Genomic DNA, 57,671 nt, shown 5'->3' with positions numbered 1-57,671 from the left:
CGGCTCCTCATTTCCAGGATTTACAGAGTCAAGTCATGATTTATATTCCTTATTTAGAACCATTTGTCAATCAGCGTTATACTCATGATTATCAAATGTTGCTATTAAAACAACATCGTGAATATATACAAAATTTTAAAGTGAATCTTCATACACCAATTGATATGTATGGTTATTCTATCTTTCGTACAGGTTTTTCTTCTTTGGAGAATGTATACGAAGATCAAAGACATGTTTGCTTTTATTTTGATCCGCTTAAAACCATTTATATCTTTAAAAAAGATAATCATGAATTTTTGAATAAAGTTATTATTCAAGACGATAAAGCTCAATGTGAAGTTCGTATTGAAGATATTCAAAAGATTGCATATGATATTGAAAATTATTTGTATCTCGATTGTTTAGAAACATTGAAGGATTTAGAATATATTTCTTTAAAGAATTATAAAAAAATTATAAAAAAATATAAATAGAAAGGATTTTTATGAAAAAAGTTGCTTTTTTAACATTGGGTTGTAAAGTGAATACTTATGAATCAGAAGCGATGCTGAAGCTTTTTTGTGATGCGGGATATGAAAGTGTAGATTTTAAAGAACAGGCAGATGTTTATGTCATTAATACATGTACTGTTACAAACACTGGAGATTCTAAATCTCGTCAGATGATTCGTAAAGCTATTCGTCAAAATCCTCAAGCTACAGTATGTGTTGTAGGATGTTATAGTCAGGTTGCAAGCCAAGAAGTTGGAAAAATTGAAGGTGTTGGAGTTGTTTTAGGAACTCAGTTTAGAAATCGAATTGTGGAATTTGTTGAAGAATACCAAAAAACGCATCAGACTGTTATTCATGTTGCTGATGTTATGAAATTATCTCGTTTTGAAGATCTGGATATTGATGAATTTACGAAAAACACAAGAGCCTTTTTGAAAATTCAGGATGGATGTAATAATTTTTGTACATATTGCATTATCCCATACGCGAGAGGACGTATTCGTTCAAGAGATAAGGATAGCGTTTTAAAACAGGCTCAAAAATTAGTTGATCATGGTTTTGTAGAAATTGTTCTGACAGGAATTCATACGGCAGGATATGGACAAGATTTTGATAATTACAGCTTTTATGACTTATTGGTAGATTTAACAACAAAAGTGAATGGTTTAAAGCGATTAAGAATTTCTTCAATTGAAATGAGTCAAATCACTCATGAAATTATAGATCTGATTGCTACATCACCTATTATCGTTGATCATCTTCATATTCCTATTCAGTCTGGATGCGATAAAATCTTGAAAAAAATGAATCGTCATTATACGACTGATGAATTTGCATCAAAGATGAAAGAATTAAAAGAAAAATTACCAACCTTATCTATAACAACTGATGTTATTGTTGGTTTTCCTGGTGAAACTGATGAAGATTTTGAATCCACATATCAGTGGATTAAAGACATGCATTTTAACCAATTGCATGTTTTCCCATATTCACCTCGTCAAGGGACACCGGCTGCCAAAATGAAAGATCAGGTAGATGGAAATGTTAAACATCAAAGAGTGAAAGCGTTGATGGATTTATCGCATCAGCTCCTTCATGAGTTTGCCAGCCAACAGATTGGACAGACTTTGAATGTTTTAATTGAAGAAGCTGATGGGGATTATATGATTGGTCATGCTTCTAATTATTTGAAAGTTAAAACGAAGTTACCATTGGATTCAGTAGGACATATCTATCCTGTTTTTATTGAAGAATGTCAAGATACAGAATTGATAGGAAGTGTTGTGAGTGAAGAAAATTAATGAATTATTTGATGTTGAAGAAGATTTTAAGATTCGTTCCATTCATAGTGATTCACGCTATGTAGGAAGAGATTCTATTTTCTTTTGTATTGATGGTTTAAGTGTAGATGGACATAAATATATTGAAGATGCTATATTTCAAGGGGCAAAATGCATTGTTTACTCTAAACCTTTAACATTTAAGCATAAGGATATTTTATATATCAAGGTTGATAATGTTTTAGATGAATTGAACAGAGTTGCTGATTTATTTTATGATCATCCTAGTTATAAAATGACGGTGATTGGTATAACTGGTTCAAGTGGAAAAACAATTGTTGCCTTGATGATTAAAAATGCTTTATCACAATTTTTAAAAATGGGATATATTGGGACAAATAATATTGAATATGCAGGTATTATTGAACAGTGCCCATATACAACACCAGAAACTATTTTTTTACAAAGACATTTAAATGATATGGTGAAAAAAGATGTTAAAGGTGTAACATTAGAAGTATCAAGTCATGGTTTGGCTTTGAAAAGAGTTGATAGTGTTCATTTTGATATTGCTGTTTTTACAAATGTTTATGAAGAACATTTGGATTTTCATGGGACGATAGAGAATCTGATGGCTTCTAAAGCTAAGCTTTTTTCCTTGTTAGATGAAAAAGGTTATGCTATTTTAAATACAGATGAAGTTCGCTTTTACACTCTTGTCAAAGACTCTATCAAAAGTCATGTTCTGACTTATGGTATTGAACATAGAGCAGATGTCATGGCTAGAAATATAGAGTTATTTATTGATCATAGTGAATTTGATTTACAGGTTCATGATGAATTACATCATGTCTCAGTTCCTGTTTTAGCTCGTTTTAATATATCGAATATTCTGGCTGTTGTAACATCTTTATTAGCGCTAGAAATGCCGATTATGCAAATTATTGATATGATTGAACATATTCAAGGTGTTGATGGACGTATGGAATTATTAAGTCATCCATATCCTTTCCATGTTATTGTGGACTATTGTCAACATGCGAAAAGTTATGAAAAGGTATTTCAGTTTGCTCAACAAGTGAAGAAAAACGGAAGAATTATTGCTGTTTTTGGAGCACCAGGAAAGAAGAATTATAATAAAAGGCAAAAAATAGGGAAATTAGCGAATCAATACTGTGATCAGGTTATTTTGACGGCTGAAGATAATCGAGATGAAGATATTCAGGATATCTGCTTAGATATTCAAAAATATATTGAAAAACCTGTAAGTGTTATTATTGAAGATCGTCGCATTGCTATTGAACAGGCAATTGAAATTGCAAATCGTGATGATATTATTTTGATTCTAGGGAAAGGACATGAACAATTTATGGCTTCTGCAATTGGTAATGATCCTTATCCTGGAGATAAATATGTTGCTTTAGAGGCAATTCATAAAATCTTTAAAGGAGAAGAAGATGATGGAAAAGAAATGGAACAAATTTATTGATCACACATTATTAAAAGCGAATGCAACAAAAGATGAAATTACGCATTTGTGTGATGAAGCAAAACAATATGATTTTGCTTCAGTATGTGTTAATCCAGTATGGGTATCTTATTGTGCAAAATACTTAGCAGATTGCGATGTGAAAATCTGTACAGTTATTGGATTTCCACTAGGAGCTAATACTTCAGAAGTGAAAGCATTTGAAGCAAAAAATGCTATTGAAAATGGTAGTGATGAAATTGATATGGTTATTAATATTGGGGCGTTAAAAGCTGGTGATATTGAAACTGTATATAAAGATATTCAGGCTGTTGTTGATGCCAGCCAGGGACGTTGTGTAAAAGTGATTATTGAAACTTGTTTATTAACTGATGAAGAAAAAGTTTTAGCTTGTCAACAGGCTATGAAAGCAAAAGCAACTTTTGTCAAAACATCAACAGGATTCTCAACTGGAGGAGCCACTGTTCATGATGTTGCATTGATGAAACAGACAGTTGGTGAACAATGTGAAGTCAAAGCAAGTGGTGGAGTGAAAACTTATCAGGATATGCAAGATATGATTGATGCTGGAGCAACACGTATTGGAACTTCATCAGGAGTTTCGTTGATGAAACAGTAATAAATGAAAAAAATGAAAATATCAAGTGGGAATTATATAAAAAAACTTGATTTTCTGTTATTATCAATGTATAATAACGCATGTATTTGGTATTAGTAAAGGGGGGAAGTTCAATATGGCAAAAACTGTAGTAAGAGAAAATGAATCATTAGATGATGCATTACGTCGTTTCAAAAGACAAGTTTCTAGAACAGGTACCCTTGCAGAAGCTCGTAAAAGAGAATTTTATGTTAAGCCTGGTTTAAAACGTAAAATGAAATCAGAAGCTGCTAGAAAAAATAAAGGTAAACAAAGATAAGAAGAACTTTTGGTTCTTCTTTTTTGTTTTGTATCATATATTCCACTGAGGTGGTATCATGCTGATGATTGATAAGGAACGTCTTTGTATTTATGATTATCATGAAGTTTTGATGATGGATATACATTTTTTTAAAATTCAGATGCCCGATTACAATTTGATTATTAGAGGAGAAAATCTACAGATTGAATATTATGATCAAAAGGAAATTCGACTTCATGGTCATGTGAAAGTGATTGAATATGATGAAAATAGGGTATGATAAATATAGTGTAGATGAGTCATTAATTTATTCATTATTGATTTATGCTAGAGACAAAAAATTAAAATTAATACATTTACAAAAAAAGGACTCTCAATTTCTATTTTATCTTCCTGTTTATCAAAGATATATTTTAAAAAGATGGGATTATCCATATCAGTATATTGAGACCATTGGCTTATTGAAATATATCTTTTTCTTATCACGACAGCATTTAAATTTTATTGGAGTGCTTTTTTTCTTCATCAGTATTTTTGTTTCATCTTATCTTATTTTTGATATCCAAATTGAAGGAACATTACCTGAGGTCAATAAGAGCATGATGAAAACTTTACAAAAAGAAAATATAGATTTGTTAAAACCGCTTCAAAGCTATGAGAAATTAAATGATTTATTGCTGCAATTTAAAGATATATATAAAGAGAAAATTGAATATATGAATATCTATCAGACAGGTAGTGTTTTTCATATTGAATATACGAAACGTCGACAAGAAACAGTCAAAAAAGATGATTATCGTAATTTATATGCCAAAGAAGATGGCATGATTCAATCGTTAGATGTTAAAAGTGGTCATATTCTTGTCAAGAAAAATGATTATGTTAAAAAAGGTGATTTGCTTGTTGAAAACACAATCATTTCAACCCAAAATAAAACAAAGATTATTCCGGTAGAAGGGCATGTTTATGCTTATACTTTTCATCAGTATGAAGCGAGTCTGCCTAATAAAAAACAAGATTACGGAGAAGCCTTTTATCAGCTTTTATTAAATATTCGTGCTCAGATACCAACAGAAGCTGTTATTGATAAAGAAAATGTTTTACAAATGACAAGTACACGTAGTAAAATAACGTTAAAGATGCATTATACTCTTATTGAAGATATTGCAGTCAAAGGAGAAGACAATGAAGAAAATCTTAAAGCTAGAAACATGCACAATGGATGAAATATCAAGACTTTTAGGTCAGCAGGAAGAAAATATACATTTATTAGAAGAAGCCATGCAATGTGAAATGATTGTTCGTGGTGATGAGATTGTTTTAAATGATACAGAAATCAAAAATCAGGAAGTTGAAGATATGATTCGTACTTTACTGACTTTAGTTAAGCAAGGAAAAACAATCAGTCAACGTGATATTATCTATTCTTTGAATTTAGCTAAAAATCATCAGTTGAATATGATTGATGAACTTTATCAGACAAAAATAGCAAGGACAACAAATGGAAAATTGATTTATCCAAAAACTTTAGGTCAGAAAGAATATTATAATGCTTTAAAGCGTAATGATGTTGTTTTTGCGATTGGTCCAGCAGGGACAGGAAAAACATATATGGCAGTTGTTTTTGCTGTTCAGGCATTAAAGAATAACGAAGTTCAAAAAATTGTTCTGACAAGACCGGCAGTGGAGGCGGGTGAGAGTCTGGGATTTTTACCAGGGGATTTAAAAGAAAAGGTGGATCCATATTTAAGACCTCTTTACGATGCTTTATATGATATGTTAGGTCGTGAAAAGACAGAACGCTTTATTGAAAAAGGCATTATTGAGATTGCACCACTTGCTTATATGCGTGGACGTACTTTGGAAGATGCCTATGTGATTTTGGATGAAGCACAAAATACGACTGATGCACAGATGAAAATGTTTTTAACTAGACTTGGTTTCCGTTCTAAGATGATCATTACAGGTGATATTACGCAAATAGACTTACCAAAAGGTGTAGGTAGTGGATTGAAAAAAGCTTTGCATATTTTAAAAGATGTCAAAGGTATTCGTTTTGTCTATTTGACAGCCTTAGATGTTGTTAGACATCCTGTTGTGCAGAGAATTATAGAACGTTATGAAGAAGATGAAAAAAGTGAAAATATCAATTAAATACTGATGAAAATCAGTAGTTATCCTATAATAAAAAGTGGTTCACACATTGTACCACTTTTTATTGCTTATTCGATTGTTTTTAAATAATGCTTTAAAACTTTTAAATGTGCCGTTGAAACAGGAAGCTGTGAAATATCATTTAAACTATATAATGATGACAATGGTTTGGAAATTGTAAAATGATAGATATGCATATGCCATGTACGATGCGTAAAAACATGTTTAACCTGACCATGATATGAAACAAGAGATAATGATATATGATACTGTTTTTCAAATTCTTCAATAAAGCGATAGGGGCTTTCCAACTCGTATTGAATAAAACCATATAAATTTTCTAATAATCCGGCAGGATTTTGAATCATGACATATTGATTTTGATAAGTAATAATGCCAGTTATGTAATTGAGTTCTTTATGTTTGATATTTTTTATAGAAATAGGTAATACTTTCTGTTGTCCAGATTGTCTGGCTTTACAAAAGGGGGCAATAGGACAAATTTCACATTGTGGATTTAAAGGACGACAAATAGTGGCACCAAGATCCATTAAACCTTGATTAAAGGCAGAAGCATCATAACCAATCAATAAATCGTTCACAATATGAAAAATATTCTTTTGGGCCTTTGGTAAGGCAATATTTTCAGTTAAGGCATATAATCGTGAGATAATTCTTAACACATTGCCGTCAATGGCAGGAGTAGACAATCCATAAGCAATAGAACAAATAGCTCCAGCAGTATAAGGACCAATCCCTTTGAGTTTTAAGATATCTTCATAGGTGTCAGGAAACTGTCCGTCATATTTTTCGCAAATCAGTTGTGCAGTTTCATGAATATGTTTAGCTCGACGATAATAACCAAGACCTTCCCATAATTTATAAACTTCTTCTAAAGAGGCACTAGCCAATTTATCAATAGTATCAAACGTTTGAATAAAACGTTTATAATAGGGAATGACTGCTTCGGTTGTTGTTTGTTGTAACATAATTTCACTAATCCATATATAGTAAGGATTTGTGGTTTCTCGCCATGGAAATTGGCGATGGTTGTGGTTATACCATGAAATTAAATTATTTTGTATATTATTTTGCATCAAATCACCATAAGTATTATACTATAAAAAATAAAAAAAGAAAAAGGATGTGATTTCATGAAAGCTCAAGATCAAATTATTCATGATTCTTTAAGAGAAACAAAATTAGCAGATGAAAGATTGTCTCCTTATGCAACATGTAATAGTGATTGTATTAAAGTGAAGAATACAAAAAAGAAAGCCAAAGAATTTGATATTCGCTGGCCTTTTGAAGAAGATATTGATCGTGTTTTATATTCTAAAAGTTATAGCCGTTATGTCGACAAGACACAGGCATTATCCTTTTTTAGTAATGTTCACATTACTAAGCGTTCTTTACATGTCCAGTGGGTATCACGTATAGCAAGACAGATTGGTAGAGGTTTAAATCTGAATTTAGATTTAATTGAAGCTATTGCATTAGGACATGATTTAGGTCATGCGCCATATGGACATGTAGGTGAAAAAGCTATTAATGATTGTTTAGAAGAAAGAGGATTTGGCTATTTTACGCATAATGCGAATAGTGTTAGAAATTTACTGTTTATAGAAAGAAATGGAATCGGATATAATGTATCTTTACAGGTCTTAGATGGAATCTTATGCCATAATGGTGAGATTCTTTCACCTATATATAAACCAGATAGTCATAAAACAATTGAACAGTTTTGGGAAGAATATGAAAAATGTTGGCATGAGAAAGATTATTCTTTTAAGATTTTGCCAATGACATTAGAAGGATGTGTTGTTCGTATTTCCGATGTTATTTCATATGTTGGTAAAGACATTGAAGATGCAATTAAGGTAGGTATTATTTCTATAGATGATTTACCATTAGAAGTGGTTCAAGTATTAGGTAAAGATAATAAAGCCATTATTAATCGTTTGATTGGTGATTTGGTTATTCATAGTTATCATAAACCATATTTAGAATTTTCAAAAGAAGTCTTTCATGCCTTAGAAATTCTCTTTACATTTATTTCAACACATATTCATCATCATCCCACAATATTGAAAGAAAACGAAAAATTAACACGAATGGTGAAAGAATTATATGATATTTTATATGATGATTTCATATACCGTCATTATCCTCAAAAGGGTATATGTGCTCATGTTTCAAAAATGACAGAAACTTATCAGCAATCTCCTGGTGAGTTGATTGTCAGTGATTATTTATCTGGAATGACAGATAGCTATGCTTTGCGTTTTTATGAAGAACGTTTCTTACCACGACAACATGGGGAAATGATAGAAGACTATTAAAAAAATTGTACTTATCTTAAAAAAGTGATAAGATAAAAGAAAGAAAGGAGTCAGACTATGAAACTCATAATTGCAATTGTAAATAATGATGATAGTAATGCTGTTCAGACAGCATTGACTGAAGGTGGTTTCTTTGTTACGAAGTTAGCAACATCTGGTGGTTTTTTAAAGAAAGGAAATACAACTTTCTTTATCGGAACAAATGATGATAAAGTGGATCCAGCACTTGAGATTATAAAAGCTCATGCTAGAAAGCGTGTAGAAAAGGAACCTACGGTTCCACCTACTGAAATGGGAGAATTTTTTACACCTATCATGGTGGATGTCTTAGTTGGTGGAGCAACTGTCTTTGTAGTAGACGTAGATCGTTTTGAAAAAATTTAAAAAACAGCTTAAGCTGTTTTTTGTTTGTAAAGGAGAATATTGTGGAATTAAGAATTTTAAGAGGACATGAAATTAAAGAAGCAGCGCAACTTTTTTATAATGACCAGCAATCCTTATTAGAAATACTCACTCTTTCTCGCCAAAAGAAGCTATTTTTTATTGGAGCTTTTGAAAAGAAACTGGTAGGGGTTATTGGGATTTATGAATTTCAACACATCAAATATTTATGCGTTTTAGAAAGTTATCGTCATCAAGGCATTGCCAGTGATTTGATACGTAAAGCTATACAATTATCTTGTGATGATTTATATGTGACTGTTTCTCAAACATTAGAGCCTTTATATAAACAATTGGGCTTTGAAATTCTCGAAGATCAATTAACAGAACAAAAACTTGTTTATCGCCATCAAATTCAAAAACGTTTTACTCATTATCAGCAAGTTCATGATTTTATTGCCAGTCAAAAGCAACGTGTTTATGCCCTGGATAATTTCAAATGTTTTATGAAAGATATGGGGAATCCTCAAATTTTATTGAAATCTATTCATATTGGTGGAACAAATGGAAAAGGTTCAACAACGAATTATATACGTTCTGTATTACAAAATGCAGGTTATAAAGTGGCAACTTTTACATCACCTGTTTTAGTAACACGTTTAGAAATTATGCGTATTAATAATCAGCACATTCAAGAAGATGAAATTATTACCTATGCAAATCGTTATATGGATTTATGTTTGGAATATGAACTTTCTATGTTTGAAATAGAAGTTTTTATTGCGATTATGTTTTTTATTAAACATCGTGTTGATTTTGCAGTTTTTGAAGTTGGATTGGGTGGTGACTTGGATGCAACAAATATTATCTATCCAATGATTTGTGCCAATACCAATATCGGTTTAGACCATGTTGAATATTTAGGAAATACATATGAACAGATTGCACGTACAAAAGCTGGTATTGTTAAAGAAGGGATTCCCTATGTAACAGGTGAAAAGAAGAGTGAATGTTTAAATGTTTTTCAGAATATATGTGACAAATTGCATAGCCCACTTATACAAACAAGACATATAGAAAATATTCAAGATCATGGTTATTATTTAACCTATGATTATCGTCATTATCATGTAAGATTAAATACATCGGCCATTTATCAATGCCAAAATAGTGCGTTAGCCATAGAAATATTGGAATATTTAAAAGAGTATGAATATTTAACCTATACTGATGAACAGCTCTTAAATGGCTTATTAGAAGCAGCCTGGGCAGGGCGCTTTGAAACTGTATGTCAGCATCCGCTTATTATTATTGATGGAGCTCATAATAAGGAAGGTATAGAAGCTTTTTATCAGTCAGCTAAAAAATATTCGCATATAAAAATTATTTTTAGTGCTTTAAAAGATAAAGATACGCACGCTATGATGGAAATGTTGTTAAAACTAACAGATGATATTACTGTTTGTGAATTTGATTTTTATCGAGCACAAACCGTTGAAAAATTGGCAGAAAACTTTCCTGTTAAAATTGAAAAAGATTGGCATAAAGCCATTGATCAGGCATTTTTACATGAAGGTGTTGTTTTTGTAACGGGATCACTTTATTTTTTAGCACAGGTAAGGCCTTATATTTTAGAACATCAAAAAAATAAATAAAGAGTTGTGTTTTTGTAGAGAGTATGATATTATCGCATAGAAAAGAAAAAAGTAAGTCGGGAAAAATCTTTTCCTGACTTTTATTTTGAATGATTTGTATGACGTTTGCCTTGATTTTGTCGGATACAAGGTGAATGTAGATGAAAGAGAGGTTATATATGCAACAAGTCACTTTTTATGATTTAGGTTTATCAAAACAAGTTTTACAAGGTATTGAAATGATGGGGTATGTGCTCCCTTCTCCTATTCAGGAAAAAGCTATTCCTGTATTATTGGAAGGAAAGGATATTATTGGACAGGCTCAGACTGGAACAGGAAAGACTTTGGCTTTTGGAAGTGTTTTATTGTCTAGCATTAACAAAAAGGATGATGGAGTAAAAGCTTTAGTATTATCACCAACCCGTGAGCTTGCATTACAGATTGATGAAGAACTTCGACGTATTGGTAAGTATACGAGTTTATCTATTGTCAGTGTTTTTGGTGGAAGTGAAATAGAAAAACAGATTCGTTCTTTAAAAAAAGGTGCAGATATTGTTGTTGGAACACCTGGACGCGTTTTAGATTTAATGCGTCGTAAAGCATTAAAATTAGATTGTGTTGAATGGCTCGTTCTTGATGAAGCGGATGAAATGCTGAATATGGGATTTATTGATGATATTGAAACGATTTTACAAACCGTTCCTGAAGACAGACATACAGTTTTATTCTCAGCTACAATGCCAAGTGATATCAAGAAAATAGCAAGTTTTTATATGCATGAAGATTATCAGCATATTCAAATCAAAGCCAAAACAATGACAGCTTCTACAGTTTCTCAATATTATTTTGAAACGAAAGTCAATCGTCGTTTTGAAGTTCTATGCCGTATTTTAGATTCTCGAGAAATGGATAATGCGATTATATTCTGTAAAACAAAGCGTTCTGTTGATGAAGTTGTCGCAGCTATGCAACAAAAGCATTATAATGTTGAAGCTATGCATGGAGATTTATCACAAAACCAAAGAATGAATACGTTAAGAAGATTTAAAACTGGACAAATTCAATATCTGGTTGCGACAGATGTTGCAGCAAGAGGAATTGATGTGGACAATATTTCACATGTGATTAATTATGAATTGCCTCAAGATGAAGAATTGTATATTCATCGTATTGGAAGAACTGGTCGTGCCAATAAAAAAGGTGAAGCCTATTCTATTGTGACATCACGTGAGAGAAATTTCTTAAAAGCTATTGAAAAACATACACATAGTCATATTGAAAAATTAGATATTCCGGCTATTGAAGATATCTTTGATCAAAAAGTTAAAGAATTATTGTTTGATGTACAGGAAATCATGCTTAAAGGAAATATGAAACCTTTTCAAAAGATTGTAAAAGATATTCCACAGCATATGAAAAACGATGTGATTGCAGCATTACTTGCTATGTGTTATTCTCAAAGAGTTGGATATGATTATCAAAGTCTTAATGAGATGAATAAAGAAGAACAGCGTATTTTTATGACAGTAGGTTCAATGGATAAAGTTAATGTCAAAGATATTATTGATTTTTTTGTACGCTATGCAGATATTCCAAAAAGAGAAATTGGAGATATCACAATCAAAAGAAAGTTTACTTTTGTTAATCTAAGTCCAGGGGCTGCTCAAAAGGTTCTTGACTATTGTTATAATCAAAAAATTAAAGGAAGACGTGTTCGTATAGAATTAGCACAGGACGAATAAAAAACAACGAATGGCTCAAATAAATTTAAAAGAGAGTGAATGAATTTTGAAAAAAGATTCATTCACTTTTTTTAAATTCCGTCATTTTTTTATTGAATGTAAGCACTCACATAGTGTATAATATGAAAAGTAGTAACAAAGGAGGAAGTTATATGAAAAAATATGTCTACTTATTTAGTGAAGGAAATAAAGACATGCGTAACTTACTTGGTGGTAAAGGGGCTAACTTAGCTGAAATGACAAATATTGGTTTGCCTGTACCTCAAGGATTTACTGTTACAACTGAAGCCTGCACTAGATATTATGAAGACGGGAAAGTGATTGCTAAAGAAATCGAAGACCAAGTTTATGAAAAACTTGCTGAATTAGAAAAAATTACAGGAAAAACAATGGGGGATGCACATAATCCATTACTTGTTTCTGTACGTTCTGGGGCAAGAGCTTCTATGCCTGGTATGATGGATACAGTTTTAAATTTAGGAATGAACGATGAAGTGGCTAAAGGATTTACTGAAGCGACTCAAAATCCTCGTTTTGTTTATGATAGCTATCGTCGTTTTATTCAAATGTTCGCTGATGTTGTTATGGGATTCCCAAAAAGTTCATTTGAACATATGTTTGATAAAGTTAAGGAAGAAAAAGGTGTTGAATTTGATACAGATTTAACAGCTGATGATTTAAAAGAAGTTGTAGAAATCTATAAAGAAGAATATAAAAAACATGCTGGTGTAGATTTCCCTCAAGATCCTAAAGTACAAATGATGGAAGCTATTAAAGCCGTGTTTAGATCATGGAATAATGATCGTGCAATTACTTATAGACGTTTAAATGATATCCCAGGAAGCTGGGGAACAGCTGTAAACGTTCAAGAAATGGTTTATGGTAACCGTGGTGAAACTTCTGGTACAGGTGTTGCCTTTACAAGAAACCCTGCTACTGGTGAAAAGAAATTATATGGTGAATACTTAATGAACGCTCAAGGTGAAGACGTTGTTGCTGGTATTCGTACACCTCAAACAATTGATACATTAAAAGAAGTTATGCCAGATTGCTATGATCAATTTGTAAAAATTAATAAAATCCTTGAAGATCATTACAAAGATATGCAAGATATGGAATTTACAATTGAAGATGGTAAATTATTCATGCTTCAAACACGTAATGGAAAAAGAACAGCTGCTGCTGCTTTAAAGATTGCTGTTGATCTTGTTAATGAAAGTATGATTACTAAGGAAGAAGCTTTATTAAAAGTTGAACCTAAACAATTAGATCAATTATTACATCCAAACTTTGATGATGTATCATTACGTTGTGCACAAGTTGTAGCTACTGGTTTAGCTGCTTCTCCAGGTGCCGCTACTGGTCGTATCTATTTTACTGCTGAAGATGTTATTGAAGCATCAAAGAATGGTGTTCAAGATATCTTATTAGTTCGTCTTGAAACTTCACCTGAAGATATTGAAGGTATGAATATTGCTCATGGTATCTTGACAATTCGTGGTGGTATGACATCACATGCTGCAGTTGTTGCCAGAGGTATGGGAACTTGCTGCGTTTGTGGATGTGGTTCATTAAAGATTGACGAAGAAAATAAAATTTTAACTACACCTGATGGTAAACAATATCATGAAGGTGATTATATGTCATTAGATGGAAGCACTGGTAATGTTTATGGTGAACAAATTAAAACTGTTGAACCAGAAATTAGTGGTGATTTCGAAACATTCATGGAATGGGCTGACGAAGTACGTAAATTACAAGTTCGTACAAATGCTGATACACCTAGAGATGCTTTACAGGCACGTAAATTTGGTGCAGAAGGTATTGGTCTTTGTAGAACAGAACATATGTTCTTTGAAGAAGAAAGAATTTTCAACTTCAGACGTATGATTACTGCTGAAACTGAAGAAGCAAGAAGAGAAGCACTTGAAAAAATCTTACCTTATCAAAGAAGTGACTTTAAAGAATTGTTTAAAGCTATGGAAATTTATCCAGTAACTATTCGTTTCTTGGATCCACCTTTACATGAATTCTTACCTCATACTGATGAAGAAATTCGTCCACTTGCTGAAAGCTTAGGTATGACTTTTGATGCTTTAAAAGCTCGTGTTGAATCATTAAAAGAATTCAACCCAATGATGGGTCATAGAGGATGCCGTTTGGCAGTGACTTATCCAGAAATTGCTGAAATGCAAACAAGAGCTGTTATTGAAGCAGCTATTGCAGTCAATAGAGAAGGACAAAATGTTGTTCCTGAAATCATGATTCCTCTTGTTGGAGATGTTCATGAATTAAAATATGTTAAGAAAGTTGTTTGTGATACAGCAGATAAGATTATTAAAGAAGCTGGTGTAGAATTACCATATAAAGTTGGTACTATGATTGAAATCCCAAGAGCTGCTTTAACTGCTGATAAAATTGCTGAAGAAGCTGAATTCTTTAGCTTTGGAACAAATGACTTAACTCAGATGACTTATGGATTCAGCCGTGATGATGCTGCTAAATTCTTAGGTGATTACTATGGTAAACAAATCTTTGAATCAGATCCATTTGCTAAAGTAGACCAAGAAGGTGTCGGAGAATTAATGAGAATTGCTATTGAAAAAGGTAAGAAAACTCGTCCTGATATCAAACTTGGAATCTGTGGTGAACATGGTGGAGAAGCAAGCACTGTTGAATTCTGCCATAAATTAGGATTAACATATGTTTCATGTTCTCCATTCCGTGTACCATTAGCACGTTTAGCTGCTGCACAAGCTGCTGTTAAAGAAAAAATGGGAATTGAATAATTGAAATACAAAGGGTATGATGCATTATCATACCTTTTTTTATCGACGGATTTATCCAACTATGATATAATAATGGCAAAGTGCAGGTGGTTTTATGAAAATACAGTTAAATTTAGATAGCTTGGCTGTTCTTTTATTTTGTGGAGATTTGGTTGTTGATAATACAGCCGCTCTTTCTCAAGATGAATGGTATAATGTAGAACGTAAATTGAAAAGTTCTACTAAAAAAACGCCATCTAAATTATTTGGTATGAATAAAGATACATTGATAGATATTTTAGGTATTGAAGAATATATTGCTTATAAGATGATTGCAAGATTATCAACAATTAATGAATTGTTATTTGCTTTGTCTAATCTTGAAAATGAGGGCATTTCCATTACTACAAAATACGAAGATAATTATCCTACTGTTTTAACGACAACTCTAAAAAAACGAGCACCTTTGTATTTATATTATGTTGGTGATATGTCTTTGACTCAAAATCATATGGTATCTGTTGTAGGACCACAGGAACTTGAAAAGAGGTTAAATACTTATACAAAAAATATTGTCACAAAAGTTTATGATGAGCAAAAAGTATTGGTTGCTAATGGAACAAAGGGAACAGATGCATATGCATTGAAAACATTTTTAAATTTAGGTGGAAATGCAATCTGTTTTGTAAGTGATCATATGTTTGATAAAAAGAAAACTTATTCTCGATATATCAAAGATGGACGTATGTTACTCATGAGTGCAGTTGATCCATTTGCATATTTCAATGTAACGAATGCTTTAGATCGAAATATTTACGTTTGTGGTTTAAGTGATATACAAATTATTACAGCTACACATATTAATAGTGGTGCAGTATGGTTTACGACGATTCAAAATTTTCATTATCATTGGACTAAACAAATGGTTCTTGATGATAATCGTTATGGTGGTAATATTCGTTTGTTGGAAATGGGAGCTATAAAAATGAGTTATGATGATGTTTTGTCATTGTTAACACTTGATCAGATTATTGAAAAAAATGAAGTTGTAAAGGAGGAGGAAGAAGTTCTTGTAGATCAAATGTCTATCTATGAGTTCTTGGATGAATAATATGTTAAATAGGTTGATATGGCAATTTAAGAAAGCTCCAATTACAGTTTCTCTGATTGGTATATGTATTATTGTTTATATTTTAAGTTTTTTTCTGTTTGGTGAAGAAATGACAGCTTATGAGGGCCTATTTTTTGGTGGTTATAATCCTGTATATGTAATGGTAACGCATGAATATTATCGTCTTTTTACAGCTAATTTCATTCATTTTGGTTTTCTTCATTTAGCTGTGAACTGTTATTCTCTTTATGGTTTGGGGATGTTTATTGAAAAATCACTGGATTTTAAAAAATATCTTATTTTAATTATTGTCACTGCTTTTATGACAACTGGACTGCCTTATATTTTTTATCTGTTTACTGGATATGGGGCTAATGTTGTAAGTGGTGGAATTAGTGGTGTTATTTTTGGATTGATTGGAGCTTTAGGAGCTTTAGCTTTACATTATCACTATATTTATATGGATATTTTCAAACAATTAGCACCTAATGTTATTTTGATGTTGGTTATTTCATTTGTTATTCCATCCATTTCATTATCAGGACATTTAGCTGGTTTAGTGAGTGGATTTATTTGTACATATATTTTATTGATGTTTAAACATCAAAAACATGTTATTCATTAATTGGAGGTAAGTTATGTCATTTCAGGATAAATACAAAGAATATAAAGAAAGACAAGAAGCAAAGAAATATTTTCGTTCTAATAATGATCAGTTTTTAAATTCTGCACAATGGAGTAAAGTTATTGGTTTAGGATTATTGACTGCCATTGCGAGTGGTGTAGTACTAGGAATTGTGATTCACTCTTTACATATTACTTCATCATTATTTTATATTATATGTGCTTTGGTTGTTGCTGGAGCAGTGACTAAAATATCACAAATTCATTCATCACAAATGGCTATTTTAAGTGTGATTTTAACTGTTATCTGTTATGTCGTGGGAGAAATGACTATGATCTATCTTCCTTTACATGAAGCAGGTATGGGTATGCAATTTATATCATTGTTAGATATTTTCACTTTAAGTGTTCGTTCACTGTTTGTAGGAGATTTGTTTACAACAGTTGTTGCACTTATTGGATTATTTATTGCTTATGCTTCAGCAAAGTAAAAACCCGAATTTTTCGGGTTTTTAACATTTTGAAGGAAAATCAGGTTGATAATATTTTTGAACATATTCTTCATAAAGTTCTCTAAATCTTTCATAATGAACAATTTCACGTTGTCGTAAGAAAGATAATGGAGCAAGTAAATCAGGATCACGTGTTTGGTTCATCAAGTTTTCATAAACGGCTCTGGCTTTTTGTTCAGCGGCACAATCTTCCGCTAAATCAGCAACAGGATCACCAGTTGATGAAAAGACCATAGCATTAAATGGAACACCATTGGCATCATTAGGGAATAAAGCACAGCCATGCTCAGTATAATAACTTTGTAAACCAGCAGCTTTAATTTCTTCCATTGTTGCTCCCTGTGTTAATTGATAAACCATTGTTGATACCATTTCCATATGTCCAAGTTCTTCAGTACCGATATCGGTTAATAAAGCTTTTCCTTTTTCATCAGGCATTGTATAACGTTGTGTAATATAACGTGTTGAAGCAGCAAGTTCACCATTAGGTCCACCAAATTGTGTAATGATGAATTTGGCCATAGATAAATCTTTATTTTTAATGGAAATAGGATATTGTAATTTCTTACTATAAATCCACATTTTTAAACCTCCTTAATCTTTTTGATATTCCCAAGGCCAAGGACCTTGTATCCATTCAAATGGGATTTTATTTTGAGTGTTTTGTACTTCTAAAGGACCATATCTCTTTTCAAATACATCTTGGCTTTGTTTTGCCTTTTGAATATATTGTTCATATAATTGAATCATTTTTTCATCATGAGGATGCATATCTAAATAGAGATTGATTTCATGTGCTACAAAATAATACATCTGAACTTCTAGTAACGCTTGTTGACGTGCATTTTCAGGTTGTAGACAATAATTAGAAAATCCCTGATAAGACATATAGAGATCTTTAAATAAATTACCTAATGAAATAGCTTCCTGTGGATCAAAAAGAACAGGTTGACATTGTCTTGTTTGATTTGACATATAAAATGGTGAAAAACAGTTTTTATCTTCTTGAAAAATATTCATATAAACCTCCTTCCATCATAACATATGATTTGATTTATGAAACGATAAGGACACATGTTTATTTTCAGTTCATATTTTGTTTTTATAATAAAATAGAAAGGTGGCTGGTTTTATGAAAGTTCAAGTTGTTTATACAACGCATTGCAAAGATGCAAAACTTTTAGCAGAAGACATGGCAAGATATGCACGAACTTATGCCAAACCAATAACAGATTTTTCTTTTCAGGAAGACATTGATCTTCTGGTTATTGGATTTGAAGAATATCCATGTTTAAAAGATAAAGAATTAGAAAATTTTATATGTCAGCTATCTCGTCAACATATTCGTAATCTGGCATTATTTAACTTATTTTGTTTTAAAAGCAAAGAAATGGAAAAAATCATTCAATTATGTTTAAAACAAGACTTACCATTAATGAGAGAAACATATTCTTGTAAGAAGTCATTTAAAACAAAACATCATTTAGATGATGATATCATCTCTGGTGGTCGTGTATATATTGAAGATATGGTAAATATTTGTAATCATTATTATTGAGCTATCTATGGAATAGCTTTTTTTTGTATTTTATTTGTGATACAATATCTTTCATAAAAGGGGGAATATGAATGTCAAAGAAATATCAATTTGAAACATTGCAGATACATGCAGGACAAAAACCTGATCCTGTAACAAAAGCAACAGGTGTACCACTTTATTTATCTAATGCTTTTACATTTGATAGTGCTGATCAGGCAAAAAATATTTTTGCCTTAGAAGAAGGTGGCTATTTTTATTCACGTTTATCTAATCCAACGGTAGATGTTCTACAACAAAGAATGGCTGCTTTAGATGGTGGTGTAGGAGCGGTAGCTTTTGCCTCTGGGACAGCAGCTATCATGGGATTGATTATGACTGTTTGTCAAAGTGGTGATGAAATTATTGCTGCAAATAATTTATATGGTGGAACAATTGGTTCATTATCAGGAACAATGCAGGGAATGGGATTTACTTCTCATTTTGTTAATCCACGTGATTTGGATACTATGGAGAACTTAATTAATGAGAAAACAAAAATGATATTTGTTGAATCAGTGGGTAATCCTAATGGTGATATGTTGGATTTTGATGCGATTAGTGAAATTTGCCATCGTCATGGTTTATTATTTGTCGTAGATAATACAACTCCAACGCCTTATTTATTTAGACCTATTGAACATGGTGCTGATTTGGTTGTTTATTCTACGACAAAATATATTGCTGGACATGGAAATGTTATGGGAGGAATCATTGTGGATAGTGGCCGTTTTGATTGGCATAATGAAAGATACCCATTGATGACAACACCTGATAAAGCTTACCATGATATTGTTTATGCAGATTTAGGACAAGAGGCTTTTTGTACAAAAGCTGTTGCGAAAACATTGCGAGATTTAGGTGGATGTATGTCGCCATTTAATGCGTATATGACTTTACTTGGATTAGAAACATTATCTTTACGTATGGATAAACATGTTGAAAATTCAAGAAAGATTGCTGAGTTTTTACAAAATCATGAAAAAGTGGAATGGGTAAGCTATGCTGAGTTAAAAGGCCATTCATCATATGATTTATGTCAGAAATATTTTCCAAAAGGTTTTGGAGGATTGTTTACTTTTGGAGTAAAGGGTGGTTTAGAAGCTGGAAAATCAGTTATTAATCATATTCAACTTTTTACTCATGTTACAAATTTTGCTGATTCTAGAAGTCTACTCACACATCCTGCATCAACAACACATGCTCAAATGAGTGAAGAAGAAAGATTAGCTGGAGGAGTGCAACAAGGAACAATTCGTATTTCTGTAGGATTAGAGAACGTTGATGATCTGATTGCTGATTTAAATCAAGCATTTGATCAAATTTAATCAATAAAAAAGCCTTATGAAATAAATTTCATAGGGCTTCTTTATTCAACAATCATAGCATTAGGCAAAGGTGCCTTAGGATTGTTTTTATTGAAATGATCATAGAAAAGAACACCGTCAAAATGATCGAGTTCATGTTGTAAACAAATAGATAAAAATCCTCTTGCGACAATAGTGACATCTTGATGTGTTAAAACATCATATCCTTTGACAGTTACTTTTGCATGTCTAGGAACATATCCATCTTTTTCCTCATTGACACTTAAACATCCTTCACCATCTTTTAAATAAGATTGTTTTTCTGTATAAGAAACAATTTTAGGATTAACAAGAGCATAGTCATCGGCTTTTTTTATATTTCCATCCTGATCGTATGTCAAAACATGAATAGCACACATTCTTTTTAAAATACCTAATTGTACTGCTGCGATTCCAACGGCAGGACGTAATTGATATTTTTCAGAAAGCTCTTCATCTTGTGAATTCACAAGAAATTCATGCATATCTAATAATAATTGTTCGTCTTCCTGGCTAAGAGGCATCTCTACAGGTTGAGAAATCTCACGAATCAAAGGATGATGATCATCAATAATATCTTTCATTAAAATCATGTTGTTAATCACCTCGCCATGTATTGTATCATAAACGAAAAAAATATGCTAGAAATCTAGCATATTTTTTGGATTAACAAATTTTTGTGCAACCACAGATAATAAGCAATAAGAAGACAACTAAGACAATAGCAAACCAAGTGCATCCATTATTGCAGCTAAATCCACCACAACTTGTTGTCATGACTGGAAAACTGTTGCAGCCACCACATCCAAATGGATTAAATCCAAATGTTGGCATGAAGCTATTGCATCCACATCCTCCGTAATTATAACAAGAGTTCATTGAAATCCCTCCTTTCACTTTAAACTATTCTTTATTTACAAATTTGCTAGTGTTTCTACCCAATTCCTGTTTTATTTTTAATTCATATCATGTATAATATGAAAAGATAGGAAGTGAAGAAAATGTACGATTATCCGTTGAGTCCATTTTGGGATACCCAAGATATTATTGATGTAATGTCTTTATATAATGCTGTTGAAAAAGCTTATGAAGAAGGTATTTCAAAAGATGAATTTATGACATGTTATCGTCGATATATAAAAGTTGTTGATTCAAAAAGTGAACAAAAACAAATTGATGCTGCTTTTGAAAAGGTTTCACATTATTCAATATATAAAGTTTTTCAAAAAGCTAAAGACAATGATTGGATTGACATGCGATGATAAATTTATTGAAAAGAATTTTTAAAAGACGTGGAGTTGATAAGACAGTTTACTTTTGTGTAGTTATTTTAACCATATATGGTATTGTGATGATTGGAAGTGCTTCAGTTGGTCAATCAGCGAAGATGGGACCTATGTATGCTTCCATGAATATGATTAAACAAGCTATTTTTGTGTTGGGTGGTTTTGCAGCGATGATTTTTTTGACACGTTGTTTTAAAAAGAGCTGGGTGAATGCCAATTCAACATGGATCTTTTATGCTATGGGTTTAGTTTTAATGTTAGCTTGTTTATTTTTTGAAGATGGAAAAGGTTCACATGCCTGGATTCGTATTGGCTCATTTACTATACAGCCTGCTGAGTTTATGAAAGTTATTATGATCCTTTTTCTGTCTTTCCATTTTGGAGAAATCGAAGAATATTGTCAGATTCCTCGAAATATCACAAGACAAAAAAAGGAAGAACTTCAAAAAAGAAAATTATGGTATTGTATACTTAGACCTATTTTAGCTATTTTTATTGCCTTTTTTGTTGGTGTCTTTTTACAAAAGGATATGGGAAGCTCTTTAATTATGGCGTTTATCTGTATGATGTTGTTTTTTATTACACCACGTCCATACTATACCAAATATAAAAAACTTGCTTTGATTTTACTGGTTATTGGTTTTATTCTTATATTGTTAAGTGCAACTTTCATATTAAAACCATATCAGTTAGGTCGTATTTATACCTGGTTAAATCCTTTGGGTGATATTGAAGGTGATGGCTGGCAATTAACGAATGCATTGATTGCTTTTGCAACAGGTGGTTTATTTGGAAAAGGGTTTGGATCATCAACTCAAAAGTATGGCTATATACCTGAATCACATAATGACTTTATTGTGGCCATTATTTATGAGGAATTAGGTTTGGTTGGTTTCATGCTGTTTTTAATTCCTTATGTGATTATTATATATAAGATGTTTCATTATGCATTAAGAATTAAGGATACAAAAAGTAAATTAATTCTTTATGGAGTAGGATTATATTTCTTTACTCATTTATTAGTGAATGTTGGAGGAGTTTCTGGCTTTATCCCTATGACAGGAGTTCCATTGTTATTGATTTCTTCAGGGGGTTCTTCAACTTTGGCAGCTATGATGGGATTAGGAATTGCTCAATCTATCATTGCAAAATATAATCGTGATCTTTTAAAAGAACAAATGGAATAAAATTGCATATGTTATTAATGGTGAGAATATGCAAATTGATGATTTTAAAGCTTTTGTGAAAACAATACCAGCTATTCGCGAAGAAGTTGTAAAAGGACGTTATACCTGGCAGCAACTTTATGAATTTTATGTTTTATATGGTGAAGATGACAAAATGTGGGAACCTTATAAACATAATAGGACAGACTTGACTGGGTTGTTAGATATTTTAAAAAATGTTGATTTAGATGCTCTTTCAAAAAGTTTTGAGGGGTTGCAAAAAATCTTAGATCTTGTTAGCACTTTTGTTGTTAAAGAACAACCAAAGTCTCAAAATAGGCAGTGGTACGATGATTAATGAGGAGTTGCGTCAATATTTAAGAATGCACCCAAAATGGTATTTGATTTTATCACGCTATCCTCAAGAGTTTCCAACACTTTTACGACAATATAAAGTAGAAAATAAAATGACTTTTGCTGACCGTATTGAAAGAGTAGGAACTTTATTACAGATGTTAGATATGTTATTGTAGGTGAAAAATATGTATGAAATGATTGATGAACTAATGGATGCTATTTTTAAAACAGAAGAATTTGAAAAATATAATCAGGCACAATGTCATTTGTATCATGATCAGACTGTTGCATTATTATCGAGGTATCAAAGTTTGAAGGAAGATTATTTAAAAATAAAAGACTATCCTGGAGATATTGGGCAACAGTCATTAAAAAAAGAATTACAGCAAGTTCAATATGAGATGAGTCAAAATTCTTTTATTCAGAATTATTATCAGGCTTATGATCAATTGAATGACTTGTTAGAAGAAGTCACATGTATTGTTTTTAAGAATATAAGTGATGATTTACAAATAGAACGTTTTCAGTTGTGAGGTATAATTCATGAGAGTCATTGCAGGAAAATTAAAGAGTCGTCAACTTAAAAGTGTTGATTCTAAATTAACACGACCTACAACAGATAAAAACAAAGAAAATTTATTCAATATGATAGGTCCTTATTTTCAAGGTGGTACATGTTTAGATTTGTTCGCTGGTAGTGGTGGACTTGGAATTGAGGCTATTAGTCGAGGTATGGATCAATTGTATAGTGTTGATAAACAATATCGTGCTTTTTTAACAGTGAAAGACAATGTAAAAGCATTAAAGATTGAAGATGTTGTTCATATTTATAAGATGGATTATTGGAAAGCTTTATTAAAGTTTGCTCAGGAGAATATTTGCTTTGATTTGGTTTTACTTGATCCACCTTATAGTATGAAAGTTCATCAGAAAATATTGGATTTTCTGGTTGAAAATCATATGTTGAATGATGGTTGTATTATTGTTATAGAAGATTTAAAAGAAGAAGCCATTGATGTTAAAGAACCATTTATATTAAAGAAACAACAAATTTATGGGATTACATCATTACAAATATTAATATATAAGGAGAATAAATCATGAATGCAGTATATGCTGGAACATTTGATCCGGTTACATGTGGTCATTTGGATATTATTGAACGTGCAAGTAAGATGTATGATGTTTTGTATGTCACTATATTTGTCAATCCGCAAAAAACAACATTGTTTTCTCTTGAAGAACGTTTGGCGCTTTTAAAAGAGGTGACAAAAACTTACGCTAATGTTCGTGTGGATTTTAGTGATGATTTAGCAGTATCTTATGCTAAAAAAATGAATGCACCCATACTGGTACGAGGTTTACGTGCAACGATGGATTTTGAATATGAATTACAGTTGGCCTTTTCAAATCAATATTTAGATGATAGTGTGGATATGATTTTTTTAATGACGAGGCCTAATCATTCTTATATTTCTTCTTCATCAGTCAAAGAAATTGCTTCACACCATCGTTGTGTAACAGGCTTGGTACCACCGATTGTGGAAAAAGCATTACATGAAAAATTTGGGTAATATAAATAAGGGAGGATCTATGAAAAGAATTGTTGATTTAAATGAACTGTCTTTAGAACAGATTCAAAATATTATTGATGAGGCTATTGCTTTTAAAAATGGTAAAGTGATTGATTATCACCAAAAGAAAGTTGTTGCCAATCTTTTTTTTGAGCCATCAACAAGAACTCATTATAGTTTTGATATGGCTGCTGGTAATTTAGGCTGCCGTACTCAAAATTTTGAGGCTAGTAATTCAAGTTTAAAGAAAGGTGAAACTTTGTATGATACTTGTAAATTATTTGAAAGTATCGGTTGTGATGCTTTAGTTATTCGTCATCCTGAAGAAGATTATTTTAAACAGCTAGAAAAGCTTAATGTTCCTATTTTAAATGCTGGTGATGGTAAAGGAAATCATCCTTCACAATCTTTACTTGATTTAATGACTATTAAAGAAGAATTTGGACATTTTGAAGGATTAAATGTTGTTATTGTGGGTGATATTTTACATTCACGTGTCGCTCATTCTAATTATCATGTTATGCAAAGACTTGGTATGAATGTATATACTTCTGGACCATTGGAATATAAACAGGAAGGCTACAACTATGTTGATTTTGATGATGTTATTGAAGACATGGACATTGTTATGCTTTTAAGAGTTCAACATGAACGTCATGTTGGAGATGAAAATTTTTCTAAAGAAAAATATCATCAGATTTATGGATTATCTTTAGAAAGATATCAACGTTTAAAGGAAACAGCTATTATTATGCATCCTGCTCCTATTAATCGTGATGTAGAAATTAAAGACGAATTGGTAGAAAGTGAGAAGAGTCGTATTTTTACACAAATGCAAAATGGTGTTTTTGTAAGAATGGCAATGCTTCATAAGGTATTAGAAAATGAATAATTACTTATTAAAAAACGCTTATTTATATAATCAGGGTATTTTTCAAAAAACAGATATTTTAGTCAAAGATGGTTATATTGAAGAGATATCTTCAAATATCGAAAACGGTGATATGCCTGTCATTGATTTACAAGGTAAGTTGGTTTCACATAATTTTATAGATATACATACACATTTAAGAGAACCAGGATTTGAACATAAAGAAACAATTCATACAGGAAGTTTAAGTGCATTGTATGGTGGATATGGTACAATTGTAGCTATGGCGAACACAAATCCATGTATGGATGATATTGAAACAGTTTTAGATTTCAAACATAGGGTTGAACAAGATGGTTGTGTTAACATCTATACATATAGTGCAATCACTCAAAATCTTCAAGGTCAGAAATTAGTAGATATGGCACGTCTTATTGATGAAGATATAGTCGTAGGTTTTTCTGATGATGGTAAAGGTGTTCAAAGTGATGAGATGATGGAATTAGCTATGCAGTTGGCAAGTAATTTAGATTCTATTATTGTCGCTCATTGTGAAGATGAAAGTGAGCTGCATGGTGGTTGTATACATGAAGGACGTTATGCTAAAGAACATCATTTAATAGGTATTAATAGTGCTTCAGAGTATAAGCAGGTAGCAAGAGATTTAGAGATAGTTAGGCAATATCACAATCGTTATCATGTTTGTCATATTTCTACAAAAGAAACTGTAGCTTTATTAAATGAAGCTCAAAAAGAAGGTTTATCTGTATCAGGTGAAGCTTCACCACATCATTTAATTTTAACAGAAGACAATATTCAAGATTGTCATCCTAATTTTAAGATGAATCCACCACTTAGAAGTCAAGAAGATCATCAGGCACTTATTCAAGGACTCAATGATCGTACAATCACAGTTATTGCTACTGATCATGCGCCACACGCTAGAGATGAAAAGAATACATCTATTCAAAATGCACCGTTTGGTATTATAGGTTTACAACATGCATTTCCATTATTATATACTTATTTAGTTAAGAAAAATCTGGTTTCTTTAGAAACAATTCTAGATGCTTTAACAGTTGGACCAGCTCAAGTTTTACATTTTGACTGTCAAGTTCAAACTGGTTCTTTAGCTAATTTATGTATTTTTGACCTTGATCAATCTTTTACGATAGAAGAAAAGGACTTGAAATCAAAATCAGCCAACACACCATTTTTAGGAACAACATGTTATGGTCGTATTTTTGCTAATATTTTGAATGGTGAATTTATAAATTTGGAGGAAAAATAAATGGAAAACTATCAAGGAATAATGACAATTGTTTCTAAAAAAGAACTTGTCAAAGATGTATATGAAATGGTTTTAGAAGGTGAAGCTGCAAAGTTCATTCAAACACCAGGACAATTTATTAATGTCAAAATTAATGATTCATTACAGCCTTATTTAAGAAGACCCATGAGTATTTGTGATTATGATGAAAATCATATAACTATTATTTTTAAAGTTGTTGGGGAAGGAACACAGATTCTTTCACAGAAAAATATTGGTGATACTTTAGACTGTTTAACAGGACTTGGAAATGGCTTTTTAGATTTTCAGGCTCAAAAGGCAGTTGTGATTGGTGGGGGATTAGGTGTGCCACCAATGTATAATTTAGCAAAAACTTTAAAAAATCATGGTGTTGAAGTTCAGGCTGTACTTGGATTTAATAGTCAAAATGATATTTTCTATCAAAAGGAATTTATGGACATTTGTCCTACATATATAGCAACTATGGATGGAAGTGTTGGCGTTAAAGGGACTGTTATTGATGCTTTAAAAGAAAATCATATTGAATTTGATAAATATTATGCTTGTGGACCTGAAAAAATGCTCGATGCTTTGGTTTTAACATATCCTGAAAATGGTTATCTTTCATTTGAAGCGCGTATGGGATGTGGTTTTGGTGCTTGTATGGGATGTTCATGTAAAGTCAAGACAAAACCATATAAACGTATTTGTGTTGAAGGACCAGTGTTAATGTCAAGTGAGGTGATTGTCAATGGCTAATTTAAGAGTTGAATTACCTGGATTAAACATGAAAAATCCAGTTATTCCAGCAAGTGGAACATTTGGTTTTGGATATGAGTTTACAAAATTTTATGATATCAACTGTTTAGGTTCGATGATGTTAAAAGGAACAACTTTAGAACCACGTTATGGAAATCCTTTACCAAGAATCGCAGAGGGACCAAGTGGAATGTTAAATGCTATTGGTTTACAAAATCCAGGTGTGGATGCAGTGATACATGAAGAATTAGAAAAATTACGTCCATTATACAATGATAAAGTTATTGCTAATATTGGGGGTAGTGCTATTGATGATTATGTTGAAACTGCTAAACGTCTATCTAAACATGATATGGTAGGGGCATTAGAACTTAATATTTCTTGTCCTAACGTACATGCGGGAGGAATTCAATTTGGAACTCATCCGGACATGGCTGCCGCAGTAACAAAGGCTGTAAAAGCAGTGAGTCAAAAACCTGTTTATGTAAAACTTTCTCCAAATGTCACTGATATAGTTGCTATGGCAAAAGCAGTTGAAGCAGCTGGAGCAGATGGAATTACAATGATTAATACAATGATAGGAATGCGTTTTGATATCAAAACAGGAAGACCAATTATTGCAAATAAAACAGGTGGATATAGTGGACCAGCTATTTTTCCAGTAGCTTTACGTATGGTTTATCAAGTGACTCAGGCAGTATCTATTCCTGTTATTGGAATGGGTGGGATTGCCACTGGTAAGGATGCCATTGAAATGATGATAGCAGGAGCTAGTGCAGTGGCTGTAGGTTGTCAAAACCTTGTTGATCCTTATGCTTGTCCTAAAATCATTCAGGAAATGAATGATATTTTGGATGACATGGGTATTGAAGATATTCATGAGATTATTGGAAAATCACATCAATATAAATAATGATTGAAATATATGAAAATGGGCATACTAGAAATGGTGAATAGTATGTCCATTTATTTTCAACTTTTTTTAGCAAGCTTTTTTTGGGGAAGTAATGTTATTGTTATGAAATTATTGCTGAATCAGCTTCCTTTTTTATTTTTAGCATTTTTAAGAGTCTTATTATCTTTTTTATTTTTAGGTTTATATATTTGTTTTACTCATATTCCTTTACATTGTCCAAATAAGAAGAAATTAATCATTATTGCACTTCTATCTATATATTTAAACTTCTATTTTACTTTCTTGGGTATGAATCAAGTAAAAGGGGTAGATAATGCATTTATGAATGCTTTATCTCCAACAGTAACTTTCTTATTATCATTTCTTTTTTTAAGAAATCATTATACATTTAAAGAATGGATAGCTATGTTTTTATCATTATTTGCCTTTTTACTATCTATTCATTTTCAGATTTTTTCAATACAGATTGGATTCTTTTATCTTCTGCTTGGTATGATTCTCTATATTTCTGGTAATATTCTTATTCAAAAATGGAATATTTCTCATAGTATAAGTTTTACTTTTTTTGAATTATTATTTGGCTCTCTTTTTTTACTTGGACATTGTTTGTTAGATGGACAATTGAGATTTTATCAGTTAAGTTCGTTAAATATATGGGACTGGATTTTATTTTTGATTATTTCTGGTCTAGGGTTTGCTTTTATACAAATCACTTATATGAAAGCTATTCAACAAATCGGTGCTGTTCAAACAAGTTTCTTTTTAAGTTTAAATCCTGTGTTTACTTATATAGAATCCTTAATATTTTTAAATGAAAGTTTTGATTTGATGCATTTTATCAGTTTTTTATTATTAATGCTTTCTTTGATTATGATACAAAAAAAGAAAACTTCATGAGTTTTCTTCGTAATAGTGTATGAGAGCCTGTGTTCCTAGATTGTCTTCTTGAAGACTTTGATACATTTGTAAGACAGTATTTAAGACAGGAAGTTCTTGATGATCCATTTCCTCTTTAGCAATTTTTAAATCTTTGATAAAATGCTTGATATAAAACCCTGGCTGAAACTGTTCATCAATCATCGCTTGTCCATTATGTTCTAACTGCCAGCTGGCAGCGGCACCTTTGGTGATACATTGCATCAATATATCCATATCTAATTGATGTTCTTTGGCATAGTGAATGGCTTCACTGACACCTGCAATGGTTCCAGCAATCACTATCTGATTAGCCATTTTGGTATGTTGTCCCATACCGCTTGTTCCTACATATAGACTTGTACCTAGGATATCTAATATTTTTTGAACTTTTTGAAAAGTTGTATAGTCTCCACCAACCATAATAGAGAGTGTTGCATTTTTGGCTCCTAAATCTCCTCCAGATACGGGAGCATCTAAACTTTCTAACTGATGTGCTTTGGCATCGTTATAAATTGCTTTTGCAAGTTTTGGCGATGATGTTGTCAAATCTATAAGAATAGCTCCTGGCTTTGCATTGTTTATGATTCCTTTTGGACCATAATAAATATCTTTAACATCATGAGGGTAGCCTACCATTGTCATAATTATGTCTTGATTTTGTATACAGTCATAAACACTGTCTTTCCAGGTAATACCAAGATCTATTAAATCTTGTACCTTGCTTTTAGTACGTGTATAGATTGTTACATCATATCCAGCGCTAGTAAGATGTTGAACCATAGGTTTACCCATAACGCCAACACCAATAAATGCTATTTTATTCATGAAATATCCTCCTTTGAAATATTTTATAAATTCTTTTCATGAAAATCAATAAATAACTTGACTTTTCCTATGCTTTCTTTATAATTACAAATGCGGCTATATCTAGGATATAAGAGTCCTCGACCTATTTCTTGGACATAGCTAAGTCAAATAAAAGGAGGAATAACAATGTTAACTAAAGAAGAAAAAACTGCTATTATGAAAGAATACGCAACTAAAGAAGGAGATACAGGTTCTCCAGAAGTACAAATCGCTGTATTAACTGCTGATATCAACAAATTAAATGAACACTTTAAAGTTCATAAAAAAGATTATCATTCAAACAGAGGTCTTTTAAAGAAAATCGGTAGAAGAAGAGATTTATTAAAATATTTAAAAAATAAAGATCTTGATAGATACACAGCATTAGTTGACAAATTAGGATTAAGAAGATAAGGATATTCGAAATGAATATCTTTTCTTTTTGTAAATAAAAATAACAGAAATATCATTTTCAATCATAAATTTTGTTAATCATGTAATCAAATGTTGAGCGTCTATGTTTTTTTGAAATCAATCATTCTATAATAAGTTCGTCAAATGAAGGAGGACGACAATATGAGTAAGGAAGATATTATTCAAGAAGCAAAAGGCGCTTATCAAAAGGTATTTAAAGATCAGGAAAAAAGAAATAGTCAGGATGAAGAAAATGAAGTTATTTTCAATCAGACTGAATTAAAAAAAGAAATTCAGGAAATGAAAGAAAAAGAAGAACAAAAACATAAAACTTTAGAAGCTTTACGTCATTGTATTCATGAAAAAGCTGAGGAATCTTATGAAAAGACATTTCATGAAAATACAAATAAACATATTCCATCTCATCAGAAGATGGACACACAAGAAATGTATGGACAACTTCAAAGTGAAAAAGAACGTCTGACGAAAATGGTTAAAGAAATGAAGGATAAGGAATTATCAAAGCATAAATAGTGAAAAGATGACTTCGGTCATCTTTTTTTTTATGGATATCTGTGTAAAATATGATAAAGAAATGATTTGTTATTACTGTAAAATATGCTATAATGACAAAGATAATGAATGAGGTGAAAAATATAATATGTCAAAACATGTAATGAGTTTAGAGTTTTATGGGAAAACAATAACTGTTGAAACAGGTGAACTTGCTAAGCAGGCTAATGGTTCTGTTTTAGTAAGATATGATGATACAGTGATTTTATCTACTGCAGTGGCTGGAAAAGAGCCTAAAGACGTAGACTTTTTTCCATTAACAGTAACATATGAAGAAAAATTATATTCAGTTGGGAAAATCCCAGGAGGATTTTTAAAGAGAGAAGGGCGTCCTAGTGAACATGGAACATTAACGGCACGTATGATTGATCGTCCTATTCGTCCATTATTTGCTGATGGATTTAGAAATGAAGTTCAAGTTGTGAATACTGTTTTATCAGTGGATCAGAATGCGTCACCAGAAATGGCAGCGATGCTTGGAGCATCACTAGCTTTATGTTTATCTGATATTCCATTCAATGGACCAATTGCAGGTGTGAATGTTGGTTTGATTGATGGACAGTTTACAATCAATGCTGGTCCTGAAGAGATGGAAAGAAGTTTAATTAATCTAGAAGTTGCTGGGACTAAAGAAGCTATTAACATGGTTGAAGCTGATGCTAAAGAAGTTGATGAAGAAACAATGTTAAATGCATTATTATTTGGTCATGAAGCTATTAAGCAGTTAATTGCTTTTGAAGAAGAAATTGTGGCTTTATATGGTAAGGAAAAAATTGAAATTCCTTTGTTTGAATTAGATGAAAATATTGTAAAAGAAGTAGAATCTTTAGCTAAAGAGAGAATGATTCAGGCAGTTTCTATTCCTGGTAAATTAGAAAGATATGGAGCTATTGATGAAATCAATGATGAAGTTGTCGCTTTATTTGAAGCTAGAGAATATGCTGATTCAAAAGAACAGGAAGCTGTTATTAAACAGGTTAAAATCGTTTTACATGATTTAGAAAAAGATGAAGTAAGAAGATTAATCACAGAAGATAAGATTCGACCTGATGGACGTAAAATTGATGAAGTTCGTCCATTGGATGCACAAGTTGATTTACTTCCTAGAGTACATGGTTCTGCTTTGTTTACACGTGGTGAAACACAAGTGCTTTCTGTATGTACATTAGGTGCTTTAGGAGAACATCAAAAAATTGATGGTTTAGGTTTAGAAGATCAAAAACGTTTTATGCATCACTATAATTTCCCACCATATTCTGTTGGTGAAACAGGTAGAATGGGTGCGCCTGGTCGTCGTGAAATTGGACACGGTGCTTTAGGTGAAAGAGCCTTAGCTCAGGTTATTCCAAGCGAAGAAGAATTCCCATATACAATTCGTGTTGTTTCTGAAGTTTTAGAATCTAATGGTTCTTCATCACAAGCTTCTATTTGTGCATCATCTATGGCATTAATGGCTGCTGGTGTTCCAATTAGTAATCCGGTTAGTGGTGTTGCAATGGGACTTGTGAAAAAAGGTGATGATTATACAATCTTAACAGATATTCAGGGAATGGAAGATCATTTAGGAGATATGGATTTTAAAGTCGCTGGAACAAAAAATGGTATCTGTGCTTTACAGATGGATATCAAGATTGATGGAATCACAAAAGAAATCTTACAAGAAGCCTTAGCGCAAGCGAAAGTAGGACGTCAGCAGATTATGGAATGTATGATGAATGCTATTAGTGAACCAAGAGATCATTTGAGTCCATATGCACCAAAAGTCTATATGATGAAAATTGAACCAGATCAAATTAAAGATGTTATTGGAACTGGTGGTAAAACAATTAATGAAATCATTGAAAAATCTAATGATGTTAAAATTGATATCGAACAAGATGGTCGTGTAACAATTTATCATTATGATCAGGAAGCTATTGAAACTGCTGCTAAACTTATTGAAAATATTGTAAGAAGAGCAGAAGTTGGGGAAATTTATGATGGAAAAGTTGTTCGTGTTGAAGATAAATTTGCTTTTGTAGAATTATTTGAAGGAACAAATGGTTTCTTACATGTTGGAGATATTGCTCATGAACGTATCAATAAAGCTTCTGATGTTTTAAAAATAGGTGATATCATTAAAGTCAAAGTAACTAAGATTACTGATAAGGGTGTCAATGTTTCTCGTAAAGCATTGCTTCCTAAACCAATACATAAAGAAGAAAAGAAAGACCATGAGTAAAATTATTTTAGCAAGCACTTCTCCTAGGAGAAAAGAATTGCTTGAAAGAGAAGGCATTGACTTTAAAGTTGATGCTTCTTTTATTGATGAAACATTAGATGATTCATTACCTATTGAAAAACGTTTATGTGATTTAGCGATGCGTAAAGCATATCCTATTCATCAAAAATATCCTCACGATATTGTTATTGCTGCAGACACAGTGGTTTATTTTGATCATTGTGTCATTGGTAAACCACATGATCGTCAGGAAGCTTATGAAATATTGATGCGTCTATCTCATCATCGTCATGATGTTTATACAGGAGTTGCCATATATATGGGAAATGATTTAAAAACATTTTGTGAAAAAACACAAGTCTTCTTTAAAGATATTACTGCGATGATTGATGATTATTTAGATTCCAATGAATGGATGGGAAAAGCAGGCGCTTATGGTATTCAGGGGAAAGCTAGTGTATTTGTTGATTATATTGTTGGTGATCGTGATAATGTCATTGGTTTACCTATAACAAAAGTTAAAGAATGTTTAAAACAATGAAAACATCTTTAACTTTTTATTTTATACGAAATTTTGTAAACGGATTCATTTTTTGTTGTTTTCTGTGATGATTTTTATTATAATGAAGAATGGAAAATAAATGTGGAGGATAATGATATGGAAAAGAAAGTGAAAAGAATAGCATTACTTTCTGGTGGTGGTGACTGTCCAGGATTAAATGCAGTAATTAGAACAATTACAAAAACAGCTATTCATAAATATGGATGGGAAGTTATAGGTTATGTTTATGGATACCGTGGTTTATATAACAATAACTATATTGAATTAACAGAAGAAAAAGTTGAAAACATCTATAAGGAAGGTGGAACTATTTTATATAGTTCTAATAAAGATAATCTTTTTGACTATTTGGTAGATGATGGAAAAGGTGGAAAAGTTAAAAAAGATGTCAGTGATGTTGGTGTAGAAAACTTGAAAAAAGCGGGTGTTGATGTTCTTGTTGTTTTAGGTGGAGATGGAACGCTAACAAGTGCTAGAGATTTTTCAAGAAAAGGTGTTAATGTTATTGGAGTTCCTAAAACTATGGATAATGATTTATCTAGTACAGACCTTACATATGGTTTCATCAGTGCAATGAGTGTAGGAACTGAATTTATTGATCGTTTACAGACAACTGCTAAATCTCATCATCGTGTTATTTGCTGTGAATTAATGGGAAGAGATGCAGGTTGGATTGCTTTATATGCAGGACTTGCTGGAAATGCTGGTGTTTGTTTAATTCCAGAAATTCCATTTACGATTGAAAATATTGCTAAACATATTGCTAAACGTGATGAACAGGGATTGCCTTATACTGTTATTGCAGTAGCTGAAGGAGCAAAATATGCTGATGGTACAAAAGTCATTGGTAAAATTGTAGAAGATTCACCTGATCCAGTACGTTATAGTGGTTTGGCTGCAAAAGTAGCGGATGATTTAGAAAAAGTGATTCCAAATCATGAAGTGCGTTCTGTTAATCCAGGACATATTATCCGTGGTGGAGATATTACTCCTTATGATCGTATTTTATCTATTCGTTTTGGAGTTAAAGCATGTGAATTGATTGATGAAGGACTATTTGGTAATGTTGTGACTCTTCATGGAGAAAATATGGATTATACATCACTAGAAGAAGTTATTGGTGATGCTAAATTCGGTAAACAAAAACGTGTCGATCCAAATGGTGAATTGGTTCGTGCTGCTAAAGCTGTTGGTGTTTGCTTTGGTGATGAATAACATAAGGGCTGTTATACATGTTTGTGTATAACAGTTTTTTGTAGAATGATAAAATATGTAAAAATAATTTGCTTAAATATTTAAATTTTGATAGAATATCTCGTACAAGTCAAAAGGAGGGATAAAATTGATTGAAGAGTTGATTGAAAATGGTGAATATCTTCAAGCTTTAAATCAGCTTCATGATATGAATGATGAAAAAACAAGATATTTAAGACTCGTTTGTTTCATTGGGTTGGGTGAATTTGAAAAAGCAAAATATGAAGGCGCTCATGCAAAGGCTTTGGCAAAAGAAACATATTATGATGTTATATCTATGTACATCATGGCATTAAAAGAATTGGGTGAATATGAAGAAGCAATAGATTTATTAATTGAAGAATTATCTATGCCTTATATACCTTATCAATATGAAACTTTGTTTAATACGGCTTATGACGAAATTTTGCTTGAAAAGCAGGAAGCTCGATATGAAGTTGAAAATAAAAATCAAATTTTTTCAATAGAAGAAATTAATCAATTGTTAAACAAAAAAGATTGTAATGAAGATTTGTTGTATATGGCACTTGATCAATTACAGCAATTGAATGTTCGTATGATTATTCCTACAATTAAAACTTATTTGATGGATCCAAATAAACATTTTTTTGCAAAGACTTTATTAATGGAAATTATGATTGATCAGCAGGTTGATGAAGAAATGGAAGTTGAGAAGTTTGGTCGGATTTATAGTTTTAATCCAAGCTATATGCCAATGGTATTAGATCAGCTTGCTTATACAGGTATTTTAAAGTATCTTGAAAATGCATTGGAAAGTGATAATCCTTCACTTTTTGAACAGTGTCAGGAATATTTGGAATATTTACTGTATTCTTTCTATCCACAGGAAATTGATGAAATGGATTATAATGTCTGGGCAGCCTCAATTCATTATTATGTGGCAACATTACTCTCTATAGATGTTGACTTGTCAGAATTAGAAATTTTATATTATTGTGATTTAGAAGCAATTGAAGAACAAATTTTAGCACTCAAACAAGTTGAGTGTTAAAATAGTTGCATTATGTAATTGTTTCATGTATAATAAGCGTGTTGAAATAATGGAGGAAGTATAAATGGAAACAGTTTGTAATAAACTTGAAAAATCTATGATGGAAGTTAAAGTGACTTTCACAACTGAAGAATGGAAAAAAGCTCAAGAAAAAGCATTAGACAAATTAGCAAAACAAGTTAAGATTGATGGTTTTAGAAAAGGTCATGTACCTAAACAAATGGTTAAAGCAAGACTTGGAAAAGGAACTATTTTAGAAGAAGCAACTGATATGATTTTACAACAAAATTATTCAGGTATTTTATTGGATAATGATATTCGTCCAGTAGGACAACCTGAAGTGAAAATTGATGAAATTTCAGAAGATGTTCTTAAATTAACTGTAACTGCACCAGTTGCTCCAGAAGTACAATTAGGTCAGTACAAAGGTTTAGAAGTGAAAAAGACACAAGTTAAAGTTACAAAGAAAGAAATTGAAGCTGAATTAAAGAATTATCAAAATCAATTTGCTGAATTAGTTATAAAAGAAGATGGCCAAGTTGAAAACGGTGATACAGCTGTTATTGACTTTGAAGGATTTAAAGATGGTGTTGCTTTTGAAGGTGGAAAAGGTGAAAACCATCCATTAGAAATTGGTTCAGGATCATTCATTCCTGGTTTCGAAGAACAATTAATTGGTATGGGTGTTGGTGAAGAAAAAGAAATTGAAGTCACTTTCCCAGAAAATTATCAGGCTGCTGATTTAGCTGGACAAAAAGCAACTTTCAAAGTTAAAGTTCATGAAATTAAATCAAAAGTTTTACCTGAAATTGATGATGAATTAGCAAAAGATGTTAATGTTGATGGTATTGAAACTTTAGCTGATTTAGAAACTTACACAAAAGAACAAATCAAAAACAGAAAACAAAATGAAGCTGAAGCAAAATTCAGTGATGATATTTTCAATGCCGTTATTGAAAATACACCACTTGAAGTTCCTGATGCAATGATTGAAACAGAACTTCAACAAATGTTAAGAGAAGTTGAACAAAATTTATCTCAACAAGGTTTAACAATGGATTTATTCCAACAATTAACTGGTAAAACTCTTGATGATATGAAAGCTGAAATGAGAGAACAAGCTGAAAAACGTGTGAAATTTAATTTGATTTTATCTGAAATTGTTAAAGCTGAAAATATCGAAGTAAGCGATGATGAAGTTGATGACGAAATCAAAGAAATTGCAACTTACTATGGAAGAGAATTCGACGAAGTGAAAAAACTCTTTGAAGGACAGTTAGGACAAATTAGAAATGATTTAGCTACTCGTAAAGCTGTTCAATTGATTAAAGATAATGTAAAATAAGACGCTTCAAGCGTCTTGTTTTATTAAAACAAATGAATAGACAAGTGACTCATTATTATATATAATAATGAAAATACAAAGGAGGTCATGAATTATGGATGAATTAGATATTGTCGTTGATTTACCTGTCATTTGTACTAGAGGGATGGTTGTTTTTCCCTCTCATGAAATTTCTTTAGATGTAGGAAGAAGTTTTAGCCTTAAAGCAATTGAATTAAGTGTGAATGAATTTGATGAAAACGTTGTTTTTATTTCTCAAACAAATCCACTTGATGAAAATACAGATTTTGATCATGTTTATCATTATGGAACATTATGCAAAATTAAAAGAAGAATCAAAAGAGATAATCATGGAACAATCAAATTGACTGTTGAAGGTCAAAAAAGAATAGAAATTTTAAATCTTGAAGAAAGAGATGGTTGTCTTTTTGCAAAAACAAAATATCTTGAAGATATTCATGGTGACCGTGCTGAAGAAATTGCGTTAGTTAGAAAATTAACAGATCAGATGCAGACAATGCATAAAAATCTTCAGGTTTTCCCTCGTGAAGTTTTTGCAAGTTTGTCACAGGGCATGAGTGCAAGTGCATTAGCTGATACAATAGGACAATATATTAATGTCGAATTAAAAACAAAACAAGCTATTTTAGCTGAATGTGATATTAATAAACGTTTATTATTAGTTCTTGCAAGCATGGAAGAAGAAAAGACAATTAATGAAATAGAAGAAAAAATTAATCTTAAAGTCAAAGAAAGTATTGATGAAAATCAAAGAGAATATTATTTAAGAGAAAAATTACGTGCAATTAAAGAAGAACTTGGTGATACACCTAGTAAAGAAGATGATACAGATTATATTCGTGAAGAAATTCAATCAAAACCTTATCCTCAACATATCAAAGATAAGATTGAAGAAGAATTAAAACGATATGATATGATGCCACCTGCTTCTTCTGAAGCCAATGTTGTGAGAACTTATATTGATTGGGTTATGAAAACACCTTGGTATCAAGAAACTGAAGATACACAAGATATCAATGAAGTAGAAAGAATTCTTGATGAAGATCATTTTGGATTAGAAAAACCAAAAGAAAGAATTGTGGAACACTTAGCTGTTAAACAAATGACTCAGTCTTTAAATGCTCCAATTATTTGTTTGGTTGGTCCTCCAGGAGTAGGGAAAACTTCTATTTCTAAATCTATTGCAAGAGCATTAGGTAGAAAATTTGTAAAAGCTTCATTAGGTGGAGTAAGAGATGAAGCTGAAATTAGAGGACATCGTAGAACTTATTTAGGTTCTATGCCAGGAAGAATTATTCAAGGAATGAAAAAAGCAGGTGTTGTGAACCCAGTTTTCTTATTAGATGAAATTGATAAAATGTCTAGTGATTATAAAGGTGATCCAACAAGTGCAATGCTTGAAGTTCTTGATCCAGAACAAAACCAATTCTTCTCTGATAATTATTTAGAAGAACCTTATGATTTATCAAAAGTTTTATTCATCGCAACTGCAAATGATCTTGGAAGTATTCCTGATCCATTAAGAGATAGACTTGAAATCATTGAGATATCTTCATATACAGAACAAGAAAAATTAGAAATTGCTAAAAGACATTTATTGAAAAAAGAATGTAAAGTTCATGGTTTAAAAGATGAACAGCTTCATATATCAGATGATGCATTCATGTATGTGATTCGTCATTATACACGTGAAGCAGGAGTTAGACAATTAGAACGTTTAATTGCTAAAATCTGTCGAAAAGCTGTTTTAAAAATCTTAAAAGATCAGTCTTTAATGCTTACATTAAATGTTGAAGATTTAGAAGAATATCTTGGTAAAGCACCATTTGAACATACTAAAAAATTAGATAAGCCACAAGTAGGTGTTGTTACTGGAATGGCATATACGCAATATGGTGGAGATATTTTACCAATTGAAGTTAATCATTTTGCTGGTAGTGGTAAATTTATTATTACTGGACAGCTTGGTGATGTTATGAAAGAATCTGCATCTATTGCATTAGATTACATGAAAGCAAATTCTCAAAAATATGGATTAGAAAACATTGCTTTTGATAAGCAAGATATTCATATTCATGTTCCAGAGGGAGCAGTCAAAAAAGATGGACCAAGTGCTGGTGTGACTTTAACAACAGCAATCTTATCTGCCTTTAGCAATCGTCCTGTTCGTGATGACGTTGCTATGACAGGTGAAATTACATTAAGAGGACAAGTATTACCAATTGGTGGACTTAAAGAAAAATCAATTTCTGCACATCGTAGTGGTATTCGTACAATCATTATTCCTAAAGATAATGAAAAGGATATTGATGATATTCCTGAATCAGTTCAAAATGATTTGAATATTATATTAGCAGATAATATTGATACTGTTTTAGAAAATGCTTTAGTGAAACAATAAAGCTGCTGATTGAATCAGTAGCTTTTTTTGAAAGGAGAAAGATATGTATAAGGTAAACAAAGCACAGTTTTTGCTCTGTGCAGCATGGAAATCACAATGGCCAGATCATCAATTGCCAGAAGTTTGTTTAGCCGGACGCAGTAATGTCGGTAAATCAAGCTTAATTAATACATTGACGAATCATCAAAAATTAGCAAAAGTTTCTTCAACACCGGGTAAAACACGTACTTTAAATTTCTTTAATATTAATGATGAAATCTGTTTGGTAGATGTTCCTGGTTATGGCTATGCGAAAGTCAGTGATGCTATAAAAGAAAGCTTTGCGGATATGATTGATACATATTTAAGAGAACGTGATTTGTTAAAAGGCTTAATTTTAATTGTGGATTATCGACATAAGCCGACTCATGATGATGTTCAAATGTATCAGTATGCTAAGTATTATCAGATTCCTGTTATTGTTGTGGCGACTAAGGAAGATAAGTTAAAACGAAATGATTTAAAGAAAAATGAAAAACGTATTAAAGAAACTTTGGATTTTCAAGAAGGGGATCTGTTTGTTCGTTTTTCAAGTCTAAATAAAGTTGGAATTGACGAATTATGGCAATCTATTTTTCAACTATGTGAACTCTAAAAATATTGATTGAAAATAATTATTTTAAAATTAAGTGGTGAAAGAGGCAAGGAATAAACTTTACACAATAATACCTATTTTTTCATATGCTATAACAAATAATCTCGCTCTTAACAAATCTTTTCATTTTTTGTATAATAGATATAGGGAGGGGGAAGAAAAATGATACGTATTATGTTATGCTGTGCTTCTGGTATGTCTACAAGTTTACTTGTTGAAAAGATGAAGAAAGCAGCTTTAGAACAAGGTATAGAGGCAGAAATTTGGGCTGTTGGTGCTAATGAGGTGAAAGCTAATGCCAATCGAACAGATATTATTTTATTAGGACCTCAAGTACGTTATGCTCAACGTAAAATTGAATCTGAAGCACCTGGGGTTCCAGTTGCTCATATAGATATGAAAGATTATGGAATGATGAATGGTCAATCTGTTTTAAAACAGGCATTAGCAATACTTGAAAAGAATCAATAATGAAGTAGAGAGAAAAGCTCTACTTTTTTTATTGTCAAAGTTTCTCTTATTCATATTCTTCAATTTTATGCATACAGTTTGATAGGAGGGATTGTATGCAAAAGATATATTTTAAAAAAATGGTTGATTTGAATCATCAGCTTCATGAATTAATTTCAATATCTGTTGATGAATCTATTCGTTATAAGATGGAAACAAATGGAATGCGTGCGGTTGGTAGTATTATGATTAATGGTGAATATAAAGATACACAGGAAAAACATCAATTTCATGAAACGATAGATTTAGATATTTTCGCATTATTTGAAAAGATTACAGATAAAAGAGATTTTCATGTGAAAGTAGAAGATTTTGATTATCATCTTGTTGATGGTAATTTGTCATTGGTTATACAGGCTTATGTATATGGGGTATTGGATGATGAAGATCGTGTTGTTGATACAGTGACGAGAAATGAAGAAGTGGATCCTGCAGAAGAGATTGAGAAGCTTTTACGTGAAGAAGAAAAAATTGTGGATGTTATTCCTGAAACAAAGGAAGTGACAATTCAACAGACAAGGCCATTGGAAGATAAACAAGTTGATATGCCTGTTCAAGAAAGTGAAGATGTCAATAGTGATGAAGATTTAGGCACATATTATTTTTATGTTGTTCAAGACGGTGATAGCTATGAAACTATCGCTAGACATTATAAAGTAGATGAGTATGCTCTTAAGCAGTACAATCATGAGCGTTCTTTAACCCAGGGAACAATCATTATTATTCCATATATGATATGAAGGAAATTATTTTAAAAAACTATGGACTTCATGTTATTGGTGAAATTAAGTTAAGTTCACATGTTTTTAAATTAAAATGTGAAGAAGGATATTATGTTGCAAAAATCACATCACAGAAATCATTACAGAATATGTATGATTCTATTGAAACATTGAATTTATCCTGTTTTGTTCATATCATACCGAATGATCATCATGAATATCTGACTTCCTATCAGCAACAATATCTTTATCTTATGCCGTTTATTGAAAGTGGTTCACAACATCTTAAGGAAATGAAAATTCAATTTTATTTTGAAACACTGGCTTATCTCCATGGTCATAGTTTTTATGATATGAAAGTCAATCAGCAATATTTTCATACACTTGAAAATGATGTTTTAAAAGTGATTCAGGAACGTATGGCTTATTATGAACAGATGATTACCAATTATGAAAATGAGCTTTACCGTTCACCTAGTCAATGGCTGCTTGTTATGAATTATTATCGTATCTATGATGCGCTATGTTTAGCACGTCAATATTTATCACAGTATATGAATTGTGTTCAAAATTGTCGATCCATTCGTATTTGTATCACATATAAAAATTTTGATTATCAACATATTTCACTGAAATCTAAATGTTTAATATCACTTGATTATCTGGAAATGGATTTACCCATTTATGATATATTTGATATGTATCAAAAAATACCAGATATTCTTTTTGATTTGGATTGTTTGAGTCAATCCTATTTGAAAAAGTTTGAATTAAGAGAAGAAGAAAAATTATTACTTTGCTGTTTAATGAATATTGTGCCTATTATTCAATTAGAACATGACGAAATTGATAACATTATTAAGCTTTCACGCTTATTATATTATTTAGATTCAATTCATGATTTTATTACACAGTTATAATTGACTTTGATAGTCAGGTTTGTTAGAATATAATAGACGTTGAAGAGGAGGAGTACATTTTGTATTCTTAAAGAGAATCTCTGGTTGGTGTGAAGAGATAGAAGAAGAAATGGAAGGTAGCCTTGGAGTTTGTTTTCTGAATATTGAAGTAGGTAAACACGTATAACTGCGTTAAGGTTTATGAGGTATACAGATTGTATATGAATTAAGGTGGTACCACGAACATTCGTCCTTATGCGAATGTTCTTTTTTATTAAAGGAGGAGAAGAAATGGCTAATTATATTGTCTGGGGATTATTTATTTTTGCACTTTGCTTTTTAGGTTTTTTCTTTAAAAAAAGAGTTAATGAAAATAGGGCACATCGTCAAAAAGCTGCGATGGAATATGAAGCTAAAAAAGAGAGATATTCATATTTAAGACCTGGAGTCTTAGAAACATGTCCAAGAGAAGATGTAACTGCGGCAGCATTGTTTCATTGTATGAGAAAAGAAAATGATGATTTTGATCATTATTTTGAAAAAATGAATGAAAGTGAGAGAACTGTTTATGGTATTTATATGATTACATCTTCTTTAGAAGGTCGTAATGCATCTTTACATAGTTTCTTTTTAAGTCCAGCGAGTCAACCATATGTACCAATGGTAGTTGATATTTTTGAAAGAGTTGGTGCACATGAAATTGCTGATTTAATGAAAGCAGCAAGACGTTTTGCAGAAATTATTGAGAATGATGAAGAAGATGATGAAGATGATCCAGAAATGGGAGATTATTCAAGATATAATTTTTCAGATTTTACAAATGAATTTGTGACACTTGTCAGTACCACAAACCTAGGAGAAAAGTTAACACAATATGTTTTAGATCATAAAGAAGATTTTTATGATACAGATATTCCTGACGAAGATAAAGAGGGAGATGAAATCGATGAAAAAAGAATTAGCGACGAAATATAATCATAAAAGTGTAGAAGAAGGAAAATACAAAACGTGGTTAGATCATCACTATTTTGAAGCGGGAGATACTTCTAAGAAACCATATAGTATTGTTATTCCACCACCTAATGTAACGGGGAAACTTCATTTAGGTCATGCTTGGGATACAACTTTACAAGATATGATTATTCGTTATAAAAGAATGCAAGGTTATGATGCATTATGGTTGCCTGGTATGGATCATGCGGGTATTGCAACACAAGCAAAAGTAGAAGCACGTTTAAGAGAAGAAGGTGTTTCTCGCTATGATTTGGGCAGAGAAAAATTCTTAGAAAAAGCTTGGTCATGGAAAGAAGAATATGCTTCTATTATTCGTAGCCAATGGGAAAAATTAGGATTATCATTAGATTATACAAAAGAACGTTTTACTTTGGATGAAGGATTAAGCGAAGCGGTTAAAACTGTTTTTGTAACGCTATATGAAAAAGGTTATATTTATCAGGGAGAACGTATTATTAACTGGGATCCAGTTCAACGTACAGCTTTATCAAATATTGAAGTTATCCATAAAGAAATTGAAGGACATATGTATTATTTCAATTATGAAGTTGTTGAAACAGGTGAAAAATTGATTATTGCGACAACACGTCCTGAAACAATGTTTGCCGATCAAGCGATTTTTGTTCATCCAGATGATGAAAGATATCAGCATTTGGTTGGAAAACATGCAATTAATCCTGCGAATGGTGAATCTTTACCAATTATGGCAGACAGCTACATTGACATGAGTTTTGGAACAGCTGTTATGAAATGTACACCAGCTCATGACCCTAATGACTTTGCTTTAGCAAAAAAATACCATTTAGCGATGCCAAAATGTATGAATGATGATGGTACAATGAATGAATTATGTGGTCAATATCAAGGGATGGACCGTTTTGAATGCCGTGAAGCTTTAGTCAAAGATTTTGAAGCAAGAGGTGTTGTTGATCATATTGAAAAACATATGCATCAGGTTGGACATTCTGAACGTAGTCATGCTATTGTTGAGCCATACTTATCAAAACAATGGTTTGTCAAGATGAAACCACTTGCTAATGCGGCATTAGAGAATCAATTAAAAGATTCTAAGGTTTCTTTTGTGCCACCTCGTTTTGAAAAAACATTTAAACAATGGATGGAAAATATTGAAGATTGGTGTATTTCACGTCAATTATGGTGGGGACATCAGATTCCTGCATGGTATCATAAAGAAACAGGAGAAATCTATGTGGGTAAAAATCCACCTGCAGATATTGAAAACTGGAAACAGGATGAAGATGTTCTTGATACATGGTTTTCAAGTGCTTTATGGCCATTTTCAACAATGGGTTGGCCAAATAAAGAGAGTGAACTCTATCAACGTTATTTCCCAACTGACACATTAGTCACAGGTTATGACATTATCTTTTTCTGGGTATCTCGTATGATTTTCCAATCATTAGAATTTACTGGCCAAAGACCATTTAAAAATGTTCTGATTCATGGTTTGATTCGTGATGAGCAAGGAAGAAAGATGTCTAAATCTTTAGGTAATGGTGTTGATCCTATGGATGTTATTGACCAATATGGTGCTGATACATTAAGATTCTTTTTAACAACAAATTCTGCACCTGGTATGGATTTAAGATATATTCCTGAAAAATTAGATGCTGCATGGAATTTTATTAATAAAATATGGAATTCTGCTAGATTTGTTTTAATGAATATTGATGAAAATATGTCATATCAGGATTTATCATTTGATCATTTAAATTTAGCTGATCAATGGATTCTCAATCGTTTAAATGAAGTGATTGCTTCTGTTGATGAAAACATGGATAAATTTGAATTTGTTAATGTAGGTAGTGAACTTTATAATTTTATTTGGGATGATTTCTGTTCATGGTATATTGAATTGTCTAAGGTTCATTTAAATAGTGATAATGACATTGAAAAGAAAGCAACACAAAATACATTGGTTTATGTATTGAATGCAATTGTAAGATTATTACATCCATTTATGCCTTTTGTGACAGAAGAAATTTATCAATCTATTCCACATATAGAAGAATCTATTTGTATTGCGAAATGGCCTACTATTAATGATAGATTCAATAATGAACAAATTCAGGATCAATTTGTTTACTTAATTGATATCATTAAAGGTATTAGAAATTTAAGAGCTCAATATGTCATTAAAAATGCTATTGAAATTGCATATTCTATTCAAACACAGGATACTCAGCTTGAAAGCTTACTTGAAAATCTTTCACCATATATTTATAAACTTTGTCATGCGCGTTGCTTTGGTTATAATGTTGAAACATCTTCAAATGTAGCAACAGAAATGATCAAAGGTGGTAATGCTTTGATTATTGAATTAGGTGATTATATTGATTTGGAAGCAGAAAAGAAAAAGATGGAAGATGAAATCAAAAAGCTAGAAAACGAAATTAAACGTTGTGAATCTATGCTTTCTAATCCAAACTTTGTTCAAAAAGCACCTGCTCAAAAAGTTGAACAGGAAAGAAAGAAATTGGCTGATTACCAATCAAAATATAATGCGATGAAAGATAAATTGAATATGATGTAAAGTGAAATTGAAAAATTTCACTTTTTTTCGTTTTTAAGAAGAAAAAATTGAAAAAAATGTATATATAATAATTAGGGGCTACTGATGAAAGGAAGGGTCAGCATGAAAGAATTAACCGTACAACAGCAATGTGAAATTCAAGGTGGAGGTTTAATTGCGACTGCATTACTTTATTTGATATTAGGTGCTGCAGCGTATAAAATTATTAAATCGAAGAAGGGAAGAATTTCAATTCCAAGACTCATCAGTATTGAATGGAGAGATTAGTAATATGAAAGGCAATTTGCCTTTCATATTTTTATATGTTATAGCATAGATTAGAAAGGGTGATTAAAATGAAGTTTGAATGGAAAGTTGTTATTTTTGCAGTTGTTAGTTCTTTGGCTTTTATGTTTATTTTTACATATGGATGCTCTCTAGGACAAAAGACACTTTATGCATATCAGGTTGGTATTTATAAGGAAGCAAGTAATAAAGATGAAAAATTAGCTGAATTGAAAGAAATGGGAATCGAAGGATATACCTATACAAAAAATGACCAATATTATGTATTATCAATGATTAGTGAAAAAAAAGAAGATATAGAAAAACATGCTACACAGGTAAAAGGAATCATGAAAACTTATATTGTGCCAACATCTACCACAAATGAAATGTTATTGGATTCTTTATCGAAAGGTGATGATCTATGATTAAGACATTACCATTAGAAGAAAATCCACGTGAAAAAGCATTAACATATGGTATTGAAACATTGAATAATGTAGAATTGTTGGCACTGATATTAAGAACTGGGCATAAAAATGAATCGGTGATTCAATTGTCACAGCGTCTATTAACGGAAATTGGAGGTTTTGCAAATCTATCGACGGTTACTTATGCAGATTTGATTGCTTTGAAGGGAATTAAGCAAGCAAAAGCAATTGAAATATTGAGTATTATAGAAATTGCTAAAAGATTAAAAGATGTTTCATCAATAGAGAAGCCATTACTCAATCCTTATGATATTTTTGGAAGAGTACATAACCAGTTGATGTTTTTAAAGCAAGAACATTTCCTGTTGCTCTGTTTGGATAATAAAAATAAAGTCATCAAAGAAAAAACCATTTTTATTGGCTCATTAAATATGAGTGTTGTCACGCCTAGAGAAGTCTTTAAAGAAGCTATCGCTATAAGCAGTGCAAAAATTGTTTTAGTACACAACCATCCAAGTGGAGATGCATTGCCTAGTGAAGAAGACTTGCTTATGACAGAACAGTTTCAAAAATTAGGACAAATGATGTCAATTGAAGTCATAGATCATATTGTGATTGGGTGGAATCAATTTTATAGTATTATGGCAAAACAATTGTTTTTTTATGAATAAAGATGTGAAAATATAGGAATTTGATAAATTGTTTTTTACGAATTGCTTTTTTTATATTGAGATATTATAATGTATGAATGATAAGAGGTGGTATCTTTGTATAGAAAAGGTAATAAATGGACAAAACAAAAAAGAAGAATCGTTATTATAACAGTTGTACTGGTTTCATTTTCAGTATTAACACTTGTAACCAGTCGTTCTGCTTCAAGTATAGAAATTATTTTTAAAGATACAATTGCAAATTTAGAATATTATATTATTAAAGCGCCTATTCAATATGTAACAGGATTATTTGAAGAATATAATGATTTAAAAGATGTTTATGAAGAAAATGCAAAACTGAAGGAACAATTAGATAATTTAGCTCGTGAGAGTGCAATGAATGAAGTTTTAACAAATGAATTAAATGATTTAAAAGAAATTATGGATATTGATCATCTACCTACTGAATATCAGGTAAAATATACAAATGTGATTGCTAGAGATGCTCAAAACTGGAATAATCAGGTCACTATTAATTTAGGGAAAATTTCTGGTGTACAGGAAGGTATGGCAGTAGTCAATGCTCAGGGAATGATTGGGACAATTACAAGTGTCAGTGAAATTTCTTCAACAGTCACTTTATTATCAAGTGAAACATCCAAGTCACAATTGCCAGTTATGATTTTAAGTGGTGATGAGGAATACTATGGATTATTAAATCGTTATAATATTAATACGCATAAATATTCTATTACTTTGCTAAGTGATGTTGAAACAATTGAAAAAGATGCTAAGGTTGTAACAAGTGGTCTAGGTGGAAAAGGAAAGAGTCCAAAAGGTATTTTAGTTGGAACAGTAGAAAATTATGCGACTGGTGATGATGCAACTGAGTCTGTTTGTGATGTCACACCTAGTGTGGATTTTGATGCTCTTAATGATGTTGCTGTTGTTCAAAGGGTGAATGACGAATGAGAAAACGTGTCCAAGATAGCTATCTAGTCAAATGTTTTTTAGTCGTTTTTTTATGTTTTGTAGTCGATAGTACAATTCATTATTTCTTGCCCTATAATTTCACTAAAACCGGAATAACCATCACACCATACTTAGGTTTAATGATGTTTGCTTTATTAGTGAGGACAATAGACGGTGCAGAACGTTATTTCTTTGCAACCATATGTGGTCTTTATTATTCTGTTGTCTATGCAAATTCTTTAGCCATATATATTCTTATTTATTGTTTAATCGCCTTTGTTCGTTCATATTTGTTTAAATTAGACACATTAAATATTGTTGAATCTACAATTTTTTGTGTTTTGACAATATTCGCCCAGGAATGTATTGTATATTGGTTGATGTGGATTACCAATATGACAAGATATCCAATGGTTTCATTTGTAGTTATGCAATTATTACCAACACTACTTTTGAATGCTGTTTTATCAGTTATCATTTATTGGATCTACAATAAAGTGAAAATTGAGGTGAAATAATGAATATTGAAGTCAAAGGAATTAATGGAATACTGGTTATGAAAGTCAATGAGAATTGTACATTTCAGCAGTTTTTAGATGATTTGAATCAGCTTTTGGAGCAACCCCTATTTCAACAGGAGGGGTACTATCCAAGAGCTTTTTTTGATTTTGGCTGTCGAGTTTTAGCAATTGATGAAGTTCATTCTTTGATGGATTTACTGATGCAAAAAGAAAAGGTTTTATTTGATGGTATGACATATCATCAACAACCTCATCAGGTCCATATCAGAAAAGAACAACTTCACAATGGTGAAGAAATTATCATTGATCATGAAACATTATTTTTAGGAATCGTCAATCCAGGAAGTTATGTTTATTGTTATCAGAATGTTTATTTTCTTAATACAGTCAAAGGAACTATTGTCGCAATGAATGAAGATGTACGTATATTTGGACATGATTTTCAAAATGCTCAAATTATAATTAATCAACAGACATTACATGATTTGACAACTTCTGCACTCACAAGCGTTTATTATAAAGATAACCAGATTATTTTGACGAAGGAGGAAAATTATGTGTCGAACTATAGTCATTACATCGGGTAAAGGTGGTGTTGGAAAAAGTAGTATGACCATTAATTTGGGTTATGCATTAGCCAATATGAATAAAAAAGTATGTTTAATAGATGCGGATTTTGGTTTGAAAAACTTAGATGTCATGTTAGGATTAGAAAATAGAGTGATTTTTGATTTGAAAGATGTTATTTCAAATAAATGTTCTTTACAACAGATTTTAGTTAAAGATAAACGTATGCAATCTTTATATTTATTACCTGCGTGTAAATCGCTTTCTTTTGAAAATTTAAATTTAGATTATATGATCAATATGGTAGAACAGTTAAAACAGGAATTTGATTATATATTGATTGATAGTCCTGCTGGTATTGAAAAAGGGTTTCAATATGCCAGTAGTTTGTCAAAAGAAGCTATTATCGTTGTCAATCTAGATACTGTTTCTTTACGTGATGCTGATCGTGTTGTAGGCTTATTGTTGAAACAGGGTGTTGATCAATTACATATGCTTGTCAATAAATATAATGAATCAGATGTTTTGAAAGGGCGTTGTCCTTCACTTAAAGAAGCCTACGATATTTTGTCAATTCCATTGATTGGAATTGTTTATGAAGAACATGATATGATTGAGGCTAACAATAAAGGAATGCCTATTTATATGAATAAAAAAGAAAATATTTATCGATGTTTTGATCGTATTGTCAAACGATTAGAGGGGCAGGAGATTCCTTTTCAAAAAAATAAAAGAAAACCTCTACTGGAACGTCTTTTTAGATAATATTTTTTTGTTTTCTTTCATAAGTTAAAATGAGGTGAAAACTTGTGAATGATATTGATGAAATTAGAAGGAGAATGGAGAAGAGAAGGGCGCATCGTCATCCTGTCTTAACCGATCGTCATTTTTCTAGAATTTATAATGGTATGATTAAAGCAATGGTTGCTTTACTTGTGGGAATTGCTATTTGTGCATATGTTAAGGTTAGTCCTAATGGAGATTATATTAAAGATTACGTATTAAATGATTTGCAGTTTTCAAAAGTCACATCATGGATTAACCAGCATTTTTTGTCTTTTCAAGGACAAGAGGAAACTGCAACTGTTTCATCAAAGATGAATTATACACATATCAAAGATAATTATTATACGAATCAGTCTAACGAAGTATTGAATTTTGGCAAGGGACGTGTCATCTATGTGGGAGAACAGAATTTATTAGGAAAATATGTAACGATTCTTTTAGAAAATAACATAGAAGTGACATTTGGAAATATGCAGGATGTTTTTGTAAGTATGTATGACCAGGTTGAAGAATCAACTATATTGGGAACATATGAAGATCAGGTTATGATTGTTTTTACTCAAGGTGAACAGGAAATTGATTATTCAACATTTGAAGAGCTTATATCATAAACTTTCTATCCACCCAATTACACTTGTTTATTTTCTTTTTTCATGGCTGGGAGGATATTTGAAATGGTATCTTTCAACTTTATTGATTGTTTGTTTACATGAAATATGCCATCTCTTGATGGCATATTATTTTCATTTTCAAATTAAAAAGATAGAATTGCTTCCATTTGGAGCTTATTTGTATTTAGAAGATTTTTATTTTCAATCTATCTGGAAAGAAATGTGTGTTGTTTTAGCTGGACCATGTAGTCATTTGTTTATTTATGCAGGAATTCAAATGTTAAGTCATGGTGTTTATCAGGACTTTTTATTAACAATGAATATGTTTGTTTTGTGTTTTAATCTTTTACCTATCTATCCTTTGGATGGTGGTAGATTTCTAAGCTTACTTTTACAAAGTATTATGGATCTAAAAAAGTCTTTATTTTTGACTTTAAAAATATCTATTTTTGTATATTGTTTGCTTTTCTTATTTTATTTGCAAATGAATACTGTTGTCATTTTATGCTATCTTTTTTATCAGCTATGTTGTTTTTATAGGTTTATTTTTATTTATTTAAGGACATATTATGGAAGGATACCGTCTTTTTCTAATCAACGACCACCTCTTGTTCATGATCGTATAATATATCGAAGAGGTTATCATAATTATTATGTTATTGATCAAAAAATGAGAGGTGAAAAAGAAATGGTACCAGAGCTTTTAAAAAGTATAAAAAAATGAAAAATATAGGAAATTATCTTGTTTTTTTGGACGTGTTATGGTATTATACAACGGGTATTGAAAATACACACATTGTGAATTCATAAATCGAGTGCCTGTTCATGGTGGTTTATGTTAGAAACAATGGAGGAAAAAAACGAAAGGGAGGAAGTTACAATGGCAGTAATTTCAATGAAAAAATTATTAGAAGTGGGTGTTCATTTTGGACATCAAACAAAAAGATGGAATCCAAAAATGGCTCCATACATTTTCACAGCTAGAAACGGTATTTATATCATTGATTTAAAGAAATCATCTGATAAAATTGATGAAGCTTATGCAGCTTTAATGGATATCGTTGCTAAAGGTGGAAAAGTTTTATTTGTAGGAACTAAAAAACAAGCTCAAGAAGCTGTTCAAACTGAAGCTGAAAGATCTGGAAGTTTCTATGTAAATTCTCGTTGGTTAGGTGGAACATTAACTAACTTCAAAACTATCCAAAAGAGAATTAGAAGATTAAAAGAATTAGAAAAAATGGAAGAAGATGGAACTTTAGAATTATTCACTAAAAAAGAAGCAGTTCTTCTTATGAAAGAAAAAGCTAAGTTAGAAAAGAACTTAGGTGGTATTAAAGAAATGAGAAGATTACCAAATGCTTTATTTGTAGTAGATCCTAAAGTTGAACATAACGCAGTTGCAGAAGCAAGAATCTTAGGTATCCCTGTATTTGGTATCGTTGATACAAACTGTGATCCTGATGAAGTGGATTATGTAATCCCTGCTAATGATGATGCTATTAGAGCTGTTAAATTAATTGTAGCTGCTATGGCAGATGCAGTATGTGAAGCAAAAGGTGAACCAGTAACAGTTGCCTATGTAAAAGATGAAGATGATAAAGAAGTATCAATGAATGATGCTGTTGCTTCTGTAGAAGAAAACAAACAAAAAGGACCTAGATACAAAAATGCTGGACGTCCTAAAAATAACAAACCTGCTGAAGTAAGCAAACCAGCTGAAGTTAAAGAAGAAAAAACTGAAGCATAGTTAATAAGAGGGGAAGCTTATGCTTTCCTTTTTTTATAAAAAAGATGGAGGAGAAAAAAATGGCTATTAGTGCAAAATTAGTAAAAGAATTACGTGAAAAAACTGGTGCTGGAATGATGGATTGTAAAAAAGCACTTGAAGCTTGTAATGGTGATTTAGAAGCTTCTTTTGACTGGTTAAGAGAAAAAGGAATTGCTAAAGCTGCAAAAAAAGCAGATCGTATTGCTGCTGAAGGTTTAACTGCTTTTGTTGTTGATGGAAATGCTGCAGCAATCGTTGAAGTTAACTCTGAAACAGACTTCGTTGCTAAAAATGCTGAATTCCAGGAATTAGTAGCTTTAACAGCAAAAACAATTGTAAATGCAAAACCTCAAGATGTAGAAGCTGCTTTACAATTAGATGTTGAAGGTAAAGATTTAGGAACTGTTATTGCTGAAAAAAGTGGTAAAATTGGTGAGAAATTAAGTTTAAGAAGATTTACTGTAATGACTAAAAATGATGATGAAATCTTCGGTGCATATTCTCATATGGGTGGAAAAATGTGTGCTTTAGTTAAAGCTTCTGGTATTGATGAAGTGAAAGCTAAAGATGTTGCGATGCAAGTTGCTGCAATTGCTCCACAATATATTGATAGAACAGCTATTCCAGCTGAAATTTTAGAACATGAAAGAACTGTTTTAAAAGCTCAAGCTATGGAAGAAAATGCTAAGAGTGCAAAACCAAAACCAGAAAATATTATTGAAAAAATGATTGAAGGGCGTTTAAACAAAAACTTAAAAGAAATGTGCTTAGTTGATCAAGCATTCATTAAAGATTCTGATCAAACAGTAGCTCAATACTTAGGTAATGGTAAAGTTTTAGAAATGGTACGTTTTGAAGTTGGTGAAGGAATGGAAAAACGTGAAGAAAACTTTGCTGAAGAAGTTGCTGCTCAAATGAGAGGATAATTATATAAATAGAAAGGACACACTTTTTGTGCCCTTTTCTTGTAAAATGGAGGAGAGATCATATGAAGTACAAAAGAGTTTTATTAAAGCTAAGTGGTGAAGCATTAGCTGGTGAACAGGGATTTGGAATTAATCCAGTTGTTGTTGCAGATGTTGCAAGACAAATTAAAGATGCTAAAGATTTAGGTGTAGAAATTGCTATTGTTTGTGGTGGTGGAAACATTTGGCGTGGTAAAACTGGTAGTGATATGGGTATGGAAAGAGCCGCTGCTGACTATATGGGAATGTTAGCAACTGTGATGAATGGTATGGCTTTACAAAATGCATTAGAAGCTATTGGTTTGGATACACGTTTATTATCAGCTATTGATATGAAAGAAGTGGCAGAACCTTATATTAGAAGAAGAGCGGTACGTCATTTAGAAAAAAATCGTATTGTTATTTTTGGAGCAGGAACTGGTAGTCCATTCTTTACAACTGATACAACTGCTGCTTTGCGTGCTGCTGAAATGAATGCTGATGTTATTTTAATGGCTAAAAATGGTGTTGATGGTGTTTATTCAGCTGATCCTAAAATCGACCCACAAGCTAAAAAATATGATCATATAACATATTTAGATGTATTAAATGAAGATTTACATATCATGGACCAAACAGCAATTACATTATGTAAAGACAATGGTATCGATCTTTGTGTATTTAATATGCAAGAAGATGGTAATATTGCACGTGCATGTAATGGTGAATCAATTGGTACAATTATTTCAAAAGGAGGGAAAGAAACATGCTAGATTTAATTTTAGAAGAAACTAAAGAAAAAATGGAGAAATCTATTGAAGCTTTTAAACACGAACTTTCATCAGTAAGAACTGGTCGTGCCAATCCAACTATGCTTGATAGAGTAAAAGTTAATTACTGGGGTGAAATGACACCTTTAAATCAAACTGCTGGTATTTCAGTTGTAGAAGGACGTCAACTTGTTGTTAAACCATATGATAAAAATATTTTAAAAGATATTGAACATGCTATTTATGAAGCTAATTTAGGATTAACACCACAAAATGATGGTGAAATTATTCGTATCAATGTCCCAGCATTAACTGAAGAAACAAGAAGAGAATACGTAAAACAAGCTAAAAAATATGCTGAAGATGCAAAAGTGGCTTTACGTAACATTCGTAGAAATGCTAATGATGATGTTGAAAAAGCTGATTTATCTGAAGATGAAGTTAAATCAGGTAAAGAGAAAGTTCAAAAATTAACTGATCAATATGTTAAAATCATTGATCAATTAACAAAAGAAAAAGAAAATGATTTAATGACAGTTTAGTTTTTTAGACTCCTGCTTAAAAGTAGGAGTTTTTTTGTAGAATATTTTAAGATAAGAGTTCGCATGTTGAATCCTTTTATGTTATAATACAAAAAGATTATGAGGTGACGATATGTTTTTTAAGAAAAAAAGAAAAATAGATTATGATTTAGATATGACCAATATTCCTAAACATATTGCTTTTATTATGGATGGTAATGGTCGCTGGGCAAAAAAAAGAAAAATGCCACGTACATATGGACATCATGAAGGTACAAAAACAATTCGTACTTTAGCCTTAGAAGCAAACCGTCTTGGTGTAAAGGCTATGACTGTTTATGCTTTTTCTACTGAAAATTTTAAAAGAGATGCCAGTGAAGTCGAATATATTTTTAAATTACCTAAAGAATTTTTTAATCTTTATTTGAAGGAATTAATGGATAATGATGTTCAAATTCGTTATATTGGTCATTTAGAAATGGCTCCAATAGAAACACAGAAAATCATTAAAGATGCAATTGCACAAACAGCACAAAATCATGGGTTGATTTTGACATTTGCTTTTATTTATGGTGGTCGTGATGAAATTATTGAAGCAACAAAAGATATTTGCGAACAATATAAAAATGGTCATATTACTTTAGAAGATATTACAGAAGATTATTTTGAAAGACATCTTATGACAAAAGATCTTCCACCTGTTGATTTAATGGTGAGAAGTAGTGGCGAATGTCGTTTATCAAATTTTTTACTTTGGCAATTAGCTTATGCTGAATTTGTTTTTGATGAGACATTATGGCCTGATTTTGATGAAGAGAGATTGCATCATGCTATTGCGATATATCAAGGTAGAGAAAGAAGATTTGGAGGTGTTTTAAAATGAAAACACGTATTATTACAGCTATTGTTCTTCTTATTGTTATTTTACCATGTGTGATATGGGGTGGTTTACCATTTAAGGCATTAATAGGTATTGTTGCAGGAATTGCTGTTTTTGAAATGCTTTCTATCTGCAATCGTCCTAAAGCTCATATTTATTTATATCCAATCGTAGCTATCTTTGTATTTTATTCTTTATATTTTGAAAAATCATTACTGATTTCAAGTGAAATTATTATTTTATATATGATTATTTTAATGGCATGTAGTATGTTTGATGAAGGTATGAACTTTTTAAGATTGTGTTATTATTTTACATCAGGTGTTTTAATTGCTATGGGATTACATATGCTTTATCAACTACGTTTAACATATGGATTAGAATATATTTTGATTCTTGCTTTGGCTACTTTTGGTACAGATACAGGAGCTTATTTTACAGGGATGTGTTTTGGAAAACATAAATTAAATCCTCGTCTTTCGCCTAAAAAAACGATTGAAGGTTCGATTGGTGGTATCTTTTTAGGAACTGTTCTTTCTGCTGGATATGGTGCATATATTCAAATAGATATGCCCATAATCTGGTTGATTATTATGTGTTTCATATTAACAATGACAAGTCAAATTGGTGATTTAACTTTTAGTAGTATGAAAAGAACCTTTGAAGTCAAAGATTTCTCTCAGATTTTACCTGGTCATGGTGGGATTTTAGATCGTTTTGATTCAATTCTTTTTAATGCAATGGTTTTTGGTATTTTGATTCATTTTATAACAATGGTGGTGGCTTAATATGAAGAAAATTTGTGTTTTAGGAGTAACCGGTTCAATTGGTCAACAAACTGTTGATGTTGTGAAACATCATCGTGATGAGTTTGAAATTGTAGCCATGAGTGCTGGTCGAAATATTGATTTATTAGAACAGACAATGACAGTTATTCATGCTAAGCATATTTGTGTTCAAAATGAAGAAGATATGCTTTATCTTCAAAGAAAATACAAAGATGTTCATTTTTATTGTGGTCAGGAAGGTTTGGTAAGTATTGCGACTTTAAGTGAAATTGATATTGTTTTAAATGCAATTGTTGGTTTTGCTGGCTTGCTTCCTACAATGAATGCTATTAAAGCTCATAAAGATATTGCTTTGGCTAATAAAGAAACACTTGTTGTTGCTGGACATTTGATTATTCCTCTGATAAAAGAATATGGGGTACAGTTATTACCTGTAGATAGTGAACACTCTGCTATTTTTCAATGTATCAATGGGGAATATCATGGAGAAATTAATAAAATTATTTTAACAGCAAGTGGTGGAAGTTTTCGTGATAAAACAAGATCTGAACTTTCACATGTCAGTGTTGAAGATGCACTTAAGCATCCAAACTGGTCTATGGGTGCAAAGATTACCATTGATAGTGCGACTTTATTTAATAAAGGTCTTGAAGTCATGGAAGCCAAATGGCTTTTTGATGTTGATTATGACGATATAGAAGTTCTTATTCATCCAGAAAGTATTAT

General features: G+C 31.5%; 66 protein-coding genes and 1 other annotated feature (2 of these 67 cut by a window edge). Of the genes, 60 read left to right on the top strand and 6 right to left on the bottom strand.

Annotated elements, in window-relative coordinates; translation table 11 throughout:
* From B5E79_RS01000 to B5E79_RS00965, 8 genes are all read left to right on the top strand, one after another.
* Positions 1-473, top strand: the 3' portion of a protein-coding gene (locus B5E79_RS01000; RefSeq protein WP_087296634.1) for a hypothetical protein. Its footprint begins 298 nt before the window's first position; only the last 473 of its 771 coding nucleotides appear in the window; its start codon lies beyond the left edge, outside the window; its stop codon occupies positions 471-473.
* Between the two features lie 11 nt (positions 474-484).
* The gene (mtaB, locus tag B5E79_RS00995; protein WP_087296633.1) at positions 485-1,792 is read left to right on the top strand and encodes a tRNA (N(6)-L-threonylcarbamoyladenosine(37)-C(2))-methylthiotransferase MtaB; all 1,308 of its coding nucleotides are present in this window, start codon (positions 485-487) and stop codon (positions 1,790-1,792) included.
* Positions 1,779-3,260, top strand: coding sequence for a UDP-N-acetylmuramoyl-L-alanyl-D-glutamate--2,6-diaminopimelate ligase (locus B5E79_RS00990; RefSeq protein ID WP_087296632.1), 1,482 nt, complete (start codon positions 1,779-1,781; stop codon positions 3,258-3,260). The genes mtaB and B5E79_RS00990 overlap by 14 nt, the downstream gene beginning before the upstream one ends.
* A complete protein-coding gene (deoC, locus tag B5E79_RS00985; protein WP_087245928.1) occupies positions 3,232-3,879 on the top strand; it encodes a deoxyribose-phosphate aldolase in 648 nt (215 codons plus the stop codon). The genes B5E79_RS00990 and deoC overlap by 29 nt, the downstream gene beginning before the upstream one ends.
* 115 nt (positions 3,880-3,994) lie before the next feature.
* On the top strand, positions 3,995-4,177 hold the full coding sequence (gene rpsU, locus B5E79_RS00980) for a 30S ribosomal protein S21 (protein WP_087245930.1): 183 nt from the start codon (positions 3,995-3,997) through the stop codon (positions 4,175-4,177).
* Between the two features lie 64 nt (positions 4,178-4,241).
* Positions 4,242-4,439 (top strand): YabP/YqfC family sporulation protein, encoded by a 198-nt coding sequence (locus tag B5E79_RS00975; protein ID WP_241147423.1) that lies wholly within the window; start codon positions 4,242-4,244, stop codon positions 4,437-4,439.
* A complete protein-coding gene (locus tag B5E79_RS00970) occupies positions 4,420-5,385 on the top strand; it encodes a sporulation protein YqfD (protein ID WP_087296630.1) in 966 nt (321 codons plus the stop codon). Before B5E79_RS00975 ends, B5E79_RS00970 begins: the two co-directional genes overlap by 20 nt.
* Positions 5,345-6,313, top strand: coding sequence for a PhoH family protein (locus tag B5E79_RS00965; RefSeq protein ID WP_087245937.1), 969 nt, complete (start codon positions 5,345-5,347; stop codon positions 6,311-6,313). Before B5E79_RS00970 ends, B5E79_RS00965 begins: the two co-directional genes overlap by 41 nt.
* Positions 6,314-6,381: 68 nt before the next feature.
* Here B5E79_RS00965 and mutY read toward each other — a convergent pair whose 3' ends face one another.
* Positions 6,382-7,410 (bottom strand): A/G-specific adenine glycosylase, encoded by a 1,029-nt coding sequence (gene mutY, locus B5E79_RS00960; protein ID WP_087245752.1) that lies wholly within the window; start codon positions 7,408-7,410, stop codon positions 6,382-6,384.
* 57 nt (positions 7,411-7,467) lie between these two features.
* On the opposite strand from mutY, the gene B5E79_RS00955 reads away from it, so the two are divergent.
* From B5E79_RS00955 to B5E79_RS00920, 8 genes are all read left to right on the top strand, one after another.
* Positions 7,468-8,655, top strand: a complete 1,188-nt coding sequence (locus B5E79_RS00955; RefSeq protein WP_087296629.1) for a deoxyguanosinetriphosphate triphosphohydrolase family protein — start codon at positions 7,468-7,470, stop codon at positions 8,653-8,655.
* A 57-nt stretch (positions 8,656-8,712) separates the two neighbouring features.
* A complete protein-coding gene (locus tag B5E79_RS00950; protein ID WP_087245748.1) occupies positions 8,713-9,039 on the top strand; it encodes a cyclic-di-AMP receptor in 327 nt (108 codons plus the stop codon).
* A gap of 41 nt (positions 9,040-9,080) precedes the next feature.
* On the top strand, positions 9,081-10,691 hold the full coding sequence (locus tag B5E79_RS00945) for a GNAT family N-acetyltransferase (protein WP_087296628.1): 1,611 nt from the start codon (positions 9,081-9,083) through the stop codon (positions 10,689-10,691).
* A 140-nt stretch (positions 10,692-10,831) separates the two neighbouring features.
* A complete protein-coding gene (locus B5E79_RS00940; protein ID WP_241147422.1) occupies positions 10,832-12,412 on the top strand; it encodes a DEAD/DEAH box helicase in 1,581 nt (526 codons plus the stop codon).
* Between the two features lie 152 nt (positions 12,413-12,564).
* A complete protein-coding gene (gene ppdK / locus B5E79_RS00935; protein WP_087296627.1) occupies positions 12,565-15,201 on the top strand; it encodes a pyruvate, phosphate dikinase in 2,637 nt (878 codons plus the stop codon).
* 94 nt (positions 15,202-15,295) lie between these two features.
* Positions 15,296-16,291 carry a DNA-processing protein DprA gene (locus B5E79_RS00930; RefSeq protein WP_087245740.1) on the top strand — a complete coding sequence of 332 codons (996 nt, stop codon included), beginning with the start codon at positions 15,296-15,298 and terminating at the stop codon, positions 16,289-16,291.
* A gap of 1 nt (position 16,292) precedes the next feature.
* Positions 16,293-16,916: a rhomboid family intramembrane serine protease gene (locus tag B5E79_RS00925; protein WP_241147421.1), complete on the top strand. Its 624-nt coding sequence runs from the start codon at positions 16,293-16,295 to the stop codon at positions 16,914-16,916.
* A gap of 13 nt (positions 16,917-16,929) precedes the next feature.
* On the top strand, positions 16,930-17,406 hold the full coding sequence (locus tag B5E79_RS00920; protein WP_087296626.1) for a hypothetical protein: 477 nt from the start codon (positions 16,930-16,932) through the stop codon (positions 17,404-17,406).
* A 21-nt stretch (positions 17,407-17,427) separates the two neighbouring features.
* Here B5E79_RS00920 and B5E79_RS00915 read toward each other — a convergent pair whose 3' ends face one another.
* Together B5E79_RS00915 and B5E79_RS00910 are read right to left on the bottom strand one after the other, a co-directional pair.
* Positions 17,428-18,009 carry a manganese catalase family protein gene (locus B5E79_RS00915; protein ID WP_087245736.1) on the bottom strand — a complete coding sequence of 194 codons (582 nt, stop codon included), beginning with the start codon at positions 18,007-18,009 and terminating at the stop codon, positions 17,428-17,430.
* Between the two features lie 12 nt (positions 18,010-18,021).
* A complete protein-coding gene (locus B5E79_RS00910; RefSeq protein ID WP_224759449.1) occupies positions 18,022-18,447 on the bottom strand; it encodes a spore coat protein CotJB in 426 nt (141 codons plus the stop codon).
* Between the two features lie 112 nt (positions 18,448-18,559).
* Here B5E79_RS00910 and B5E79_RS00905 point away from each other — a divergent pair, with 112 nt between their 5' ends.
* Complete coding sequence (locus B5E79_RS00905) at positions 18,560-18,985, top strand: hypothetical protein (protein ID WP_087296625.1); 426 nt, start codon at positions 18,560-18,562, stop codon at positions 18,983-18,985.
* A gap of 71 nt (positions 18,986-19,056) precedes the next feature.
* Entirely contained in the window at positions 19,057-20,331 is a 1,275-nt protein-coding gene (locus B5E79_RS00900) for an O-acetylhomoserine aminocarboxypropyltransferase/cysteine synthase family protein (RefSeq protein WP_087296624.1), read from the top strand.
* Positions 20,332-20,372: 41 nt separating this feature from the next.
* Here B5E79_RS00900 and def read toward each other — a convergent pair whose 3' ends face one another.
* Both def and B5E79_RS00890 read right to left on the bottom strand, forming a co-directional pair.
* A complete protein-coding gene (gene def / locus B5E79_RS00895) occupies positions 20,373-20,942 on the bottom strand; it encodes a peptide deformylase (protein ID WP_087245914.1) in 570 nt (189 codons plus the stop codon).
* A gap of 73 nt (positions 20,943-21,015) precedes the next feature.
* Entirely contained in the window at positions 21,016-21,228 is a 213-nt protein-coding gene (locus tag B5E79_RS00890; protein WP_087245912.1) for a hypothetical protein, read from the bottom strand.
* 122 nt (positions 21,229-21,350) lie between these two features.
* On the opposite strand from B5E79_RS00890, the gene B5E79_RS00885 reads away from it, so the two are divergent.
* Genes B5E79_RS00885 through B5E79_RS00830 form a run of 12 tightly spaced genes read left to right on the top strand, consistent with a single transcriptional unit; the run spans position 21,351 to position 29,466 of the window.
* Positions 21,351-21,611 (top strand): UPF0223 family protein, encoded by a 261-nt coding sequence (locus tag B5E79_RS00885; protein ID WP_087245910.1) that lies wholly within the window; start codon positions 21,351-21,353, stop codon positions 21,609-21,611.
* Positions 21,608-22,822: an FtsW/RodA/SpoVE family cell cycle protein gene (locus B5E79_RS00880; protein ID WP_087296623.1), complete on the top strand. Its 1,215-nt coding sequence runs from the start codon at positions 21,608-21,610 to the stop codon at positions 22,820-22,822. The genes B5E79_RS00885 and B5E79_RS00880 overlap by 4 nt, the downstream gene beginning before the upstream one ends.
* A gap of 28 nt (positions 22,823-22,850) precedes the next feature.
* Positions 22,851-23,159: a spore coat protein YlbD gene (ylbD, locus tag B5E79_RS00875; RefSeq protein ID WP_206080492.1), complete on the top strand. Its 309-nt coding sequence runs from the start codon at positions 22,851-22,853 to the stop codon at positions 23,157-23,159.
* The gene (locus tag B5E79_RS00870; protein ID WP_087245906.1) at positions 23,152-23,334 is read left to right on the top strand and encodes a YlbE-like family protein; all 183 of its coding nucleotides are present in this window, start codon (positions 23,152-23,154) and stop codon (positions 23,332-23,334) included. The genes ylbD and B5E79_RS00870 overlap by 8 nt, the downstream gene beginning before the upstream one ends.
* A gap of 9 nt (positions 23,335-23,343) precedes the next feature.
* Positions 23,344-23,691, top strand: coding sequence for a YlbF/YmcA family competence regulator (locus tag B5E79_RS00865; protein ID WP_087245904.1), 348 nt, complete (start codon positions 23,344-23,346; stop codon positions 23,689-23,691).
* Between the two features lie 10 nt (positions 23,692-23,701).
* Positions 23,702-24,262, top strand: coding sequence for a 16S rRNA (guanine(966)-N(2))-methyltransferase RsmD (gene rsmD / locus B5E79_RS00860; RefSeq protein ID WP_087296622.1), 561 nt, complete (start codon positions 23,702-23,704; stop codon positions 24,260-24,262).
* Positions 24,259-24,732 (top strand): pantetheine-phosphate adenylyltransferase, encoded by a 474-nt coding sequence (gene coaD / locus B5E79_RS00855; protein ID WP_087245900.1) that lies wholly within the window; start codon positions 24,259-24,261, stop codon positions 24,730-24,732. Before rsmD ends, coaD begins: the two co-directional genes overlap by 4 nt.
* Before the next feature lie 19 nt (positions 24,733-24,751).
* Positions 24,752-25,624, top strand: coding sequence for an aspartate carbamoyltransferase catalytic subunit (locus B5E79_RS00850; protein ID WP_087245898.1), 873 nt, complete (start codon positions 24,752-24,754; stop codon positions 25,622-25,624).
* Entirely contained in the window at positions 25,617-26,894 is a 1,278-nt protein-coding gene (locus B5E79_RS00845; protein WP_087245896.1) for a dihydroorotase, read from the top strand. Before B5E79_RS00850 ends, B5E79_RS00845 begins: the two co-directional genes overlap by 8 nt.
* Entirely contained in the window at positions 26,895-27,653 is a 759-nt protein-coding gene (locus B5E79_RS00840; protein ID WP_087245894.1) for a dihydroorotate dehydrogenase electron transfer subunit, read from the top strand.
* The gene (locus tag B5E79_RS00835) at positions 27,646-28,566 is read left to right on the top strand and encodes a dihydroorotate dehydrogenase (RefSeq protein WP_087296621.1); all 921 of its coding nucleotides are present in this window, start codon (positions 27,646-27,648) and stop codon (positions 28,564-28,566) included. Before B5E79_RS00840 ends, B5E79_RS00835 begins: the two co-directional genes overlap by 8 nt.
* A gap of 45 nt (positions 28,567-28,611) precedes the next feature.
* The gene (locus B5E79_RS00830; RefSeq protein WP_087296620.1) at positions 28,612-29,466 is read left to right on the top strand and encodes a DMT family transporter; all 855 of its coding nucleotides are present in this window, start codon (positions 28,612-28,614) and stop codon (positions 29,464-29,466) included.
* Here B5E79_RS00830 and B5E79_RS00825 read toward each other — a convergent pair.
* Positions 29,461-30,312 (bottom strand): NAD(P)-dependent oxidoreductase, encoded by an 852-nt coding sequence (locus tag B5E79_RS00825; RefSeq protein WP_087296619.1) that lies wholly within the window; start codon positions 30,310-30,312, stop codon positions 29,461-29,463. The two genes, B5E79_RS00830 and B5E79_RS00825, sit on opposite strands and share 6 nt — an antisense overlap.
* A gap of 168 nt (positions 30,313-30,480) precedes the next feature.
* On the opposite strand from B5E79_RS00825, the gene rpsO reads away from it, so the two are divergent.
* From rpsO to B5E79_RS00680, 30 genes are all read left to right on the top strand, one after another.
* Entirely contained in the window at positions 30,481-30,747 is a 267-nt protein-coding gene (gene rpsO, locus B5E79_RS00820; RefSeq protein ID WP_087245886.1) for a 30S ribosomal protein S15, read from the top strand.
* Between the two features lie 162 nt (positions 30,748-30,909).
* Positions 30,910-31,281, top strand: coding sequence for a hypothetical protein (locus B5E79_RS00815; protein WP_087296618.1), 372 nt, complete (start codon positions 30,910-30,912; stop codon positions 31,279-31,281).
* A 127-nt stretch (positions 31,282-31,408) separates the two neighbouring features.
* A complete protein-coding gene (pnp, locus tag B5E79_RS00810) occupies positions 31,409-33,541 on the top strand; it encodes a polyribonucleotide nucleotidyltransferase (protein WP_087296617.1) in 2,133 nt (710 codons plus the stop codon).
* 37 nt (positions 33,542-33,578) lie between these two features.
* Complete coding sequence (locus B5E79_RS00805) at positions 33,579-34,082, top strand: Maf family protein (RefSeq protein ID WP_241147141.1); 504 nt, start codon at positions 33,579-33,581, stop codon at positions 34,080-34,082.
* 117 nt (positions 34,083-34,199) lie between these two features.
* On the top strand, positions 34,200-35,318 hold the full coding sequence (locus tag B5E79_RS00800) for a 6-phosphofructokinase (RefSeq protein WP_087244089.1): 1,119 nt from the start codon (positions 34,200-34,202) through the stop codon (positions 35,316-35,318).
* A gap of 127 nt (positions 35,319-35,445) precedes the next feature.
* Positions 35,446-36,369, top strand: a complete 924-nt coding sequence (locus B5E79_RS00795) for a hypothetical protein (protein ID WP_087296616.1) — start codon at positions 35,446-35,448, stop codon at positions 36,367-36,369.
* Positions 36,370-36,433: 64 nt separating this feature from the next.
* Positions 36,434-37,714: a trigger factor gene (gene tig / locus B5E79_RS00790; RefSeq protein ID WP_087296615.1), complete on the top strand. Its 1,281-nt coding sequence runs from the start codon at positions 36,434-36,436 to the stop codon at positions 37,712-37,714.
* 94 nt (positions 37,715-37,808) lie between these two features.
* On the top strand, positions 37,809-40,136 hold the full coding sequence (gene lon, locus B5E79_RS00785) for an endopeptidase La (RefSeq protein WP_087244086.1): 2,328 nt from the start codon (positions 37,809-37,811) through the stop codon (positions 40,134-40,136).
* A gap of 43 nt (positions 40,137-40,179) precedes the next feature.
* Positions 40,180-40,770: a ribosome biogenesis GTP-binding protein YihA/YsxC gene (gene yihA, locus B5E79_RS00780; RefSeq protein ID WP_087244085.1), complete on the top strand. Its 591-nt coding sequence runs from the start codon at positions 40,180-40,182 to the stop codon at positions 40,768-40,770.
* Positions 40,771-40,932: 162 nt separating this feature from the next.
* Entirely contained in the window at positions 40,933-41,241 is a 309-nt protein-coding gene (locus tag B5E79_RS00775) for a PTS sugar transporter subunit IIB (protein ID WP_087244084.1), read from the top strand.
* Positions 41,242-41,336: 95 nt separating this feature from the next.
* Positions 41,337-42,020, top strand: a complete 684-nt coding sequence (locus B5E79_RS00770) for a LysM peptidoglycan-binding domain-containing protein (protein ID WP_087296614.1) — start codon at positions 41,337-41,339, stop codon at positions 42,018-42,020.
* A complete protein-coding gene (locus B5E79_RS00765; protein ID WP_087244082.1) occupies positions 42,017-42,922 on the top strand; it encodes a hypothetical protein in 906 nt (301 codons plus the stop codon). Before B5E79_RS00770 ends, B5E79_RS00765 begins: the two co-directional genes overlap by 4 nt.
* Before the next feature lie 30 nt (positions 42,923-42,952).
* Positions 42,953-43,159, top strand: a binding site (T-box leader).
* Between the two features lie 33 nt (positions 43,160-43,192).
* The gene (locus tag B5E79_RS00760; RefSeq protein ID WP_087244081.1) at positions 43,193-43,876 is read left to right on the top strand and encodes a DMP19 family protein; all 684 of its coding nucleotides are present in this window, start codon (positions 43,193-43,195) and stop codon (positions 43,874-43,876) included.
* Positions 43,848-46,469, top strand: a complete 2,622-nt coding sequence (locus B5E79_RS00755; protein ID WP_087296613.1) for a valine--tRNA ligase — start codon at positions 43,848-43,850, stop codon at positions 46,467-46,469. The genes B5E79_RS00760 and B5E79_RS00755 overlap by 29 nt, the downstream gene beginning before the upstream one ends.
* 102 nt (positions 46,470-46,571) lie before the next feature.
* Positions 46,572-46,736: a hypothetical protein gene (locus B5E79_RS13555; RefSeq protein WP_164483487.1), complete on the top strand. Its 165-nt coding sequence runs from the start codon at positions 46,572-46,574 to the stop codon at positions 46,734-46,736.
* Between the two features lie 68 nt (positions 46,737-46,804).
* The gene (locus B5E79_RS00750; protein WP_087296612.1) at positions 46,805-47,161 is read left to right on the top strand and encodes a hypothetical protein; all 357 of its coding nucleotides are present in this window, start codon (positions 46,805-46,807) and stop codon (positions 47,159-47,161) included.
* A complete protein-coding gene (gene radC / locus B5E79_RS00745) occupies positions 47,158-47,835 on the top strand; it encodes a RadC family protein (protein WP_087296611.1) in 678 nt (225 codons plus the stop codon). The genes B5E79_RS00750 and radC overlap by 4 nt, the downstream gene beginning before the upstream one ends.
* 96 nt (positions 47,836-47,931) lie before the next feature.
* A complete protein-coding gene (mreC, locus tag B5E79_RS00740) occupies positions 47,932-48,789 on the top strand; it encodes a rod shape-determining protein MreC (protein ID WP_087296610.1) in 858 nt (285 codons plus the stop codon).
* A complete protein-coding gene (locus tag B5E79_RS00735) occupies positions 48,786-49,307 on the top strand; it encodes a rod shape-determining protein MreD (protein WP_087244076.1) in 522 nt (173 codons plus the stop codon). Before mreC ends, B5E79_RS00735 begins: the two co-directional genes overlap by 4 nt.
* Positions 49,307-49,897, top strand: coding sequence for a hypothetical protein (locus tag B5E79_RS00730; protein WP_087296609.1), 591 nt, complete (start codon positions 49,307-49,309; stop codon positions 49,895-49,897). Before B5E79_RS00735 ends, B5E79_RS00730 begins: the two co-directional genes overlap by 1 nt.
* The gene (gene minD, locus B5E79_RS00725; protein WP_087244074.1) at positions 49,866-50,642 is read left to right on the top strand and encodes a septum site-determining protein MinD; all 777 of its coding nucleotides are present in this window, start codon (positions 49,866-49,868) and stop codon (positions 50,640-50,642) included. The genes B5E79_RS00730 and minD overlap by 32 nt, the downstream gene beginning before the upstream one ends.
* A 44-nt stretch (positions 50,643-50,686) precedes the next feature.
* Positions 50,687-51,274 (top strand): M23 family metallopeptidase, encoded by a 588-nt coding sequence (locus B5E79_RS00720; protein WP_087296608.1) that lies wholly within the window; start codon positions 50,687-50,689, stop codon positions 51,272-51,274.
* A gap of 58 nt (positions 51,275-51,332) precedes the next feature.
* Positions 51,333-51,998, top strand: coding sequence for a site-2 protease family protein (locus tag B5E79_RS00715; protein ID WP_241147420.1), 666 nt, complete (start codon positions 51,333-51,335; stop codon positions 51,996-51,998).
* 156 nt (positions 51,999-52,154) lie between these two features.
* A complete protein-coding gene (rpsB, locus tag B5E79_RS00710) occupies positions 52,155-53,021 on the top strand; it encodes a 30S ribosomal protein S2 (RefSeq protein WP_087244093.1) in 867 nt (288 codons plus the stop codon).
* Between the two features lie 59 nt (positions 53,022-53,080).
* Positions 53,081-53,968, top strand: a complete 888-nt coding sequence (tsf, locus tag B5E79_RS00705) for a translation elongation factor Ts (protein WP_087244071.1) — start codon at positions 53,081-53,083, stop codon at positions 53,966-53,968.
* Positions 53,969-54,030: 62 nt separating this feature from the next.
* A complete protein-coding gene (gene pyrH, locus B5E79_RS00700) occupies positions 54,031-54,759 on the top strand; it encodes a UMP kinase (RefSeq protein WP_087244070.1) in 729 nt (242 codons plus the stop codon).
* Complete coding sequence (gene frr, locus B5E79_RS00695; RefSeq protein ID WP_087296606.1) at positions 54,753-55,298, top strand: ribosome recycling factor; 546 nt, start codon at positions 54,753-54,755, stop codon at positions 55,296-55,298. Before pyrH ends, frr begins: the two co-directional genes overlap by 7 nt.
* A gap of 112 nt (positions 55,299-55,410) precedes the next feature.
* Entirely contained in the window at positions 55,411-56,160 is a 750-nt protein-coding gene (locus B5E79_RS00690; protein ID WP_087296605.1) for an isoprenyl transferase, read from the top strand.
* Positions 56,157-56,945, top strand: coding sequence for a phosphatidate cytidylyltransferase (locus tag B5E79_RS00685; protein ID WP_087296604.1), 789 nt, complete (start codon positions 56,157-56,159; stop codon positions 56,943-56,945). The genes B5E79_RS00690 and B5E79_RS00685 overlap by 4 nt, the downstream gene beginning before the upstream one ends.
* Before the next feature lies 1 nt (position 56,946).
* On the top strand, positions 56,947-57,671 hold the 5' portion of the coding sequence (locus B5E79_RS00680; RefSeq protein ID WP_087244066.1) for a 1-deoxy-D-xylulose-5-phosphate reductoisomerase. It continues 427 nt past the right edge of the window; 725 of the gene's 1,152 nt are visible here — the first part of the coding sequence; its start codon is at positions 56,947-56,949; its stop codon lies off the right edge, out of view.

It is taken from the genome of Massilimicrobiota sp. An134, assembly GCF_002160815.1.
Taxonomy (GTDB): Bacteria; Bacillota_I; Bacilli_A; order Erysipelotrichales; family Coprobacillaceae; genus Allocoprobacillus; species Allocoprobacillus merdigallinarum.
Note: the sequence above shows the minus strand (reverse complement) of the source record. Positions and strands in the feature narration are given on the sequence as shown.

Excerpts from the sequence above, each read along its gene's own strand:
- B5E79_RS00850 (WP_087245898.1), top strand. The coding sequence starts at position 24,752 with ATGAAAAGAATTGTTGATTTAAATGAACTGTCTTTAGAACAGATTCAA.
- B5E79_RS00975 (WP_241147423.1), top strand. The coding sequence starts at position 4,242 with ATGATTGATAAGGAACGTCTTTGTATTTATGATTATCATGAAGTTTTG.
- lon (WP_087244086.1), top strand. The coding sequence starts at position 37,809 with ATGGATGAATTAGATATTGTCGTTGATTTACCTGTCATTTGTACTAGA.
- B5E79_RS00775 (WP_087244084.1), top strand. The coding sequence starts at position 40,933 with ATGATACGTATTATGTTATGCTGTGCTTCTGGTATGTCTACAAGTTTA.
- B5E79_RS00900 (WP_087296624.1), top strand. The coding sequence starts at position 19,057 with ATGTCAAAGAAATATCAATTTGAAACATTGCAGATACATGCAGGACAA.
- B5E79_RS00800 (WP_087244089.1), top strand. The coding sequence starts at position 34,200 with ATGGAAAAGAAAGTGAAAAGAATAGCATTACTTTCTGGTGGTGGTGAC.
- B5E79_RS00940 (WP_241147422.1), top strand. The coding sequence starts at position 10,832 with ATGAAAGAGAGGTTATATATGCAACAAGTCACTTTTTATGATTTAGGT.
- B5E79_RS00760 (WP_087244081.1), top strand. The coding sequence starts at position 43,193 with ATGGCTAATTATATTGTCTGGGGATTATTTATTTTTGCACTTTGCTTT.
- B5E79_RS00830 (WP_087296620.1), top strand. The coding sequence starts at position 28,612 with ATGTCCATTTATTTTCAACTTTTTTTAGCAAGCTTTTTTTGGGGAAGT.
- rsmD (WP_087296622.1), top strand. The coding sequence starts at position 23,702 with ATGAGAGTCATTGCAGGAAAATTAAAGAGTCGTCAACTTAAAAGTGTT.
- B5E79_RS00925 (WP_241147421.1), top strand. The coding sequence starts at position 16,293 with ATGTTAAATAGGTTGATATGGCAATTTAAGAAAGCTCCAATTACAGTT.
- B5E79_RS00815 (WP_087296618.1), top strand. The coding sequence starts at position 30,910 with ATGAGTAAGGAAGATATTATTCAAGAAGCAAAAGGCGCTTATCAAAAG.
- tsf (WP_087244071.1), top strand. The coding sequence starts at position 53,081 with ATGGCTATTAGTGCAAAATTAGTAAAAGAATTACGTGAAAAAACTGGT.
- tig (WP_087296615.1), top strand. The coding sequence starts at position 36,434 with ATGGAAACAGTTTGTAATAAACTTGAAAAATCTATGATGGAAGTTAAA.
- B5E79_RS00915 (WP_087245736.1), bottom strand. The coding sequence starts at position 18,009 with ATGTGGATTTATAGTAAGAAATTACAATATCCTATTTCCATTAAAAAT.
- pyrH (WP_087244070.1), top strand. The coding sequence starts at position 54,031 with ATGAAGTACAAAAGAGTTTTATTAAAGCTAAGTGGTGAAGCATTAGCT.
- B5E79_RS00865 (WP_087245904.1), top strand. The coding sequence starts at position 23,344 with ATGTATGAAATGATTGATGAACTAATGGATGCTATTTTTAAAACAGAA.
- B5E79_RS00930 (WP_087245740.1), top strand. The coding sequence starts at position 15,296 with ATGAAAATACAGTTAAATTTAGATAGCTTGGCTGTTCTTTTATTTTGT.
- rpsU (WP_087245930.1), top strand. The coding sequence starts at position 3,995 with ATGGCAAAAACTGTAGTAAGAGAAAATGAATCATTAGATGATGCATTA.
- B5E79_RS00965 (WP_087245937.1), top strand. The coding sequence starts at position 5,345 with ATGAAGAAAATCTTAAAGCTAGAAACATGCACAATGGATGAAATATCA.
- B5E79_RS00910 (WP_224759449.1), bottom strand. The coding sequence starts at position 18,447 with ATGAATATTTTTCAAGAAGATAAAAACTGTTTTTCACCATTTTATATG.
- B5E79_RS00750 (WP_087296612.1), top strand. The coding sequence starts at position 46,805 with ATGAAGTTTGAATGGAAAGTTGTTATTTTTGCAGTTGTTAGTTCTTTG.
- ylbD (WP_206080492.1), top strand. The coding sequence starts at position 22,851 with ATGCAAATTGATGATTTTAAAGCTTTTGTGAAAACAATACCAGCTATT.
- ppdK (WP_087296627.1), top strand. The coding sequence starts at position 12,565 with ATGAAAAAATATGTCTACTTATTTAGTGAAGGAAATAAAGACATGCGT.
- B5E79_RS00885 (WP_087245910.1), top strand. The coding sequence starts at position 21,351 with ATGTACGATTATCCGTTGAGTCCATTTTGGGATACCCAAGATATTATT.
- B5E79_RS00920 (WP_087296626.1), top strand. The coding sequence starts at position 16,930 with ATGTCATTTCAGGATAAATACAAAGAATATAAAGAAAGACAAGAAGCA.
- B5E79_RS00690 (WP_087296605.1), top strand. The coding sequence starts at position 55,411 with ATGTTTTTTAAGAAAAAAAGAAAAATAGATTATGATTTAGATATGACC.
- B5E79_RS00950 (WP_087245748.1), top strand. The coding sequence starts at position 8,713 with ATGAAACTCATAATTGCAATTGTAAATAATGATGATAGTAATGCTGTT.
- B5E79_RS00845 (WP_087245896.1), top strand. The coding sequence starts at position 25,617 with ATGAATAATTACTTATTAAAAAACGCTTATTTATATAATCAGGGTATT.
- B5E79_RS00755 (WP_087296613.1), top strand. The coding sequence starts at position 43,848 with ATGAAAAAAGAATTAGCGACGAAATATAATCATAAAAGTGTAGAAGAA.
- frr (WP_087296606.1), top strand. The coding sequence starts at position 54,753 with ATGCTAGATTTAATTTTAGAAGAAACTAAAGAAAAAATGGAGAAATCT.
- B5E79_RS00880 (WP_087296623.1), top strand. The coding sequence starts at position 21,608 with ATGATAAATTTATTGAAAAGAATTTTTAAAAGACGTGGAGTTGATAAG.
- yihA (WP_087244085.1), top strand. The coding sequence starts at position 40,180 with ATGTATAAGGTAAACAAAGCACAGTTTTTGCTCTGTGCAGCATGGAAA.
- B5E79_RS00730 (WP_087296609.1), top strand. The coding sequence starts at position 49,307 with ATGAATATTGAAGTCAAAGGAATTAATGGAATACTGGTTATGAAAGTC.
- B5E79_RS00825 (WP_087296619.1), bottom strand. The coding sequence starts at position 30,312 with ATGAATAAAATAGCATTTATTGGTGTTGGCGTTATGGGTAAACCTATG.
- rpsO (WP_087245886.1), top strand. The coding sequence starts at position 30,481 with ATGTTAACTAAAGAAGAAAAAACTGCTATTATGAAAGAATACGCAACT.
- B5E79_RS00685 (WP_087296604.1), top strand. The coding sequence starts at position 56,157 with ATGAAAACACGTATTATTACAGCTATTGTTCTTCTTATTGTTATTTTA.
- B5E79_RS00835 (WP_087296621.1), top strand. The coding sequence starts at position 27,646 with ATGGCTAATTTAAGAGTTGAATTACCTGGATTAAACATGAAAAATCCA.
- mutY (WP_087245752.1), bottom strand. The coding sequence starts at position 7,410 with ATGCAAAATAATATACAAAATAATTTAATTTCATGGTATAACCACAAC.
- B5E79_RS00840 (WP_087245894.1), top strand. The coding sequence starts at position 26,895 with ATGGAAAACTATCAAGGAATAATGACAATTGTTTCTAAAAAAGAACTT.
- B5E79_RS00905 (WP_087296625.1), top strand. The coding sequence starts at position 18,560 with ATGAAAGTTCAAGTTGTTTATACAACGCATTGCAAAGATGCAAAACTT.
- B5E79_RS00970 (WP_087296630.1), top strand. The coding sequence starts at position 4,420 with ATGATGAAAATAGGGTATGATAAATATAGTGTAGATGAGTCATTAATT.
- B5E79_RS13555 (WP_164483487.1), top strand. The coding sequence starts at position 46,572 with ATGAAAGAATTAACCGTACAACAGCAATGTGAAATTCAAGGTGGAGGT.
- pnp (WP_087296617.1), top strand. The coding sequence starts at position 31,409 with ATGTCAAAACATGTAATGAGTTTAGAGTTTTATGGGAAAACAATAACT.
- mtaB (WP_087296633.1), top strand. The coding sequence starts at position 485 with ATGAAAAAAGTTGCTTTTTTAACATTGGGTTGTAAAGTGAATACTTAT.
- B5E79_RS00735 (WP_087244076.1), top strand. The coding sequence starts at position 48,786 with ATGAGAAAACGTGTCCAAGATAGCTATCTAGTCAAATGTTTTTTAGTC.
- def (WP_087245914.1), bottom strand. The coding sequence starts at position 20,942 with ATGATTTTAATGAAAGATATTATTGATGATCATCATCCTTTGATTCGT.
- deoC (WP_087245928.1), top strand. The coding sequence starts at position 3,232 with ATGGAAAAGAAATGGAACAAATTTATTGATCACACATTATTAAAAGCG.
- B5E79_RS00955 (WP_087296629.1), top strand. The coding sequence starts at position 7,468 with ATGAAAGCTCAAGATCAAATTATTCATGATTCTTTAAGAGAAACAAAA.
- B5E79_RS00765 (WP_087244082.1), top strand. The coding sequence starts at position 42,017 with ATGAAGGAAATTATTTTAAAAAACTATGGACTTCATGTTATTGGTGAA.
- rpsB (WP_087244093.1), top strand. The coding sequence starts at position 52,155 with ATGGCAGTAATTTCAATGAAAAAATTATTAGAAGTGGGTGTTCATTTT.
- B5E79_RS00870 (WP_087245906.1), top strand. The coding sequence starts at position 23,152 with ATGATTAATGAGGAGTTGCGTCAATATTTAAGAATGCACCCAAAATGG.
- B5E79_RS00770 (WP_087296614.1), top strand. The coding sequence starts at position 41,337 with ATGCAAAAGATATATTTTAAAAAAATGGTTGATTTGAATCATCAGCTT.
- B5E79_RS00890 (WP_087245912.1), bottom strand. The coding sequence starts at position 21,228 with ATGAACTCTTGTTATAATTACGGAGGATGTGGATGCAATAGCTTCATG.
- radC (WP_087296611.1), top strand. The coding sequence starts at position 47,158 with ATGATTAAGACATTACCATTAGAAGAAAATCCACGTGAAAAAGCATTA.
- coaD (WP_087245900.1), top strand. The coding sequence starts at position 24,259 with ATGAATGCAGTATATGCTGGAACATTTGATCCGGTTACATGTGGTCAT.
- minD (WP_087244074.1), top strand. The coding sequence starts at position 49,866 with ATGTGTCGAACTATAGTCATTACATCGGGTAAAGGTGGTGTTGGAAAA.